Source organism: Bacillus paranthracis (assembly GCF_001883995.1).
Lineage (GTDB): Bacteria > Bacillota > Bacilli > Bacillales > Bacillaceae_G > Bacillus_A > Bacillus_A paranthracis.
In genome coordinates this window covers 1-57,671 of record NZ_MACE01000045.1, presented here as the reverse complement: position 1 = coordinate 57,671, position 57,671 = coordinate 1, and the positions used below count along the sequence as shown (strand labels likewise).

General features: G+C 35.2%; 57 protein-coding genes and 1 pseudogene (1 of these 58 running past the window's edge). 18 read left to right on the top strand and 40 right to left on the bottom strand.

Going from position 1 to position 57,671, the window contains the following annotated elements:
• From BAQ46_RS16675 to BAQ46_RS16665, 3 genes are all read left to right on the top strand, one after another.
• Positions 1 to 423 carry the 3' end of an amidohydrolase gene (locus tag BAQ46_RS16675; RefSeq protein ID WP_000698303.1) on the top strand. 708 nt of this gene lie to the left of the window's left edge, so the window shows 423 of its 1,131 coding nt (coding positions 709–1,131); its start codon lies off the left edge, out of view; it ends in the stop codon at positions 421 to 423.
• 241 nt (positions 424 to 664) lie between these two features.
• Positions 665 to 1,222, top strand: a complete 558-nt coding sequence (locus BAQ46_RS16670; RefSeq protein WP_000914738.1) for a GNAT family N-acetyltransferase — start codon at positions 665 to 667, stop codon at positions 1,220 to 1,222.
• Between the two features lie 110 nt (positions 1,223 to 1,332).
• Positions 1,333 to 1,452, top strand: a complete 120-nt coding sequence (locus BAQ46_RS16665; protein WP_000358480.1) for a YfhE family protein — start codon at positions 1,333 to 1,335, stop codon at positions 1,450 to 1,452.
• A 364-nt stretch (positions 1,453 to 1,816) separates the two neighbouring features.
• Here BAQ46_RS16665 and BAQ46_RS16660 read toward each other — a convergent pair whose 3' ends face one another.
• The 13 genes from BAQ46_RS16660 to BAQ46_RS31555 all read right to left on the bottom strand — a co-directional run bounded on the left by BAQ46_RS16660 (position 1,817) and on the right by BAQ46_RS31555 (position 17,010).
• Positions 1,817 to 2,983 (bottom strand): diglucosyl diacylglycerol synthase, encoded by a 1,167-nt coding sequence (locus BAQ46_RS16660; RefSeq protein WP_000594702.1) that lies wholly within the window; start codon positions 2,981 to 2,983, stop codon positions 1,817 to 1,819.
• 412 nt (positions 2,984 to 3,395) lie between these two features.
• Positions 3,396 to 4,127 (bottom strand): pyruvate formate-lyase-activating protein, encoded by a 732-nt coding sequence (pflA, locus tag BAQ46_RS16655; RefSeq protein ID WP_071742201.1) that lies wholly within the window; start codon positions 4,125 to 4,127, stop codon positions 3,396 to 3,398.
• Positions 4,128 to 4,196: 69 nt separating this feature from the next.
• Positions 4,197 to 6,446: a formate C-acetyltransferase gene (gene pflB / locus BAQ46_RS16650; protein ID WP_000195487.1), complete on the bottom strand. Its 2,250-nt coding sequence runs from the start codon at positions 6,444 to 6,446 to the stop codon at positions 4,197 to 4,199.
• A 339-nt stretch (positions 6,447 to 6,785) separates the two neighbouring features.
• Positions 6,786 to 8,330, bottom strand: a complete 1,545-nt coding sequence (locus BAQ46_RS16640) for a glycosyltransferase family 2 protein (RefSeq protein ID WP_001129990.1) — start codon at positions 8,328 to 8,330, stop codon at positions 6,786 to 6,788.
• Positions 8,323 to 9,288, bottom strand: coding sequence for a UDP-N-acetyl-alpha-D-glucosaminuronate decarboxylase (locus tag BAQ46_RS16635; RefSeq protein ID WP_000037033.1), 966 nt, complete (start codon positions 9,286 to 9,288; stop codon positions 8,323 to 8,325). The genes BAQ46_RS16640 and BAQ46_RS16635 overlap by 8 nt, the downstream gene beginning before the upstream one ends.
• Positions 9,285 to 10,529: a nucleotide sugar dehydrogenase gene (locus BAQ46_RS16630; RefSeq protein ID WP_071742200.1), complete on the bottom strand. Its 1,245-nt coding sequence runs from the start codon at positions 10,527 to 10,529 to the stop codon at positions 9,285 to 9,287. Before BAQ46_RS16630 ends, BAQ46_RS16635 begins: the two co-directional genes overlap by 4 nt.
• The gene (locus BAQ46_RS16625) at positions 10,519 to 12,099 is read right to left on the bottom strand and encodes a glycosyltransferase family 2 protein (RefSeq protein WP_116777241.1); all 1,581 of its coding nucleotides are present in this window, start codon (positions 12,097 to 12,099) and stop codon (positions 10,519 to 10,521) included. The genes BAQ46_RS16630 and BAQ46_RS16625 overlap by 11 nt, the downstream gene beginning before the upstream one ends.
• Positions 12,080 to 12,274 (bottom strand): LSm family protein, encoded by a 195-nt coding sequence (locus BAQ46_RS16620; RefSeq protein ID WP_000899481.1) that lies wholly within the window; start codon positions 12,272 to 12,274, stop codon positions 12,080 to 12,082. Before BAQ46_RS16620 ends, BAQ46_RS16625 begins: the two co-directional genes overlap by 20 nt.
• A gap of 16 nt (positions 12,275 to 12,290) precedes the next feature.
• Positions 12,291 to 12,692 (bottom strand): LSm family protein, encoded by a 402-nt coding sequence (locus BAQ46_RS16615; protein WP_000335520.1) that lies wholly within the window; start codon positions 12,690 to 12,692, stop codon positions 12,291 to 12,293.
• A gap of 164 nt (positions 12,693 to 12,856) precedes the next feature.
• Positions 12,857 to 13,672 carry a sugar ABC transporter ATP-binding protein gene (locus tag BAQ46_RS16610; protein WP_071742199.1) on the bottom strand — a complete coding sequence of 272 codons (816 nt, stop codon included), beginning with the start codon at positions 13,670 to 13,672 and terminating at the stop codon, positions 12,857 to 12,859.
• An 84-nt stretch (positions 13,673 to 13,756) separates the two neighbouring features.
• Entirely contained in the window at positions 13,757 to 14,998 is a 1,242-nt protein-coding gene (locus BAQ46_RS16605) for a serine hydrolase domain-containing protein (protein WP_071742198.1), read from the bottom strand.
• Positions 14,999 to 15,251: 253 nt separating this feature from the next.
• Positions 15,252 to 16,754 (bottom strand): N-acetylglucosamine-specific PTS transporter subunit IIBC, encoded by a 1,503-nt coding sequence (gene nagE / locus BAQ46_RS16600; RefSeq protein ID WP_000938895.1) that lies wholly within the window; start codon positions 16,752 to 16,754, stop codon positions 15,252 to 15,254.
• Positions 16,755 to 16,896: 142 nt separating this feature from the next.
• Complete coding sequence (locus tag BAQ46_RS31555) at positions 16,897 to 17,010, bottom strand: hypothetical protein (RefSeq protein ID WP_001992445.1); 114 nt, start codon at positions 17,008 to 17,010, stop codon at positions 16,897 to 16,899.
• A gap of 69 nt (positions 17,011 to 17,079) precedes the next feature.
• Between BAQ46_RS31555 and glsA the strand changes: the two genes are divergently transcribed.
• Positions 17,080 to 18,009, top strand: coding sequence for a glutaminase A (glsA, locus tag BAQ46_RS16590; RefSeq protein ID WP_001149849.1), 930 nt, complete (start codon positions 17,080 to 17,082; stop codon positions 18,007 to 18,009).
• Between the two features lie 175 nt (positions 18,010 to 18,184).
• A complete protein-coding gene (locus BAQ46_RS16580; RefSeq protein WP_000766603.1) occupies positions 18,185 to 18,526 on the top strand; it encodes a DUF3969 family protein in 342 nt (113 codons plus the stop codon).
• 24 nt (positions 18,527 to 18,550) lie between these two features.
• Here BAQ46_RS16580 and BAQ46_RS30695 read toward each other — a convergent pair whose 3' ends face one another.
• Entirely contained in the window at positions 18,551 to 18,709 is a 159-nt protein-coding gene (locus BAQ46_RS30695) for a hypothetical protein (protein ID WP_000532409.1), read from the bottom strand.
• Positions 18,710 to 18,823: 114 nt separating this feature from the next.
• Positions 18,824 to 19,435 carry a manganese efflux pump gene (locus BAQ46_RS16570; protein ID WP_000100725.1) on the bottom strand — a complete coding sequence of 204 codons (612 nt, stop codon included), beginning with the start codon at positions 19,433 to 19,435 and terminating at the stop codon, positions 18,824 to 18,826.
• A gap of 129 nt (positions 19,436 to 19,564) precedes the next feature.
• Here BAQ46_RS16570 and BAQ46_RS16565 point away from each other — a divergent pair, with 129 nt between their 5' ends.
• Positions 19,565 to 20,218 carry a helix-turn-helix domain-containing protein gene (locus tag BAQ46_RS16565; protein ID WP_001123720.1) on the top strand — a complete coding sequence of 218 codons (654 nt, stop codon included), beginning with the start codon at positions 19,565 to 19,567 and terminating at the stop codon, positions 20,216 to 20,218.
• Positions 20,219 to 20,312: 94 nt separating this feature from the next.
• Here the strand turns inward: BAQ46_RS16565 and BAQ46_RS16560 are convergent, their stop codons facing one another.
• From BAQ46_RS16560 to BAQ46_RS16550, 3 genes are all read right to left on the bottom strand, one after another.
• A complete protein-coding gene (locus tag BAQ46_RS16560) occupies positions 20,313 to 21,593 on the bottom strand; it encodes an acetylornithine deacetylase (protein ID WP_071742197.1) in 1,281 nt (426 codons plus the stop codon).
• Between the two features lie 95 nt (positions 21,594 to 21,688).
• On the bottom strand, positions 21,689 to 23,110 hold the full coding sequence (locus tag BAQ46_RS16555) for an amino acid permease (RefSeq protein WP_071742196.1): 1,422 nt from the start codon (positions 23,108 to 23,110) through the stop codon (positions 21,689 to 21,691).
• A 98-nt stretch (positions 23,111 to 23,208) separates the two neighbouring features.
• The gene (locus tag BAQ46_RS16550) at positions 23,209 to 23,463 is read right to left on the bottom strand and encodes a biotin/lipoyl attachment domain-containing protein (RefSeq protein WP_000859487.1); all 255 of its coding nucleotides are present in this window, start codon (positions 23,461 to 23,463) and stop codon (positions 23,209 to 23,211) included.
• A 274-nt stretch (positions 23,464 to 23,737) separates the two neighbouring features.
• On the opposite strand from BAQ46_RS16550, the gene BAQ46_RS16545 reads away from it, so the two are divergent.
• Both BAQ46_RS16545 and BAQ46_RS16540 read left to right on the top strand, forming a co-directional pair.
• A complete protein-coding gene (locus BAQ46_RS16545; protein ID WP_071742195.1) occupies positions 23,738 to 25,141 on the top strand; it encodes a sigma-54 interaction domain-containing protein in 1,404 nt (467 codons plus the stop codon).
• 149 nt (positions 25,142 to 25,290) lie between these two features.
• Positions 25,291 to 25,488, top strand: a complete 198-nt coding sequence (locus BAQ46_RS16540; protein ID WP_000063856.1) for a hypothetical protein — start codon at positions 25,291 to 25,293, stop codon at positions 25,486 to 25,488.
• A gap of 53 nt (positions 25,489 to 25,541) precedes the next feature.
• On the opposite strand, the gene truA is transcribed toward BAQ46_RS16540, so the two are convergent.
• The 6 genes from truA to BAQ46_RS16510 form a co-directional block, all read right to left on the bottom strand.
• Complete coding sequence (gene truA / locus BAQ46_RS16535) at positions 25,542 to 26,279, bottom strand: tRNA pseudouridine(38-40) synthase TruA (RefSeq protein WP_001067307.1); 738 nt, start codon at positions 26,277 to 26,279, stop codon at positions 25,542 to 25,544.
• Positions 26,280 to 26,335: 56 nt separating this feature from the next.
• Complete coding sequence (gene rlmD, locus BAQ46_RS16530) at positions 26,336 to 27,715, bottom strand: 23S rRNA (uracil(1939)-C(5))-methyltransferase RlmD (RefSeq protein WP_000615223.1); 1,380 nt, start codon at positions 27,713 to 27,715, stop codon at positions 26,336 to 26,338.
• Between the two features lie 10 nt (positions 27,716 to 27,725).
• Positions 27,726 to 28,589: a DNA-3-methyladenine glycosylase family protein gene (locus BAQ46_RS16525; protein WP_071742194.1), complete on the bottom strand. Its 864-nt coding sequence runs from the start codon at positions 28,587 to 28,589 to the stop codon at positions 27,726 to 27,728.
• 59 nt (positions 28,590 to 28,648) lie between these two features.
• On the bottom strand, positions 28,649 to 29,431 hold the full coding sequence (gene pdaA / locus BAQ46_RS16520; RefSeq protein WP_000681213.1) for a delta-lactam-biosynthetic de-N-acetylase: 783 nt from the start codon (positions 29,429 to 29,431) through the stop codon (positions 28,649 to 28,651).
• A gap of 126 nt (positions 29,432 to 29,557) precedes the next feature.
• Positions 29,558 to 31,078 carry a class I fumarate hydratase gene (gene fumA / locus BAQ46_RS16515; RefSeq protein ID WP_071742193.1) on the bottom strand — a complete coding sequence of 507 codons (1,521 nt, stop codon included), beginning with the start codon at positions 31,076 to 31,078 and terminating at the stop codon, positions 29,558 to 29,560.
• A gap of 206 nt (positions 31,079 to 31,284) precedes the next feature.
• Positions 31,285 to 31,467, bottom strand: coding sequence for an SE1561 family protein (locus tag BAQ46_RS16510; RefSeq protein WP_000513558.1), 183 nt, complete (start codon positions 31,465 to 31,467; stop codon positions 31,285 to 31,287).
• 213 nt (positions 31,468 to 31,680) lie between these two features.
• On the opposite strand from BAQ46_RS16510, the gene yfkAB reads away from it, so the two are divergent.
• Positions 31,681 to 32,808: a radical SAM/CxCxxxxC motif protein YfkAB gene (yfkAB, locus tag BAQ46_RS16505; protein WP_071742192.1), complete on the top strand. Its 1,128-nt coding sequence runs from the start codon at positions 31,681 to 31,683 to the stop codon at positions 32,806 to 32,808.
• A gap of 34 nt (positions 32,809 to 32,842) precedes the next feature.
• Here yfkAB and BAQ46_RS16500 read toward each other — a convergent pair whose 3' ends face one another.
• Both BAQ46_RS16500 and cax read right to left on the bottom strand, forming a co-directional pair.
• Entirely contained in the window at positions 32,843 to 33,640 is a 798-nt protein-coding gene (locus tag BAQ46_RS16500; RefSeq protein ID WP_001992424.1) for a YfkD famly protein, read from the bottom strand.
• An 81-nt stretch (positions 33,641 to 33,721) separates the two neighbouring features.
• The gene (cax, locus tag BAQ46_RS16495) at positions 33,722 to 34,777 is read right to left on the bottom strand and encodes a calcium/proton exchanger (RefSeq protein WP_000482144.1); all 1,056 of its coding nucleotides are present in this window, start codon (positions 34,775 to 34,777) and stop codon (positions 33,722 to 33,724) included.
• A gap of 178 nt (positions 34,778 to 34,955) precedes the next feature.
• Here cax and BAQ46_RS16490 point away from each other — a divergent pair, with 178 nt between their 5' ends.
• The 3 genes from BAQ46_RS16490 (at position 34,956) to BAQ46_RS16480 (ending at position 36,247) form a co-directional block, all read left to right on the top strand.
• The gene (locus BAQ46_RS16490; RefSeq protein WP_000550219.1) at positions 34,956 to 35,372 is read left to right on the top strand and encodes a pyridoxamine 5'-phosphate oxidase family protein; all 417 of its coding nucleotides are present in this window, start codon (positions 34,956 to 34,958) and stop codon (positions 35,370 to 35,372) included.
• Positions 35,373 to 35,526: 154 nt separating this feature from the next.
• Positions 35,527 to 35,673, top strand: a complete 147-nt coding sequence (locus BAQ46_RS16485; RefSeq protein WP_000817786.1) for a BH0509 family protein — start codon at positions 35,527 to 35,529, stop codon at positions 35,671 to 35,673.
• 145 nt (positions 35,674 to 35,818) lie between these two features.
• Positions 35,819 to 36,247: an EamA family transporter gene (locus tag BAQ46_RS16480; RefSeq protein WP_071742191.1), complete on the top strand. Its 429-nt coding sequence runs from the start codon at positions 35,819 to 35,821 to the stop codon at positions 36,245 to 36,247.
• An 8-nt stretch (positions 36,248 to 36,255) separates the two neighbouring features.
• Here BAQ46_RS16480 and BAQ46_RS16475 read toward each other — a convergent pair whose 3' ends face one another.
• Positions 36,256 to 36,852, bottom strand: coding sequence for a DedA family protein (locus tag BAQ46_RS16475; protein ID WP_000434860.1), 597 nt, complete (start codon positions 36,850 to 36,852; stop codon positions 36,256 to 36,258).
• A 462-nt stretch (positions 36,853 to 37,314) separates the two neighbouring features.
• Between BAQ46_RS16475 and BAQ46_RS16470 the strand changes: the two genes are divergently transcribed.
• Positions 37,315 to 40,077, top strand: coding sequence for a tetratricopeptide repeat protein (locus BAQ46_RS16470; protein WP_071742190.1), 2,763 nt, complete (start codon positions 37,315 to 37,317; stop codon positions 40,075 to 40,077).
• 143 nt (positions 40,078 to 40,220) lie between these two features.
• Here BAQ46_RS16470 and lepB read toward each other — a convergent pair whose 3' ends face one another.
• The gene (lepB, locus tag BAQ46_RS16465) at positions 40,221 to 40,757 is read right to left on the bottom strand and encodes a signal peptidase I (RefSeq protein ID WP_071742189.1); all 537 of its coding nucleotides are present in this window, start codon (positions 40,755 to 40,757) and stop codon (positions 40,221 to 40,223) included.
• Between the two features lie 182 nt (positions 40,758 to 40,939).
• Between lepB and BAQ46_RS16460 the strand changes: the two genes are divergently transcribed.
• Positions 40,940 to 41,224, top strand: a complete 285-nt coding sequence (locus BAQ46_RS16460) for a hypothetical protein (RefSeq protein ID WP_071742188.1) — start codon at positions 40,940 to 40,942, stop codon at positions 41,222 to 41,224.
• A gap of 53 nt (positions 41,225 to 41,277) precedes the next feature.
• Here BAQ46_RS16460 and BAQ46_RS16455 read toward each other — a convergent pair whose 3' ends face one another.
• On the bottom strand, positions 41,278 to 41,958 hold the full coding sequence (locus tag BAQ46_RS16455) for a lysoplasmalogenase (RefSeq protein ID WP_071742187.1): 681 nt from the start codon (positions 41,956 to 41,958) through the stop codon (positions 41,278 to 41,280).
• Positions 41,959 to 42,078: 120 nt separating this feature from the next.
• Positions 42,079 to 43,029, bottom strand: coding sequence for a DMT family transporter (locus BAQ46_RS16450; RefSeq protein ID WP_061131246.1), 951 nt, complete (start codon positions 43,027 to 43,029; stop codon positions 42,079 to 42,081).
• 270 nt (positions 43,030 to 43,299) lie between these two features.
• On the opposite strand from BAQ46_RS16450, the gene BAQ46_RS16445 reads away from it, so the two are divergent.
• A complete protein-coding gene (locus BAQ46_RS16445) occupies positions 43,300 to 45,225 on the top strand; it encodes a heavy metal translocating P-type ATPase (RefSeq protein ID WP_048557769.1) in 1,926 nt (641 codons plus the stop codon).
• Positions 45,226 to 45,409: 184 nt separating this feature from the next.
• Here the strand turns inward: BAQ46_RS16445 and BAQ46_RS16440 are convergent, their stop codons facing one another.
• From BAQ46_RS16440 to BAQ46_RS16430, 3 genes are read right to left on the bottom strand one after another with little or no spacing between them, the layout of a single operon-like run.
• Positions 45,410 to 46,279, bottom strand: a complete 870-nt coding sequence (locus BAQ46_RS16440) for a YihY/virulence factor BrkB family protein (RefSeq protein ID WP_001226530.1) — start codon at positions 46,277 to 46,279, stop codon at positions 45,410 to 45,412.
• 6 nt (positions 46,280 to 46,285) lie between these two features.
• Entirely contained in the window at positions 46,286 to 46,801 is a 516-nt protein-coding gene (locus BAQ46_RS16435; protein WP_001085393.1) for a DUF4075 domain-containing protein, read from the bottom strand.
• 53 nt (positions 46,802 to 46,854) lie between these two features.
• Complete coding sequence (locus tag BAQ46_RS16430) at positions 46,855 to 47,319, bottom strand: low molecular weight protein-tyrosine-phosphatase (protein WP_000250909.1); 465 nt, start codon at positions 47,317 to 47,319, stop codon at positions 46,855 to 46,857.
• A gap of 174 nt (positions 47,320 to 47,493) precedes the next feature.
• On the opposite strand from BAQ46_RS16430, the gene BAQ46_RS16425 reads away from it, so the two are divergent.
• The gene (locus BAQ46_RS16425) at positions 47,494 to 47,718 is read left to right on the top strand and encodes a DUF1128 domain-containing protein (protein ID WP_000366197.1); all 225 of its coding nucleotides are present in this window, start codon (positions 47,494 to 47,496) and stop codon (positions 47,716 to 47,718) included.
• 190 nt (positions 47,719 to 47,908) lie between these two features.
• Positions 47,909 to 50,575, top strand: a complete 2,667-nt coding sequence (locus BAQ46_RS16420) for a cation-translocating P-type ATPase (protein ID WP_071742186.1) — start codon at positions 47,909 to 47,911, stop codon at positions 50,573 to 50,575.
• A gap of 60 nt (positions 50,576 to 50,635) precedes the next feature.
• Here BAQ46_RS16420 and BAQ46_RS16415 read toward each other — a convergent pair whose 3' ends face one another.
• From BAQ46_RS16415 to BAQ46_RS16385, 7 genes are all read right to left on the bottom strand, one after another.
• A complete protein-coding gene (locus tag BAQ46_RS16415) occupies positions 50,636 to 51,718 on the bottom strand; it encodes a toxic anion resistance protein (RefSeq protein WP_001064413.1) in 1,083 nt (360 codons plus the stop codon).
• A gap of 18 nt (positions 51,719 to 51,736) precedes the next feature.
• The gene (locus BAQ46_RS16410; protein ID WP_000492873.1) at positions 51,737 to 53,368 is read right to left on the bottom strand and encodes a YceG family protein; all 1,632 of its coding nucleotides are present in this window, start codon (positions 53,366 to 53,368) and stop codon (positions 51,737 to 51,739) included.
• A gap of 106 nt (positions 53,369 to 53,474) precedes the next feature.
• Positions 53,475 to 54,266: a TerC family protein gene (locus BAQ46_RS16405; protein WP_071742185.1), complete on the bottom strand. Its 792-nt coding sequence runs from the start codon at positions 54,264 to 54,266 to the stop codon at positions 53,475 to 53,477.
• A 72-nt stretch (positions 54,267 to 54,338) separates the two neighbouring features.
• Complete coding sequence (locus BAQ46_RS16400; protein WP_001007533.1) at positions 54,339 to 54,917, bottom strand: TerD family protein; 579 nt, start codon at positions 54,915 to 54,917, stop codon at positions 54,339 to 54,341.
• Positions 54,918 to 54,996: 79 nt separating this feature from the next.
• Positions 54,997 to 55,581: a TerD family protein gene (locus BAQ46_RS16395; protein ID WP_000146722.1), complete on the bottom strand. Its 585-nt coding sequence runs from the start codon at positions 55,579 to 55,581 to the stop codon at positions 54,997 to 54,999.
• Between the two features lie 23 nt (positions 55,582 to 55,604).
• The gene (locus tag BAQ46_RS16390; RefSeq protein ID WP_001121580.1) at positions 55,605 to 56,201 is read right to left on the bottom strand and encodes a TerD family protein; all 597 of its coding nucleotides are present in this window, start codon (positions 56,199 to 56,201) and stop codon (positions 55,605 to 55,607) included.
• 128 nt (positions 56,202 to 56,329) lie between these two features.
• On the bottom strand, positions 56,330 to 57,208 hold the full coding sequence (locus BAQ46_RS16385) for an ROK family protein (protein ID WP_000666104.1): 879 nt from the start codon (positions 57,206 to 57,208) through the stop codon (positions 56,330 to 56,332).
• Positions 57,209 to 57,410: 202 nt separating this feature from the next.
• Here BAQ46_RS16385 and BAQ46_RS16380 point away from each other — a divergent pair.
• Positions 57,411 to 57,671, top strand: a pseudogene (locus BAQ46_RS16380) (cell wall anchor protein); the annotation flags it as partial.

Here is a 57,671-nt window from a genome sequence, read left to right as displayed (position 1 = left end):
ACAGAAGGACACTTTATTGTTGAAGAACTTTCAAAACACAATTTGAAGGTTTCAGTTGGCCCCACGCTTACACGCCGTTCTAAAATCGAACTAAAAAATAAAACATGGGATACTTACCATATATTATCAAAAAATGGAGTGGAAGTTTCCATCACAACAGATCACCCCTATACACCCATTCAATATTTAAATGTTTGTGCTGCTGTCGCAGTAAGGGAAGGATTAGACGAAAAAACTGCACTAGAAGGAATCACTATATTTCCAGCGCGAAATTTACGTTTAGAGGATAGAATTGGAAGCATTGAGGCTGGAAAAGACGCTGATCTTGTGCTCTGGACCCATCATCCTTTCCATTATTTAGCCAAGCCTGTACTAACTATGATTGATGGAAAAATAATTTACAAAAAAAATAAAAAAAACTAGTTTATTTTTTTGACTAGATAAAGTATTATACGATTATAAACTGAATGAAACCATAATCAATTTGTGTCGTGATTATCATTTTCAAATTGATGAATGGGGAAGGCAAATGGTGCGCCACCAGCGTTAGAAACTGGTTCTAGTGGGTTCGATTCCCACCCCGAAATTTTTTAAAGATTGATATAAAAATTTCGAGGGTGGGGTGTTTTTTCGTCATGCTACCCTCGTGTGAGGAGGAGTTAGTATGTTGAAAAAACGCGACTTACACGACAGCCACGTTCTATACGAGTTAATGGTGGATCCAGCTGTCTTCCCTTTTGTGCGTCAAAAGGCTTATTCTTATGAGGAATATTTATTTTTAACGAAACAAACGATTGAAGCTGAAGAGCGTGGGGAATTAATTTCACGCACAATTTTAGATGAATGGGGTAACCCTATCGGAACAATTACTTTATTTGATGTGCAAGAAAAAGCCGGATTCCTTGGAACATGGCTTGGCAAACCTTATCACGGAAAAGGCTACAATAAATTGGCAAAAGATTCATTTTTTAGCGAACTTTTCTACGAGTTAGATATTGAAACGATCTTTATGCGTATTCGCAAAATAAATATTCGTTCTATTAAAGCTGCAGAAAAATTACAATATGTAAACCTAGCAAACGAAACAAGAAAAGCCGTTTATGATGAAATTAACGCAAATGAAGAAGTATATAACTTATATGAAATTCCAAAAGATCAATATACACTTGCTACAATGCGAGATACAACGTTCCAAGATTCTCATCACTTAAAAGAAGCATAATCTAAATTTTCAGAAATAATAATTAACCATTAACATTTTGATATATACGTATATCACCCCATGTCTTTGGAAACGATAAATAGTGACTTTAGGACACGAGGTGATTTGTAATGGATAAAAAGAAACGTGATAAAGCAAAAAACGCATTATCTAGTACACAAGAAGTTCTCTACCAACGAGAATTTCGTAAAGCAGATCGCGCAGCGGGTTATCGCTCGAAAAGTATTTAAAGTGAGAATGAATAATTAGAAGTTCTCCCCCCCTAATTATTCATTCTCATTACATATTTTTTCTACGTGATAGAGTAGGAAAAAGGTTCCTTATAAATAAGGAACCTTTTTTATGTGGATAACGTTATCCACATAATTTATAGAATTGTGAATAAATTAGGCAAACCTTTCACCAGTTTATATATCGTAACGCACATCAAATGTTAGAATTGTGGATATTTTTCTAAAAATTGTGGATAATGTGGATATAGTTGTTAATATTCCGACTTTACTGTTTAATGAAAGCGCACTCTTCATGTGGATAAGTCTTTATCTTCGAAAATAATAAAGAACCCTCTTTAAACATACAAAAGAGGGTTTCATATTAAGTAAATGATTGTGCAAGAGCAGGTGATTTAATAGGTATATGATTCGGTTCTACATGGTTTTCTGCCAAAATTGTATCCACAATATGATCAGCTGGCTCTGGACGATAAATGCTTTTCATCGCTTCTTTCATTTGAAGAAGCCTCATATCATCTTGTAATAACGCCTCTGTTTTTGCAAAAACCTCACTATCATCACGAATGACAACTGCAGCCCCTTTTCTTTCAAAGTACATCGCATTTTCATTTTCTTGTCCTGGAACAGGCTTATATAAAATGACAGGTACTTGCAATGCTGCCGCTTCACTTAACGTAATACCGCCTGGCTTTGTAATCATACAAGAAGTAACACGGAATAGTTCATCAATATTTTCTACATAACCAAATACTTTTAATGCATCAGGATTTTTTTCCTGTAACCCTAACAAATCCTGTTTTAACGCTTCATTTTTCCCACAAACAACAACTACTTGTAAATCAGGTACTGACATAAATGATTGGCATAGTTCTTTTACACTTCCTAATACTCCATGAGCACCTGCTACAATTAGTAAAATCTTTTTATTCTTACATAACTGATATTTATTATATATAATATCTGAATTGATCTTTAACTCAAAACTACTACGAATCGGAATTCCAGTTTCAACAATTTGCTCCGCAGGCACACCAATATCAACCATAACTTCTTTTACGTGATCAGTTGCTACAAAATAACGATCTACTTCCCGATGAATCCATATTTTGTGCACACAGAAATCCGTTAATACGTTATACACAGGAATTGAAATACCTGTTTGCTTTTTTAATTCTGGTACAGCTATAATCGGAAACGTATTAATAACAATATCCGGTTTCTCCGCTTGTAAAAGTAATTTCAAACGTTTTCTTCCAAAATTAGCATACCAAGATGCTATTTTTTTATCATAAATTTTTTCCACGCCATAATAAAACAAGCGGTACAATTCTTTTCCTATTGTATAACTTTTTAAATATAAATATTTTGTAATATCGGTTATAACCGGATGTGATTCTCCGAACAAATCGCATACAATTACATCTTTAATTCCTTTTTGGCGAAATGTTTGTTCTAATGTTTTCGCTACTTGCACATGACCGTTTCCGTAATGTGCAGTTAATATTAAAACCTTGGGGTTTTTTATCAAACAAATCCACTCCTAGCTTATTGTTTCTCCATATTGCATATACGACAATAGGAAAAACATTTTCCTTAAAAATTACATAAACAGACTCTAATATTTCTCTTTCAGCTATGTACCTGTCGTGGATATGCAAAGCATATAAGATTGACCCCTTAATCCTATCTGTGCTCATATCTTTACATTATACTTTCCTATAAGAGCTTTCGCAATAACTTACAAATGTTCTCTATTCCATGATACTCACTCTTTTACTTCTTAATTCTTTTTACTATTTTGATTTCCCTTTACAATTATGTAAATTTCTCCACTTATTCCTTACAAAAATATGGATATTCTATTTTCAGTATACTCTTTTCTCCATATATACTCTAGGTTTTATTGTAAAGAAAGCAAAAAGCCTAACCCAACATTTGGATTAGACTGCTTGTAAAATATGTCTTGCTTCTTCTACATTTTTTTCAGTAGGCGGTTCTACATTTGCGAGTGGATACTTATGCCCAAGTGCCTCCCATTTATATACACCAAGCTTATGGTATGGTAGCACTTCAACTTTCTGAACATTAGACAGACTTTGAATAAAACTAGATAGTTTTTGTAGATCCTCCTCATTATCAGTAATACCAGGAACTAATACGTGTCGTACCCAAATCGGTTTATTTTTATCCGATAAATAACGAGCAAATTGTAAAATATGTTCATTTGGTTTTCCTGTTAATTTACGATGTTTCTTTGAATCAATATGTTTCAAATCCAATAAAACTAAATCTGTGTATTCCATTAAAATATCTAGCTTATTTTGGAATTCTGGTTCTGCAGAATAACAACCACCCGAAGAGTCAATTGTTGTATGAATTCCAATTTCCTTACACTTCTTAAATAATTCAATTAAGAAATCTAGTTGTAATAATGGTTCCCCACCACTAACTGTTATACCGCCTCCGGAAGCTTCAATAAAAGGAAGGTAACATGTCACATCCTGCATTACTTCTTCGACTGTTATTTCTTTTCCTTTACCGATCTCCCACGTATCAGCATTATGACAATATTGACAACGTAATAAACACCCTTGTGTAAATATGACATAACGAATTCCTGGGCCATCAACAGTACCACAAGACTCTACAGAATGAATTCTTCCTTTTACCATGTTACTTCCTCCTTTATTGAAACAGCCTCCCTCTGCTATTTATAAAATGCAGAGGGACACTTTTTTCATTTACATGCTTTCATGCATTGTACGGTTAATTACATCGATTTGTTGTTCACGAGTTAATTTAATAAAGTTTACAGCGTAACCAGATACGCGAATTGTTAATTGTGGATATTTCTCAGGATGTTCCATTGCATCCATTAATGTTTCACGGTTAAATACGTTAATATTTAAGTGATGTCCTTCTTTTACTGCATAACCATCAAGCATTGATACTAAGTTACGTACTTGTACTTCATCCTCTTTACCAAGTGCTTTTGGAATAATAGAGAATGTATTAGAAATGCCATCTTGTGCATCTTCATATGGTAATTTAGCTACAGATAATAATGAAGCTAACGCACCTTTTGTATCACGTCCATGCATCGGGTTCGCACCTGGTGCAAATGGTTCTCCAGTACGGCGACCATCTGGAGTGTTACCAGTTTTCTTACCGTATACAACGTTAGATGTGATTGTTAAGATTGACATTGTATGAACAGAATTTCTATATGTTTTATGTTTACGAAGTTTATTCATAAATGTTTTCACAAGATTTACAGCAATTTCATCTACACGGTCATCATTGTTACCGTATTTAGGGAAATCTCCTTCAATTTCAAAGTCAACTGCAATTCCGTTTTCATCGCGAATTGGTTTTACTTTTGCGTATTTAATTGCACTTAAAGAGTCTGCTACTACAGATAGACCCGCGATACCTGTTGCCATTGTACGAAGAACATTTGTATCGTGAAGTGCCATTTCAATACGTTCATAGCTATATTTATCGTGCATGTAGTGAATAACATTTAATGTGTTTAAATATAGACCCGCTAACCATTCCATTGTCATATCAAACTTATGCATAACTTCTTCATAATCTAATACTTCAGAAGTAATCGGTGCGTACTCAGGACCAACTTGTGCTTTAGATTTTTCATCTTTACCACCATTAATCGCATATAGCAATGCTTTTGCTAAGTTTGCACGTGCACCGAAGAATTGCATTTGTTTACCGATTCTCATTGCAGATACACAACAAGCAATCCCGTAGTCATCGCCGTAGTCAGCACGCATAATGTCATCATTTTCATATTGAATTGCTGATGTTTTAATAGACATTTTCGCACAGTAGTTTTTAAAGTTCTGTGGTAATTGTTTAGACCAAAGAACTGTTAAGTTTGGTTCTGGAGCTGGTCCTAAATTATCTAGTGTATGCAAGAAACGGAATGAGTTCTTTGTTACTAATGGACGGCCATCTAATGCCATACCGCCGATAGACTCAGTTACCCAAGTTGGGTCACCAGAGAATAATTCATTATAATCAGGTGTTCTTGCAAATTTCACAAGACGTAATTTCATAATGAAGTGATCCACAATTTCTTGTACGTCTTCTTCTGTTAAAGTACCATTTGCTAAATCTCTTTCAATATAAATATCTAAGAATGTAGAAGTACGTCCAAGACTCATTGCAGCTCCGTTTTGCTCTTTAATTGCTGCAAGATATGCGAAGTATAACCATTGGAATGCTTCTTGAGCAGTTGTTGCTGGCTTAGAAATATCAAAGCCATGAGAAGCAGCCATTTGTTTTAACTCTTGAAGTGCACGTATTTGTTCAGATAACTCTTCGCGTAAACGCATTGTATCTTCACTCATTACACCGCCAGTTAAATTTAAATCTGCTTTCTTCGCTTCAATTAAATGATCTACTCCATATAATGCTACGCGGCGGTAGTCACCGATAATACGTCCACGTCCGTATGCATCCGGAAGACCCGTAATAACACCTGATTTACGAGCAGCTCTCATTTCTGGTGTATAAGCATCAAATACACCTTGGTTATGAGTTTTTCTCCAATCTCTAAAAATACGACTAAGCTCTTTATCCATTTCGTATCCATAAGATTCACAAGCTTGTTCCGCCATACGAATACCACCATACGGTTGTAAAGAACGTTTAAATGGTTTATCAGTTTGGAAACCGACTACTTTTTCAGTCTCTTTATTTAAATATCCTGGTTCATGTGATGTAATAGAAGAAACAATTTTTGTATCCATATCAAGAACGCCACCGTTTTCACGTTCTTTCGTTGTTAAATCCATTACTTGATCCCAAAGTTGTTTCGTTGCTTCAGTTGCTCCCGCTAAGAAAGATTCATCTCCCTCGTAAACGTTTACATTATTTAAAATGAAATCGCGAACATCAATCTCTGCTTTCCATTTTTCACCTTTAAAGTTTTCCCATGCATTTTTAACATTTTCTAATACTTGAGTCATCCTAATCTCCTCCATTTTTGATTAGTACAGGACTAAGATTTTTTATATAACAGCTTACACACTTAGAATACTACTTTTTTACGAAAGTGAACGAAATAGTTGTGACATGTTTGTGAAATGTTGAGCAAACTACTATATACATAGTGTTAACTTCATTTTAAAGTCTTTAAAATTAACCCTTTCCTTAATTGTATTTTTTTGGTATTCTTATATACGAGTCCTATTTTGTAATATAAAAACAATACCCATTGTAGAGCTGTAATACTCTTATCTCCTAATCTGTTATAGTTTTTATAACAAAACAAAAAAGTGTACATATGTTGTACACTTTTTTGTTACCTATAAAATATCTCTTTTTCTATTTCCATCATGGAATCCACCACGACTGCCTGTTAATGCAATTAATTGCTCTAACCCTTCTATATGATCACCAATAATTCGAAGTACAGCTGGTGGATGACCTATTTTAGCAAAATGTTCACTGGGTCGAATACGGTTCATCTTATCGACTTCAACACGACTTACACATGCAACTTCAAATCCTGAAAGAATAGCTTTCACTTGAGCTACACACGGTGCCAGTAAAGATCTATATCCAATTTCTTTCAAACACTTACGACTAAATGCATTCGGTACAGCAATAAGAGAGCCTACGCCTAGATCTTTTCTATCACAAGCTAAATTTAATGCATATTTAAATGCAGTTACAAGATGAAGCGGTACTCTTAAATCTAAATAATGATTTAGATCATTTAATGCAACATCTGTTCCATCTGCAATAGCTTTCGCAAAAGGATATAACTCACTCGCTGGAATAACAAAATCGCCGTCTATAAATAATACAATTTCTCCTTTTGCGAAATACGTTCCAAGTGAGCGCCCCACATCATTTCCGAGTGCTTCTTTATATACGATTGTCGTTGCTCCCTTTTCTTTTGCAATCGTTGCTGTTTGATCAGACGAACCATTTACAACAACGATAATTTCAAAAGGTTCAATTTTGCGAAGTTCTTCTATAACGTTTCCAATTGTTTTCTCTTCATCTTGTACAGGAATAATGACCGATAATTGCTTTCCCTTATACAAATTCGATGTAACGCCCCATCCTTGATAAAAATCTTCAAAATCTAAAGTATGATAGACACTATCTCTTTTCCTATTTCCATCATAATACCCTCCACGCTCATCGCTACCTACTATTCGCTCCGCTACAGCTTCTATATGGTCACCTATCATCCGTTTTTCAGAATGAGAAAGACCCGTGCCATACGCAGCATGCTCGGTCGGCCGAAATTTATTTGGTGTAATAACGTCAATTGCACAATGTCGACTAATTCTCCATTTGCTTTGAACAAGACGTAAATGAGCGACAATAGGATTAACAAAACATTCATACCCAATGCTTTGAACAACTTCTTTCGTCAACGCATGAGGTACAGATAATAAAGAGTCAATTTTTAACTCCTCACTCTCTAACATTGCATTTAATATTTGGCGCCACACTGTCACTGAGTGCGGTTTTTGTTTCTTTAAAAATAACGCATCCAAATTATTTAAAACGATGTCGGCCTGATCATGTAAAATTGGATTTAGGAATAATTGTAACTTTGAAGTTTGAATAACAAAATCTCCATCTATAAATAGTAATACATCACCTATCGCGTGTTTTGCGCCAACTGCACGGCCCACATCATTCCCCAGTAGCTCTGTATACTTGATTACTTTACACCCTAAATGATCAGCAACCTCTTCTGTACCATCGTTACAACCGTTTGCTACTACAATAATCTCTACTGGATTTAATCCTTTTGCCGATTGAATAACGTCTGAAATCGTATCCACTTCATTACATACAGGTATAATAATCGATAGTGACTTAGCCATTGTTTTCTTCACGAAACCATTTAATAGTTTCTTTCAACCCTTGTTCCCACGTTACTTTCGCTTGAAATTGAACAAGTTCTCTTAATTTCGTTACATCTGGTCTTCTATTTGGAATTTCTTCAAAGCCATGTGGATATACCTCTTCGAAAGGAACTTGAACAATTTTTGAAGAAGAATTCGTTAATTTTTTTATTACTGCTGCTACTTCTTTTATACTCTTTTCATTCTCAGAACCTATATTAATAATCTCACCATTTACCTTCTCATCCATTGCTCGAATCGTTGCCTCTACCGCATCACTTACATACGTAAAACAACGTGTCTGCTTTCCATCTCCATATACGAGAATGTCTTCTCCTCGCAGTGCTGCGCGGATAAATCGTGGGATTACCCCTGCATACGGACCATCTTTCGCTCTTGGACCATAAATATTAAAATAACGAACAATCGTTACAGGTAAACCTTCTAAAGCGTATCCTAAACATAATGTTTCTTCTAACGTTTTACAAATTGCATAACTCCAACGTATTTTAGAGGTTGCACCGTATAATCGATCTCCTTCTTCAGAAAAGGGCGGCTTTGCCTTACCATATACTTCTGAAGTAGACGCAAAAACTACTTTCTTCTTTCCTTTTAGCGCTGCTTGTAAAATGTTTCTCGTTCCATCAAAATTCGTTTCAATAAGCTCTATGCTCTTTTCCATTGTCGTTTTCACACCTAAAATTGCTGCTAAATGAAACACTACATCATGTTGATTTACTAATTCATAAATAGAATTTTTATCTAAAACACTTATTGGAATAACCCGAATTTCTTTCATTAACTCATCATGATATTTATTTTTCCCTTTATAGAAGTTATCAACGATAGTGACATCATAACCTCTTTTCACCAGCTCTTCAGCTAAATGCGATCCAATAAATCCTGCTCCACCTGTAATTAAACATTTCTTACTCATACACTCACCTTCTTTATAATTCCACGTGTATCTACGACTTGCTTTATCCCTTTAAAAACCTTCCAATCGATATTAGAGTGGTCTGTTAAAATTAAAATACAATCCGCTTGTTTAACGGCTTGTTCATCCAAAGAAACAGATTGATACACCTTATCTCCAAATTTTGCAGAAGAAATATATGGATCGTGATACGCTATCTCATATCCTGCTTTTATTAACAATTCAATAATTGGCAACGCTGGCGATTCTCTTAAGTCATTTACATCTTTTTTATATGCAATCCCTACAATTAAAACCTTTGCAGGTGATTGCACCACACCTTTTACTTTCCGGACCACTTTCTCTGGCATTTCCTCATTAATTACATGTGCCGCCTCAATTAATTGACTAATTGCTCCATTCTTTTTTATTCTCCACTGGAAATATAAAGGATCTACCGGAATACAGTGTCCCCCTATCCCTGGTCCTGGCCAATACGGCGTAAATCCAAATGGTTTTGTAGATGCCGCTTCAAGTGCCTCATAAAAATCAATTCCTAAACTTTCACATAGTGTATTTAACTCATTTACTAATGAAATATTGACTAAGCGCTGAATATTTTCAAATAGCTTACACATTTCTGCTACTTTTGGGGAGCTAACTGGAACAACTACATCAAATATAGTGCTATACAAAGCCTGTACTTTTTGTTTACACATTTCTGTTTGTCCACTAATGACTTTTGGAATCGTTTGAACTGAATATTGACTATTAGCTGGGTCAATTCTCTCAGGAGAATACCCAATATAGAAATCTTCTCCTACCTTTTTTCCTGTTTGAGAAATAATCGGAATAATAACTTCCTCGAGCGTACCTGGATATGTGGAACTTTCGAAAATGAAGGTTTGTCCTTTTTGAAGGTTTTGTTGTATATAATGCGAAGCTGAAATGAGGGCACTTAAGTCCGGTTCTCTTTGTTCATTAATTGGAGTTGGGACAGTGACAATAACATAATCACTATTTTGAAAATCAGCAATACCTTGATCCGGTGTATTGACTATTAATTTTTTTCTAGTCAATAAACTCTGTAACAATTTAGAAGAAACATCTGGAATATAACTTTCTCCCTGTATAATTGATTCTATTTTTCTAGTATCTTTATCTAATCCAAGCACTGTATGTCCTCTCTCTGCAAAATGAACTGCCAAAGGAAGACCAACATATCCTAATCCGATAATGGCAACTGTACTACTAACATTCATCTGTATTCTCTTCTTCCTTTCTCAATTGTTGAATGATATTTCTATTCCGCTCTCCATCTGTAAAACTCCCGCGCTCGTCTGTGGATTGCAATAAATATGCAATCGCCTCAAGTTGATCACCGAAAATACGATCAAATGCTGGAATACGCCCATTTACAAATCCATGTTGCTCTGGGCGTACTCGATTTGTTTTTATGACATCTACAAAGTCTACCGCTGTAATAGAAAATCCCTCCAAAATAGCTTTCATTTGAGCGAGTGGTGGAATGATAAGAGAATCATATCCGATTTTCTCTATTACCTTTTTATGCATAGCATGTGGTACTGCCGTTAATGAGTTATTCCATAAATCTGGTCGTTTCGCTACCAAATTCACAAAATATTTTCCCATGCTAATTGGGTCTGCCGGATGAAACATATCTAATAAACACTGTAAATCATTCAATGCCACATCATTTCCATCTTCGATAGCATGTAAAAATGGAATTAGTTTTTCCCCTGGAATAACAAAATCACCATCGACAAATAAACAAATATCGGCCGTAGCATGCATAGCTCCTATCGCTCGGGCTACATTATGTCCAAGCGCTTCCTCAAATTCAATAACAATGACATTCTCTAGCTTTGCTTGTTTAACTGTCTCAACGTCCGCTCCATTCGCAACAACTATAATTTCATCTATACCTGATTTTTTCACTTCTTGTATAACAGATCTTATAGTCATCTTTTCTTCTGATACTGGGATAATTGCACTATATTTCGCTTTTTTCTTTTGTAATAAAACTGGTTTATACTTTCCTATAAATTCTCTATCCCTCTTTCCTTCCGAAAAGCCGCCACGGTTACCATATATTTCGATTACGTATTGCAAAGCACGTAAATGATCCCCCATAATACGGCTAGTCGCTTTCGGATAAGGAGAACCGGGTGATGTACCAGTATGAACAGGACGCACTTTATTTGTATGAATGACATCGACTGAAGCCATATCGACAATATCTACTCCTCTAGACATCGCCATCGCTTGAAATAGTGCTGGATCCGCTAAATTCCACCAACCAAACTTCTGAATAACTTCCCTACTCATTGCATGCGGAATTGCGATTAAAGATCCAACAACAAGCTCTTTTTTATTCAAATAACGATTCAACATAAATTTTCCAACTGTCGTATAATGCGGTCTCATCTTTAAATAAACGGACCATGTTAAATTATTCACAACAATTTGGTGGCCTTGCTGAATACCTTTTATAAAACGTTGCAGCTCTCTATGATCAATGACGATATCACCATCTAAAAACAAAACAATGTCGCCTTTCGCTTCTCTTGCACCAATTGCCCGTCCAACATCATTACCAAGAGAATATTTATAATAAATGACATGGCAATGATGTTGTAAGGCTATTTCTTTTGTTCCATCTGTCGACCCATTATCTACTACGATAATTTCATATGGTTTCAATTTCTCCACTTCTACTAAGACTTGTGATAAAGTACTCGCTTCATTATGCGCCGGAATAATAACTGATACCCTCATACTTGTACCACGCTTACCCTTCCAAGCGAACATAAGAAATGATAGGAATACGTACAACTACATCTTCCGGTGGTCCATAAGAAGGAGAAGTACGAACACTTACTGCCCCGTCTGTCACAGATAACAAAATACCCGCAACAATTTCGACCGCTGTCACAACTTGCACTAGCTCACCAACATGGTTACGTAATTCTTCAGTAAATAACATATATAAGTCTCCTTTCTTACGCTTCTTTAATTGATATAATACTTGTAAATGGTAATAAAACTTCTGTTCCTATTCCTTCTTGCAGTGTTAAGAAATCATCACCAACTGCTACAATTACACCTGTTAACTGTCCAACTGTCACCGTAATTTCTACATTTTTACCTAAATACTGCTCTGCAATTTCTTTAAAAGGTGATGTATTACATTCTTTTAAAATGTTACAAATAATAGATTGAAATCTACTTGATTCAATAAATTCTTCCGTAGCTTGCTTGGAGTTTCTTTGAATAAACCTCGCGAAGTTTTGCGAAAACAAAAGTCGTTCCACAGCAGGCAATAACTTATTATCTAAAAAATAATCTAATTGTCTATTAAACAATCTCGATAACTTTTTCCAATACTTACCGAATAAACACATACACTTCTCCTCCTATTATTTTTAAATTATAAAAATATATCCATACATCTTAATGTATACAAAGCAGACTCTTTTTGTGATAGGTAAGACATACATTTTTCAACGAAACAATATGTTCTAACAATAAAAAAGATAGATGGCATTCCATCTATCTTTTTTACCTCTTAATTTTTAATTGTAACTATCGCAGAGACACTGTAATAAACCGCTCGTGGTAATTCTGCCCGTTCACTTATAGAAGCTGTAACAAGTGAACCACCGCTTGCCGAGAAATACTTAACAGCTTCTAACGGAATACCATCTTCTTTCACATCAATATGCGTTCCATCTCGCCATTCTATTTTCTGCATTGTTGCTGAAAAGTCCCCAGTCACTTTACCAAATTCCTTACCATCCGATCCTAGAAAGATCCATTCCCACTTTTTTAAACTTAGTACTTGTTTCAACTCTCCTAATTTCTCTCCATCTACATTAGAAAAAATATAAAAGTTGCGTACTCCCATCTTCTTTTGAACACGCAATAATCTTTCTCCCGATTGATTATATAAATAAAATTGTTGCTTATGTAGTCCCTTAAAAAGAAAAGAGAGTACAGCTTGCCATACACTTTGAATAACAAAATCATACTCTTCTTTTAAAAATCCTACTGTATTTCCATCTAATCCAAAGTATGTAATTACTTGAAATACTCCTACCTCTTTGCGAACGACAAATTTTTGTTGCTCCAATAATTCAGAGGTCTCTATATTATAATGTTCCTGTTTGAGCATTTTTGATCTTTGTTTTTCTATAAAGCTATATATTAATAATCCAAATGCCGGTAGTACAACACCTATTAATTTCAGATTTTCTTTCTCCGAAGTGAATAGCATCCCTTTTTTATATTCCATCACTAATCCAATTGCGACGATAATCCATACAATAACAGATAAAAAAAAGATGCGCTTTGCATTACGTTCATGATGCTTATGTATACTCATACCCCTCCCCCTTTTCCATTTATTTCATTATCTCATTGCACATACACTTCCTCAATAAAAAAAACTACCCAAAAGGATAGTCTCTTACACTTCAATATTTCGTAACATCGTATAAATGTCATTATTCACTTTACCAAAAGATTTAATGTTGTTTTGAATGTTAGATAATAAAACAACATACACACTACCATTTTTACTAAATCCATTTAAACAGTTCCAGCCTGGCATTACACCGTGATTCGAATAACTTCCCGGGTCTACGTACCATCCAAACCCGTAATCTTTTTTTCCACCTGTAAACATTTGATCGTAGCTTTCTTTTGAAATCAACTTTCCAGAGAAGAGCGCTTCATTAAATAAATATAAATCATGGGCACTTGTATATATATCACCACAACCATAAAGTTGTGACATACTTGGAATATTAGGTGTTGTCATATTGTTATTTACTATTTTATAACCTGTCGATGGAAATCTCGTTTGTTCTAGCTCTCTACCAAAACCAGAATGTTTCATACCAGCAGTAGCAAAAACATGTTGTTTAATATACTCTTCTAACGGTTGTCCGCTTACCTTCTCAGCAATATAGGCAAGTATCGAATAGTTAGAATCGGAATACTTCCATTTCTCTCCTGGACTTCCAATACGCTTTTGCTTTCCTATTCGTTTTATCAATTCTTCATGAGAGATATCCTCTGTTCCCTGCTCGTACTCTGGAATTCCTGATGTATGTGTTAGTAAATGTTTTAACTGAATGCCCTTACCTTGAGGGAAATCTGGAATATACTTCGCAATCGTATCCTCTACATTTAACTTATTTTGATCTTTTAATTGCATAATAGCAGTCGCTACAAAAGCCTTTGAAATAGAACCAATATAAAAAGTTGTCTCTGAATTATTCGGTACTTGTTTCTCTTTATTCGCCATACCGTATCCTTTATTCAAAAGAACCTTTCCGTTCTTCACAATAACCGCTGTCCCGCTAAATCCTGTTTTTTGCAAATATTGATCTAATTGAGCGTTTTCATTAATTTCTTGAGGTGGTCCCTCAGCAGGCTGTTCTGCAGCTTGTGCTTGCTTCACTTGTTCTTCCTGCTCTATTTGTTTTTTTGCTTCTTGCTTCTTTTTTTCTTCTTTCTTTTTTAGCTCTTCTTGTTTCTTCATTTCTGCTGCTGCTTTTAAAGTTTCTTCTTTCTTATTATGCGCAACAATTTTTGTATACATGAAATATACAAGTGAAAATAGTAAGACGAGAATGATTGTTCTTTTTATGTATACAATCGGCCGACGTGATTTCCCATTCGCATTATTTTTTTCGTGATCCATGATTACTTTTTTCCCCTTATTCACCAATAATTTAATCTCTCTACTAAAGATTTATTTTAGTAGATTATGGATAATCCATTCTATGTCATCCCTACTTTATCACGCACTGCACATATTACCAACCTATATGTATAAAAAAGAAAAAGAAAATTTACAAAAGTAAGATTCCCGTTAAATTTTTAACATAAAAAAAGAGGATATCCTCTAAAAACTGATGTTATCAATCTTTTTGGATATCCTCTTATCTAATTATTTATACGTGTTTTTTCATATCATCGGCAACAGATTCAACATTTGTACCTACGATAACTTGGACACTCGTGTTACTTAATTTCATAACACCTTTTGCACCAGCACGTTTTAATGCTGCTTCGTTTACTTGACCAGCATCTTTCACTTGTAAGCGTAGACGTGTCGCACAGTTATCAATAACTGTTAAGTTTTCTTTTCCGCCTAAAGCTAATACGTAAGTTTCACCAATTGAACCTGCAACTGGAGCTTCTTCGCCTTCAGCTACTTCCTCTTCATCTTCACGACCAGGAGTTTTTAGGTCGAACTTCTTAATTAAGAAGTAGAATACTACAAAGTAAATTGCTGCGTAAATTAAACCGATTCCAGCTAATAATACTGGTTTTGTTGCAATACCGAAGTTTAAAGCATAATCAATTGCACCGGCACTAAATGAGAAACCATCGTGAATACCAAGTGATGTTGTAATGAATAAAGAAAGACCTGTTAATACAGCATGAATACCATATAATACTGGTGATAAGAACATGAATGAGAATTCAATTGGTTCTGTAATACCAGTTAAGAATGAAGTTAATGCTAGACCACCTAACATACCTGTAACCATTTTACGTTTTTCTGGTTTAGCAGCCGCAATCATTGCGAAACATGCTGCTGGTAAACCGAACATCATAACTGGGAAGAAACCTGTCATGAACATACCTGCTGTTTTATCACCCGCAAGGAAACGAGCAATATCACCATTCACAACATTACCTGCTGCATTTGTAAAGTCCCCAAATACGAACCAGAAATATGTGTTCATTACGTGGTGTAAACCGATTGGGATTAATAGACGGTTTAATAAACCAAACAATCCTGAACCAATTGCACCTAAATTAACAATTCCGTGAGCTAATGCATCAATGCCATTTTGAATTGTTGGCCAAATTTGTGCAAATAAAATTCCTAGTATTAGCATTACTACCGATGTAACAATCGGAACGAAACGTTTTCCAGCAAAGAACCCTAACCATTCTGGAAGTTTAATTTTATGGAATTTATTATAAAGAAGTCCTGCTATAACACCAACAATAATGCCACCTAAAACTTTCATATCCACTTTAGTCGATAATTCGGCCGCCTTAGATACTTGTGTCATTGTATCTGCAAGCTTAGATGGATCAACATTAGCGCTATTACCTATTAAATCTTGGACTTTGCCTAATTTATCTTGTAATTCAGCAGTAGAATACCCTTTGCTCAGTGCATCAATACTGTTTTTCATAACTAGATAACCAATTGCACCTGCAAGACCTGCTGCACCACTACCATCAACTGAAAGACCGATTGCAATACCAATTGCAAAAATAAGTGCTAAATTATCAAAAACTGCTGCGCCAGCCTGTGCCATAACAGGAATATCAAATACATCTGGTTGCCCTAAACGAAGCAATAATCCTGCTGCTGGTAGTACTGCGATTGGAAGCATTAACGCTTTACCAATACGTTGTAGAAACTGCAACATTTTAATTCCCCCTAATTCAATTTATGAAATCGTTATCATTATAAGTACGCCTTAGAAAACGCTTTCTATTTACATAACCATAATAACATATAGTTGTATAGATGTGTAGTTTTTATTTTTGAATTTTTTATGGATAAATCTCCTATTTCCAAACTGTTATATAAAAGGAAAATTCTCCTTTTTCACTACAGAATACGCGAAACGAAAGACCCACTATAGAACATGCAACTTTCGTTTTATCATTCCACTTTTTCATGTTATTATTTATTTCCGAGCATATCGGGAAAAGTAAACTTAGTTAATTCGAAATAGGAGCGTTGGTACTATGCAGTGCATTGAAACAAACAACTTACAACAGTTGTTAGAACAAGTAAAACCATATACGAAAAAAGGAAAGCTTGCTACTTATATCCCCGAACTAGGAAATGCCAATCCAGATGATTTAGGGATTGCCATTTTTCATAAAGAAACAGAATACATCCATGCTGGCAACTCACAAACACTATTCACTCTTCAAAGTATTTCAAAAGTAATTACACTTGCACTTGCCCTTTTAGATCGTGGTGAAGAATATGTATTTTCTAAAGTTGGAATGGAACCAACCGGTGATCCATTTAATTCTATTATTAAATTAGAAACGACAAGTCCTTCTAAACCACTTAATCCAATGATTAATGCAGGGGCACTAGCCATTACAAGCATGTTAGCAGGAAAAGATAATGAAGAAAAAATGGATCGCATTCTTCATTTCGTACGTGAAATAACAGATAATCCTACTATTAATTATTCTTCTAAAGTTGCCAATTCAGAATTAGAGACAGCTTACTTAAATCGTTCACTTTGTTACTATATGAAACAAAACGGAATTATTGATTGTGATATCGAAGAACTGATGGATTTATACACTCGTCAATGTGCAGTTGAGGTAAACTGTATCGATTTAGCACGTATCGGTTTAATTTTTGCGATGGATGGATATGATCCATATAAGGAAAAACAAATTATCCCTAAGCATATTACAAAGATTTGTAAAACATTTATGGTTACATGCGGTATGTATAACGAGTCTGGTGAATTTGCGATTCGCGTTGGTATCCCCGCAAAAAGTGGTGTAGCTGGTGGCATTTTCGGCTGTGTAAAAGGCGAAATGGGAATTGGTATTTTCGGACCAGCTTTAGATGCAAACGGAAATAGTATCGCTGGTTTTAAAATTCTTGAACTTCTTTCTGCTCAAGAAGGTTGGAGCATTTTTTAATTTAGAACCATCCTGCTATACTAGCAGGATTTTTTCATTTCATAAAATCCTCAACTTTATCAGCTATCCGTCCCCTTACAAAAACCGTACTGAAAGTTTCTCTATATCATGCATATTTGCTCCTCCCTCCTGAATAATATAGTACAACCTAGCGCTATATGTGGAGGTGTGAAAGATGAAACTAATATTTCAAATGGGAAAACAGCCTGTTCTTGAAAAAACAATTCTTCTTTTTATATTGAGTATTGTAGAAAGCTTGAAGTTAAAAGTTGTTTCACTCGATGAAGCTCACCGATACATATTCAATTTAGAAGTACTTGAACTATTAATGGATCGGAACATCGATGATCAAGTACTTGAACTTATTCATTTCGGAATGGGACTTGAAGACATTCATCATGTGCTTCCTGAAGAACTTGAACATACAATCGAAGAATTAAAGTGGCTTTGTATCCAAGTATTAAGTGAGTACAGTATGCACGAAGAATCGGAACAATTAATTGAAGATATACGTTAAAAAAAAGCACCTATGTAGGTGCTTTTAATGTTTTTTCAAACTATTTTTATACGCTTCAATATTTACTGGTAGCTCTTCCTCTTCCAAAGTATGTTCATTTACATCTTTATGAATGAACGCACCTTTAGGTGGTTGGTGATCATGCCCTTTTTTCTTATGATCAAATGCTTTCCCGCGTCCCATACAAATCCCCCTTTCTTAAAAGAAATCCGTATTAGTATGGAGAAAAGTACGTCGATATATGCAATCCCTTGCTGTATTTCCAAGGAAATACTCGAACCTTGTTTTCTACTCTCCTTACAACAACTGATCTATCCCGATAAGAATTAATAACACGCCCGCAATAACCGTAGCCCATTTCCCTAAGTATTCTGCTAAATATCGTTTTCCTACATACGCAAAACCACTTATGCAAATAAAACTAAACACCCCAGAAATAGTTGCTGTAAGCCAAAGGTTCAAGTTTGTTACTCCAGCATCAAATCCACCTGCAATATTATTAATAGACAACGCAATCCCTAAAACAATTGCTTCTGAAAAACTAATTGTTTTAGAACCATCAAAATCTGCTTTTTCTGGATCACGTAAAATCCCCATAAGTACATTACCATCTTTAGAGCCTACGGTATTTCTTTGCCCCAAGAAAGGCTGGCACAAAATAAACACACCGATTATCCCTAAAACGATTGCTCCAATCAAGTTTGCTGTAAACTCTGAAATAAATAACGCAATCCAGTTCCCAAAAAATCCAGCTAATAAAGTAAATAAAAAACCAAAAAATGCGATGATAAAATTGTTGAACCACGAAATTCTAATTTTACGAATGCCATATGCAATCCCAACACCTGCATTATCTAAATTAGAAGCAATCCCAATTAAAAAAATTGAAAATAGACCTGCCGTACTCATAAATAGCCACCCCTTTTTCTCACTTTTCAATGCATCTTATGAAAATGTTGAGCAACTGTGCCTGTCTGTTTCATATACATGTAATAAATACTCAACATTTTTTCAACAATAAAAAGGAGTGCCTTCGCTATGCCTAAAGAAAATCCAAATGAGCGGCTTAGTAGATTAATAAAAAAACTTTTAAAAGAACGTGCCTTATCTATGCGTCAACTCGGAATGCTTACAAATATTGATCCCGCAACAATCTCAAGAATTATGAATGGTAAACAACCGCCAAAACAAAAACACCTACAAAAATTCGCAGAATGTCTGCAAGTTCCACCCCAATTGTTATTTGATGAAATGTATCCGGATTCTCCTCACATTAATAAAGAAAAGACGGATATGTACACATCTCTTGATACAATTCAGCAAACGCTGCAATCCTCTAACTTATTCGATTTCGACTACACAACAACCCGCGTAAAACAAGAACTTGAAAACTATGAACGATATGCGCAAACAACAGAGGGTGAAAAACGTATTCATGAAAGTTTTGCAAGCAAGTTAGAACAAATTGATAGTGCTGGTCCTTTCATTGAACAATTAACGGATATGTATCAACAATTTTGCAATGAAACGATTTCAAAAGAAGAGCGTGCAGTTCTTGGCGGCGCATTACTGTATTTCATTTTATCGACAGATATTATTCCCGACTATCTCTTTCCAATTGGTTATTTAGATGATGCAATTGCTGTTGAATTAGCGAAAGAGAAATTAATTGAGCTAAAACGAAAGACATAGAAAAATAAAGAACTATTTCAGTTGTTTCTATCCAACTCTGAAATAGTTCACTAAAAAATCGTACAAGTATACATACCTGTACGATTTCAACATACTAATCTATTTTTTTCGTATGACACCATTCGTATATAAATGCTGTTATTACTTTTGTAAATTCAATTAACTGTTCTATTTCTACTTTCTCATTTATTGAATGAGCTTCCTCTAATGTACCTGGTCCGTAAATAACGGCCGGAATATGAAATTCACTAAACCAACCACCATCCGTTACCGTTGCAGACATATCTAAAATTGCATTTTTAGAAAGAATTGATTCGTGTACTGAGCTAAGCGTTTTTACAGCTGCATGTTCACTATCTATTTCTAAAGAAGGAAAAATTTCGCCACGATCCACAATCATTGATTCTCCGCCCCACTTAAATTGTGGTGGATTTTCACTTAGCCATGGATCGGCAGCTGCCACTTTCCCAATATACTCTTCAATTTCTTTTATTATTTGTTCATGTGTTTCATTCGGATAAAAGTGTACTGTTATCCATAACCGGCACTCATCCGCAATAAATGCTGCATGTCTTCCGCCTTCAATAACAGCTGGATTAATTGTTGTTGTTCCAAATGGATAGCCTTCATATGTTTTCATGACTGCCCAGTGACGCTCTAATTCTTGTAAACTTTGCACAATTTTCATCATTTTTTCAATCGCGCTCGCTCCGAATAAACGACCCCCTGCATGGATCATTTGCCTTCGTGTTGCATCATGAAACGTTTGCGGGCTTTTCACAGTAATCCATCCAGTAATTACGCCGCCCTGTCCTTGCATATGTAAATCACTCGTATCCACTACGACTGCAAAATCAGCATCATACCCTCTTTTGCAGCATTGAAGTGTACCCGCTTCTCCCACTTCTTCCCCAATTACGGATTGAAAGATTAGATCTCCAGGTAATTCAATACCAGCTTCTTGTAATAGCTGAATAGCAAATAGTGCCCCAGCCAGTCCCCCTTTCATATCTGCTGCACCACGTCCAACTAACCAACCATCTTTTATAAATGGCTCAAACGGATTCGTTTCCCACGCCTCACCTGCTGATATTTCCGCTACATCCATATGCCCATTAATAATAAGACTTTTATATGTGTCACTTTCTATCCCTTTTTTCACCCCAACAACGTTCGGATCATTCGGATATACATCCCATTTATCAACACTAAAATTTCGTTTTCTTAAAAACTGTGCAACAAATTCTTGCGCCTCATTTGTGTTTCTCGCCGGCGGTGCTGGTGTTTCAAAACGAATTAAGGTTTTTGTAAGCTCTAGTAACTCATCTTTTCGTAAATCAATCTGTTCTAATAGCTGTGAAACTTCTTGATTCATCGCTAATCCCCCTTTGCATACATAGTATGTTTCCAGCTTTATTTTCACAAAAAAAGAGACTGTTTACAATTTTACAGTCTCTAAATTACTCAATATTATAAACTTTCTACTTCTGTTGTATCTGTCTTTTCAATATGTTCTACTTTATGTGCCTTATTTCTTGTCGCACGGTAAAACAGTAAGCAAACAATCATAAATGGAATTCCACAATATAACGCCATTCTTTGTTCTGGAATAAAGGCCATACCAACAATTACTGTTACATTTAATACTAATGCAAGCAGTGGTACGAATGGATACAGTGGTGTTTTAAATTTCAAGTCTTTCACATATCCGCCCTGCTTTATATATGACCTTCTAGCTAATAAGTTAGATAAAGCAATAGATGCCCAAACTAATATCGCTCCGAACCCGGCAATAGAAAGTAGCCATAAATAAACTGTATCTTCCGCATAAATACCTGATAGTAATGAAAGGCAACCTACAATTGTACTTACAATCAATGCATAAATAGGAACACCATTTTTAGATAACTTACCAAAAATCGGACTAATCATTCCTTGATTAGACATAGACCATAGCATACGAGAAGTTGCATATAATCCTGAATTCGCAACGGATAGAACCGCTGTAATAATAACGAAATTGATAATATCGGCTGCATAAGGAATACCAATTTTATCAAATACAACTACAAATGGACTTTCTATTACTCCCGCCTGTTGCCAAGGGAATAATCCTGCAAGAATAAAAATAGATAATACAAAGAACACGAGTATACGCCAAACTGTATTATTAATTGCCTTCGGAATTGTTTTCTCTGGATTTTCACTCTCACCTGCTGCAATACCGACTAGTTCTGTTCCTTGGAAGGAAAAGTTAACAGCAATCATCGTAATTAAAATAGCGGATAATCCATTTGGAAACAATCCACCATAATCAGTAAAACTAGAGAACATTGGTGCTGGTTCATTTCCTTTCATATCTAGAAAACCAAACATCGCTGCCCCGCCCAAAATAATAAATGCAATGATTGTAATGACTTTAATACTTGCAAACCAAAATTCAACTTCTGCAAAACTTCTTGAAGATAACGCGTTAATAGCAAAAAGTAGTACCGCAAACACTACGCACCAAACCCAAGACGGTACATCAGGAAACCAGCGTTTCATTAAAATACTAACTGCAATTAGTTCAATACCTATTGTAGCCGACCAGTTTAGCCACGACATCCATCCGACTACATAACCCGCTGCAGGGGAAATATGCTTTGTAGCATACGTTTGATAAGATCCTGCGTCAGGCATCGCAACAGCTAATTCTCCGAGACAGAGCATCGTTAAATACATAACAAATCCTCCAACAAGATAAGCTACAATCGCTCCTCCAGGTCCAGCTTCATGAATTGTATACCCCGATCCTAAAAAAAGTCCGGTACCAATAACTCCTCCAAGTGCAATCATAAATATGTGTCTGCTTTTCAATTCCCTTTTTAATCCTTGGTTTTGATCCATCATACAAATCCCCCCTTTTCCCTTTGGAAACCCATTTCATGTAAGCGTTTTTATTTTTTTTATACGAAAAATAATTATTGAAAAGAGCAAAATACATAGTATTAATCACTACCTGTTATTAAAAGATCATCCCTCACTGTTATTAATAACTTTTGATCAGCGATAGCTTGTCCTTCTACTACTTCTAATGACTCGATATACCCACTGATTCCTACCTTAATTTCTACTTTCTGTTTATCTATTGTTTCAATTAACGCTAATTTCTCCCATTCGTATACGTAAGAACTTTCCATAACAAATAACTTCTCAACTTTCCCGTAACAAGGACTATACACGCCTTCTATAACCGTCTTCACTTTATACACTCCTCCTTCTTATTAATTGGTACTGAAACGTTGCATATCCCTCCTTTAGAGATTTCAACTATTCTTTATGCAAAATGCGTACCAATCTTAAATTCCTATTTAAAATGAGGGTTCCTCACAAAAAAATCTTCATAACCGCAAATTTTTTCTACCGTGTAAAAAGTTTTAAAAGGAAAATCGCAAAAAAATTTTGCGGTTTTATAAGAATTTTAATAAAATTATAAAAAGTCAGTCTTCATAGGGTGAAATGAGGAGAAGATAATCTATGCGTACAGAAGAAATTAATTTGAAACAGATCATTGAAATGAATATGCTATATGAAACTTTGCTCAATGAACTCGATATCGGGATTCATATTATTAATGAGGAAGGTAAAACGATTATCTATAACCGTAAAATGATGGAAATTGAATCAATGGAGCGCTCAGATGTGCTATATAAAAGTCCTTTAGAAGTATTCGCATTTGAGGAAAATAAAAATAGTACTCTTATAGAAGCATTAAAATTAGGAAAAACAAACAAAAATATAAAACAAACTTATTTTAACAATAAAGGGCAAGAAATTACGACGATTAACAATACTTTCCCTATAATAGAAAATGGAAAAATTAAAGGCGCTATTGAAATTTCAAAAGAGATTAGTAATTCTAAACAAACAATGAAAACAAACCTTTCCCGAAAACAAAATAATAAGTTTACCTTTGATCACATAATTGGTGATTCTGAAGCCATTCAATCAATCATTGCGGAAGGAAAAAGGGTAATTCGTACATCCTCCTCTATACTTCTCGTAGGAGAGACAGGCACTGGGAAAGAACTATTTGCACAAAGTATCCATAATGAAAGCCAGCGTTCAGGCAAACCATTTATTTCACAAAACTGTGCCGCTATACCTGATACGTTAATGGAAAGTTTATTATTTGGTACGAACCGAGGTGCATTTACAGGAGCTATCGATAAAGCCGGTTTATTTGAAGAAGCGAACGGAGGAACTTTGTTATTAGATGAGATCAATTCGTTAAGTCCAGCACTTCAAGCGAAGTTACTGCGGGCTATACAAGAAAAAACAATACGAAGAGTCGGAGGCACACAAGAAAAAGAAATTGATGTTCGCATTATAGCAACTATTAATGAAGACCCTCTTGAAGCTATTACACACAATCGATTACGGGAAGACTTATATTACCGATTAAGCGTCGTTACTTTATGCCTCCCGCCGTTACGCGAACGAAAAGAAGATATTCCCGCTCTTATCCAGCACTTTATCGAAAAGTACAACATTCAATTTGAACTTAGCGTAACAGATATAGATGTACATGTAAGAGAATTCTTGTATGCATATGATTGGCCCGGAAATGTACGAGAATTGGAACATATCATTGAAGGTTCAATGAACTTGGTTGAAGATGAAAATATTATTACAGCGTTTCATCTTCCCACTCGCTTTCGCGAACGAATAAAAAAAGAATTCAATACGCAACCTTTCCTAACTAATAACGATACTGATACACCTAAAACATTAAAACACACAATAGAAGCAATGGAAAAGAACTACATCAATCAAATTCTAAAAGAATATCACGGTAATATCTCACAAGCTGCAAAGTTTTTAGGATTAAGTAGACAAAACTTACAATATCGAATTAAAAAACTGCATTTACACATATGAAATGAAGCTTGGATGAGTGGATTACTAGCCCTCACCAATTCGACTTTTATTGCTTGTTCATGCAGCATAAATCTGCTTTAATGTACAAATAAACAGTTGGTAAAATATGCTATAATGAACATATAACATACTCGAAAGGAACGATATATATGAGTAATGATAAAAAATTAAAATTATTACAATACTTAGCCTTCTTCCCTACCATTGTATGTATGATGTTACTAGTTGATATAAATGCCTATCCTTATGCAAAGCTACTAGCAACACTTAGCGGCTCTTTTGCAGCTATTATGCTTGCTGCTTTTTGGAATTTGAAGATACGTATGAAGAAAGAAAGATCTTCTTAACGCTAAAGCATAAAAAAAATCGAGCCTACACAGCTCGATTTTTTTACTGATTATTAAAACTCAACATTCTCCAAATACAAACCACTTGCCTCAGCAAGACAATTAATTTGATTGCGTTGTTTCGCCTCTAAAATGTGTGGAATCGCCTCTGCATCTAATTGTCCTAATCCAACTTCAATTAATGCTCCAACAATTTTTCGTACCATGTTATGAAGGAATCCGTTACCACTTACTCTAATTTGTACAAATCCTGCCTCTTCCATCACATCAAGTGTATATACTTCCCGCACCATAGACTTTTTCTTTGATTTTGCATTTGAAAAAGCAGTAAAGTCATGTGAACCAACTAAATGTTTCGCAGCTTCTTTCATGCTTTTCACATTTAATTTTTTATTCACATGCATGCTGTATTTACGCATAAATGGGTTCGTATGCTCTTCATTCCAAATTTTATACAGATATGTTTTTGCTTTAGAATTGTAACGAGCATGGAATCGATCATGTACTTCTTCCACATTTGTAATGCTAATATCATTTGGCAAATATTGATTTAAATATTTTTTTACTTTATGTTCCACTAGCTTCTCATCACTTTGAAAGTTAGCAACTTGATTCAAAGCATGTACACCAGCGTCTGTTCTACTACAACCGATAATTTCAATTTCTTTTCCGACCATTTCGGAAATGACACTTTCGATTTTTCCTTGAATCGTATTATCGTTATTACCGAGACGTTGCCATCCTTTAAAACGTGCACCATCGTACTGAATCGTTAATTTATAATTGTTCATTTTATTCTCCTTCATAGAAAATATTCCCTCATATCGTGAGGGAATATAAATACACTTTACTTTCTAACAAGCTTCACTACATTTTCTACATGAGCTGTATGCGGGAACATATCAACTGGTTGTACATATTCCACTTCATAGCTCTTCATTAACGCTTGTACATCACGTGCTAATGAAGAAGGGTTACAAGATACGTAAACAACTTGTTTCGGCTTCACTTTTAAAATTGTTTCCAGTAATTTATCATCGCAACCTGTACGAGGTGGATCGACAACAATTACATCTGGACGCCATCCTTCTTTTACCCATTTCGGTAGCCATTGTTCAGCTTTACCTGCTTCATATTTCGTATTTGTAAATCCGTGACGCTTCGCATTTTTTCTTGCGTCTGCAATTGCTTCTGGAATTACATCCATACCACGTACTTCCGCTGCATCATTTGCAAGCCAAAGTCCGATTGTACCAACACCACAATACGCATCTACAATTTTCTCATTGCCAGTTAAAGCAGCGGCTTTTTTCGCTTCATTGTATAAAACAACCGTTTGTTCTGGATTCAACTGGAAGAATGCACGTGCTGATAATTCAAATGATAAATCACCAAGTGTTTCTTGAATTACTTCTTTTCCAGCTAATTTAAATGTTTTATCACCGAAAATAACAGATGTTTTACGCCAGTTTACATTTTGCATAATTGATTTAACAGCTGGCATCTGTTTTTGTACTTCTGCAATAAATTGTTCTTTATTTGGCAACTCTTCTTTTGTTGTAATAAGTGTAACTTGTACTTCCCCTGTTTGAACTGCAGTACGTGTCACAATTGTACGTACTAAACCTTTTTGTTTTTTCTCATTGTAAATAGAAACATTTAATTTTTCTAAAATACGTCTTACAACTTTTGTCGCTTCATTCGTTGCTTTATGTTGAATCATACAATGAGCAATATCAATTAGCTGATGTGAATTTTGTTTATACAGTCCTGTAATAACCTTTTCGTCTTTACGCCCCACTTGTAGTTGACTCTTATTACGATAATGCCATGGATTTTCCATGCCAAGCGTCGGACGAATTTTCTCTTCCAAACCGTTGTTCATATACTTCTGGAATGCTTGTACAACGATATCACGCTTTTGATTTAATTGTTCTTTATAGTCTAAATGTTGCAATTGGCAACCGCCACACTCTTCATATACCGGACATGGTGCTTTCACACGATGTGGTGAAGCTTTACGAACTTTTTTCACTTTCGCTTCAGCGAAGCCACGCTGAATTTTCGTTGTTTCTGCAACAACTTCTTCTCCTGGTAATGCCCCTGGAATGAAAACAACTTGTCTCTTAAAATAACCAACGCCTTCTCCGTTAATCCCAAGACGTTTAATTGTCACAGGGAACGTTTGACCAACTTCCAACTTACTCTCATGTTGCTTTTGTATCATTATTACACCTCTACTCTATACTTTTCCATAAATATAACGCTGCATAACTGCAGTATGGTTCACACTCTTGTTTCACTTTTTCTAAAAATGCATCATCAGGCTTATCATCTAATTGAAATACACCTTGTACTGCACGCTGAATCCCAATATCCGCTTTCGGAAACATGTTTTTCCGTCCAAGCCCAAACATTAAAAAATTTTGCACTGTCCATGTACCAATCCCCCTAATTGGTAACAATTGTGCTGAAATCTCTTCTTCCGCCTTGGTTTCTATACTCGCTAAATTTAATGTACCGCTGGCAATACTTCGACCTAATCCTACTATATATTCAGCCTTTCGCTGACTAAACTTCTGCTCTCTCAATTCCTCTATTGAAATATTTGCTACTATTTCTGGAGTGGGGAAAAAGAATACACCGTTCTTTTCTGTTCCATATCGTTTCACAAACTGTTCTGTTAACACAGTAGCAAATTTCAAATTTATTTGTTGATGAATGATACAGCGAAGAAGACAAGCAAAATAATCAAATTCTAAAATAATTGGAGTATAAGCATATGTTTCAAATAGTGGACGTAATGATGTGTTTAAAAAATGATTTTGTATATCATGAAACGGTTCATTCCAATGAAAAATGGCCCTCATTCGTTTCATAACTTTCTCTGGATCTCCTGTCTGACTAGAAATCCAAAACTGTGGATTTTGAACAGTACCAATCCCTTGCAGGCGAACAACAATCTGTTCCTCGTCTATACAAAGCGGGACATAAATAACTTTCTCATCTAATTGAATGACGTTAAGAGGATCAAAAGATAAACGTTTTAATACTTCTTCAAAATGATACGGATACTCTAACGTAACATGTTCGCTCCACATACGTTTCCCCATCCTTTTTACACATCATTATAGCATGAGAAAACCGCAAGCATACATGCTTACGGTTGATTGCTTTTTACTAAGTCATCTAGACTTTTAAAATGATACCCTTTCTCGCGCAAATCATCAATGATTTTCGCAAGTGCTTCTGCATTATCTTTTGATATTGCATGAAGTAATAAAATAGATCCTGGATGAATCATCGTCATAACATTATTATGCGCATATTGCCATCCTCTTTGCTCATCCACTTTCCAATCCAAAAATGCAAGTGACCAAAATACATTATAGTAGCCCATTTCTTTCGTAAGAGCTAACGTTCTTTCACTAAATACGCCGCGCGGGGGACGTACATATTTCACTTCTTTTTGCCCGGTTACTTTTTTAATTTCTTCCGTTACACTCGTTAATTCTTGACGAAGTTTCTCATCATTTACCGCTGTGAAATCAGGATGGCTCCACGAATGGTTTCCAATAATGTGTCCTTCATTCTTCATTCTTAACAATAAATCTTTTTGTGTTTTAATATAATGCCCCGTTACAAAGAAAGTTGCTGGTACTTTTTTCTCTTTTAATACGTCTAAGATTTTTCCTGTGTATCCATTCTCATATCCATTATCAAATGTTAAATAAATATCCTTTTTCTTCGTATCCCCTAAATAAAAACCACCATTTTTTTGTAGCAAATCTGTATATAACTTTCCTGCATCTGGTACTGTTTCATTTTTAGGGCGCGGGATTCCCCAGTTATGTGGAGTATTTGTATAAGCTAGTGCCGAAACTGGAACAAGTGCCATCATAATTGAAAAAATGAGACCGATATATAACCATTTATGTTTCATAAATAGTCTCCTTTCCATATATAATCGTACTCGTAGTTTCTGTTGCTACGCATTCTTTCATGCTGAACATGTTTTTCTATATATACCAAAAAAATGCATCTCGAATCGTTCGAGATGCATTTTTGTTTACTTAAATACTGGCTCTTTAAAGCTAGCTAATTTTTCAAGTGATGTTTTATCAACATCTGCATGTAAGCTATTACCGTGAGAATCCATCGTTACAACTGCTTTAAATCCATCGATACGTAAATGCCACATTGCCTCTGGAATACCAAATTGTAAGAAATCAACATCTTTCACTTCTTTAATACATTCAGCATAATATTGCGCTGCACCACCGATTGCGTTTAAATATACACCACCGTGTTCTTCTAAAGCTGCTAATGTTTTCGCACCCATGCCGCCTTTTCCAATGACAGCTCTAATACCGAATTTCTTCATAATATCACCTTGGTACGGTTCTTCACGAATACTTGTCGTTGGACCTGCCGCTTTAATTTGCCAATTGTCATTTTCATCTTTCACAACAACTGGACCACAGTGGTAAATAATTTGTCCATTTAAATCTACTGGACAATCGTTATCCATTAAATGCTTATGAATTGCGTCACGACCTGTATAAATCATGCCATTAATTGTTACAACATCACCAACGCGAAGTTCACGAATTTGCTCTTCTGTAATTGGCGCTTGTAATACAATTTCACGCTGCTCCGTTTTTTCTTGTACTTCTTGCTCCAGTGTATCTTCACCTTCTTGATATAACCAATCCATAATTTCACCTGTTTCAGGATGGATTGTTACACCAAGGCGACGGTATGCCCAGCAATTATACGCCACAGATACGTAGAAACTAGCTGGCAGACGGTTATACACGCCAATTTTACAGCCAAGTAAAGTTGTTTCTCCGCCAAATCCCATCGTACCAATGCCAAGCTTATTCGCATTTTCTAATACATATTCTTCAAGTTGTTGTAATTCTGGGATTGGATTGACATCATCTAATGTACGGAATAATTGATTTTTTGCTAATTCGTAACCTGATGTGCGGTCTCCCCCGATACCAACACCAATTACACCTGCACTACATCCTTGACCTTGTGCTTGATATACCGCATGAAGAAGGCATTTACGAATCCCTTCTAAATCACGGCCAGCTCGTCCAAGTCCTTCTAGTTCACACGGTAAGCTATACTGAATATTTTTATTCTCACAGCCACCCCCCTTTAGGATTAAACGTGCATCAATATAATCTTTTTCCCATTGTTCAAACTTAATAACCGGTGTACCTGGTCCTAAATTATTTCCACTATTGTCTCCAAAAAGAGAATCAACAGAATTTGGACGAAGTTTACCATCTTTTGTCGCCCGCTCAAGCGCATTATAGATAGCTTCCTTCAACTTTAATTGATTCACACCAACTGGTGTATAAATTTTAAACGTTGGCATCCCTGTATCTTGGCAAATTGGCGAGATGTTATCATCAGCCATTTTAATATTATTTGTAATTGTGCCAAGTGCCATCGCAGAACGAGTCCCTGCATTTTCTCGCTCTTTCGCTTGTTGAATCGCACGACGAACATCTTTCGGTAAGTTCGTTGACGTTTCAACAATTAGTTGATACATGCTTTCTTGAAGCTTTTCCATTGTTACTTCCCCCTCAATTGTGAACGCTACCAAAACGTTATGAGCTGAAATTTCCACTATTATGCTCTGCAGCTTTTTATTTGTTTCACGCTATTCAAGCATACATGAAATTTTTCACAACTTGATTATACCTCTTTTTCTATCGTCCTTCTATTATCCGCACAGAAAAAGGCTACCAAATTGGAATTGGCAGCCTTTTTAATATATTATTCGTCTTTTTTAAATTGCTCACATTTTAATTCTAATTCATCTAGCATTGCAAGAAGACGATCTACATCTTCTAATTCTACTTCTTCAGGTTCAATTGTATCAATTACTTCAATGAACATATTTAAACGTTCTTTTAAATATACTAATTGTGTATCTTTATCTTGAATTGCTTTTCCCATGAAGGCACTCTCCTTTTAATTCGAGTTGCTTTTATTATACCGCAAAAATGATTACAATGGGTATGTAATTTCATCAATTTTGTCACGGTTATTCACTATAATGTAAGCCCTCTCTCTTTTTCCTCTAAAAAGTTTCGCTTTATAAAAAGCACATATTCTTCTATTATAGAGGATGGACAAATTGTTATTTCAATAGTCAAAGGAGTATTTCATATGACGATATCACAAAAAATGAAGCCGATTACTCCTTCTTACGATCCATGGGAAGCGTATATGGACCTTGAAGAGTACGGCAAACTACTATTAACAAATGTTGAGTTTACAACAACGACGTTATGCAATATGCGCTGTGAGCATTGCGCTGTTGGTTACACGTTACAGCCGAAAGACCCGAATCCGCTTCCGATGGATCTTTTATTAAAACGATTAGATGAGATTCCTCATTTACGTTCTTTAAGTATTACTGGCGGAGAACCTATGCTTTCAAAAAAATCCGTCGACAACTATGTAACACCACTCTTAAAATACGCCCACGAACGAGGTGTTCGCACTCAAATCAACTCAAACTTAACTATAGATTTAGCACGTTACGAACAAATTATTCCCTATTTAGACGTATTGCATATATCTCATAACTGGGGAACAATTGACGACTTCGTTGAAGGCGGATTTGCAATGATGGAGCGTAAACCTACGTATGAACAGCGTGCAAAATTATTTGAACGTATGATCACAAATAGTAAAGCTCTATCAGATGCAGGTGTACTCGTATCAGCCGAAACGATGTTGAATAAACGAACTCTACCACACATTGAGCATATTCATCGTCAAATCGTTGATGAAATGGGATGTAAACGTCATGAGGTTCACCCAATGTATCCAAGTGACTTCGCGAGTAATCTAGAGATTTTAACAAAAGCTGAAATTCGTGATGCAATTGAGCATTTACTAGAAATTCGCGATGAAAATGTATGGATGTTATTTGGAACTTTACCTTTCTATGCTTGTAGCGATGATGAGCGAGACATTGCCACATTTAAAAAATTACAAAAGAGCAAAAATGTAACTGTTCGTAACGATCCAGATGGCCGTTCTCGTTTAAATGTAAATATTTTTGATGGAAATATTATTGTAACGGACTTTGGTGATGTTCCACTTCTAGGTAACATTCAAACAAATACGTTACAAGAAGCGTATGAAAAATGGAGCGCTTCAAAAACAGCAAAATCATTAAGCTGTCACTGTCCAGCAGTAAAATGTCTTGGACCGAATGTTCTTGTAAAAAACAGCTACTATCCAACCGAAAATTTCTTATCAAAAACAGCAAATATTACATTATAAAAAAACGTCAGCTTATAAGCTGACGTTTTTTATCTTATTGCGAATGAGAAGAAGAAATGAATTTAAAATATAAATGATCATGAATTGGGATAGCGGCTCCAATTCCTTGAGAAGTAATATTTTTTACAACAAGCCTTTTTTGATTTCCTTTTAATACGAGATATACTTCTCCAAATGTTACTTTTCCTTTTTCATTTACTGCTGGTGTATAAGCATATAAATATCCAAGTTGACTCGGACTAATATTATACACACGCTCATGCCCTGTACCATAACCAATAGTCGTTTTAAATGAAAGTGGCAATTGTACTTTTTCAAGTGCTTTGAGAAGCATCATTTTTTTCACATCTGCAGCATCTTTCATATCTGCTGTTAAATCACCTTCAACCGTCTTTTGTGTTTCTTGCTTATAGCGTAGTGGATATAGGCGATCTCCTCCGCGATTATCGTACACATTGCGATTTACTTGTTTATATTCCCAATTAACCGATGTATCAATCGATTCATAATGTAAAGCCCATTGCCCTAAATAAATCTTTGCTCGGTACCCTACCGCAAGCGGCGCATTCGAAATTGTTGTTTCATTAAACATTCGAATTAAGTCCGGATTTTCAATTTTAATATTTGCTGTTTTTAATAATTCTTGAGCAAACTTACTCGGCTGTAAACGCGGTAAATCTTGCGCATCATTTGGAAACGTATTGTCTTTAGAAATATTTAAAACAGATGAAGGCATTTTTGTTTCTACTGTTGTCTTTGCAAAGCCACTGTTAGGAAATAATAAAATAAACGAGACCATAGTTGAAAGACATATGCTGTATACTCGTTTCACCTGTCTGGCTCCTTCCTACATAAAGGTATATATACTACTTCGTTTATTGTTTTCTCTGAGCACAATTGTTATGCCTATTTTTCATAATAAATAAAAACCAATTCCCATAATGACATACGCAGCTAATAAAGTACCGCCTTCAAACCAGTTTGTATCTCCATCATTTGAAATCGCAATCGTTAAGAAAACAGCTGTAATCATAGAAACAAGTTCTGGTATTGTAAATACTAAAGGCATCCTTTGCGTGAAAAACATAGAAAGCAGTACTAATACAGGAGCAACAAACATGGCAATTTGTAATGTAGAACCTATCGCAATCTCAACTGCAATATTTACTTTATTTTTATACGCCATAATAATTGCAGATGCATGTTCTGCTGCATTTCCAACAATCGCAACGATAATAACACCTATAAACAATTCTGACCAACCAAATGATTTTGCAACTGTCTCAAATGTATGCACGAGCGCCTCTGACACATAAGCTACCGCAATTGTTGCTATCGCTAAAATGAGTAATGCTTTCCCTTTCGACCACTCTGGTTCTTCCTCATGAGCGACTTCATCACTTTTATGCTGATATACACCACGGTGCGTCACTAACTTAAATAGCAATGCAGCAAGGTACATAATAATCATAATAATCGAGACACCTATACTTAACTGATACGTCTTTCCAGCGTCCATCTTCATTGAAAAAATCTCTGGAATAACAAATGCTACTACTACAGCAAAGATTAATAAAGCCGAATTATGCCTTGCATCATATACATTAAAACTTTGTCTTTTATATTTAAGCCCTCCCACAAAGAAGGATAGCCCTCCTACTAATAATAAATTTCCAAGTACAGAACCTGTTAAAGAAGCTAACACAACTTCAATTAATCCTGCCTGAAGTGCAAAAATCGAAATGATTAGTTCAACAGCGTTACCGAAAGTAGCATTTAATAATCCACCTATTCTAGGACCAGATACAATTGCCAAACTTTCTGTCGCTCTCCCCATAAAACCCGCTAATGCGATAATCGTAATACAATACACAGCAAACATAATTGTTTGAGGCCAATGAAGTGTTTTCCCAAGTACAGACAGTGGTACACCTATAAGAGCCACTATAAGAAATATTTTATTAAACATGCTTTTCATCCTTCCATCGTATGTATTTCTCCTCGATATTATTATTATTCTTCTCCTAACTTGTCCGATTTCATCACAATTGCGTTTAAAAAATTGAATTGAAGAAAACAGTATGAAAGATGTTTAAATCATCTTGTTTAAATAAAGAAAATGTAAGTTAAGAAAAGAGGTAAAAAATATGCACTTAAAAGAAAAAATCGCAACTATTATTCAAGGTCAACGTACTGGTGTATTATCTACAGTACGAAACGAGAAACCTCATAGCGCCTTTATGATGTTTTTCCATGAAGATTTTGTACTGTATGTTGCAACAGATCGACAATCAAAAAAGATAACAGATATCGAAAACAATCCAAATGTACATGTACTACTTGGTCGTGAAGGAAAAAAATTAGATGAAGATTATATTGAAGTGGAAGGCTTAGCCTCCATCGAGGAAGACTCAACATTAAAAAACAAGTTTTGGAATAATAGCTTAAAACGTTGGTTACTCGGTCCTGAAGACCCTAATTATGTACTAATTAAAATCAATCCCGATACAATTTATTACATCGATGGTGCCGGTACGACGGAGCCCGAGTTTTTACGACTATAAAATAAAACAAGCCCTCTTTAGGTGGGCTTGTTTTGTCGAAAAGTTCTTCTGAAAAAAACAATAAAATAGGTGGAACTTTCCAAAGATTCTGTTATATAATAGCAGTAACTTAAATAAACTGTATTAAAACAGATTGAGAGGAGAAATAAAATTGATGAAAAGAGAAGAACGCAAAAACATGATTGAGTTTATCGAAAAGAAAAAAGGGATTGAGCGTGACGAATTATTATTTATGACAGACGATGAAGTAGAACATATTTATAATGTAACGTATTTTTTATATGAAGAAATTGCAGAGTAGTATAATAATCCCCACCTTATGAAAAATATAAGGTGGGGATTATTATGTTATCTATCCAGCTCGTTGCGAGGCGGTAAAACCCCATTCACTTTATACATGAGAATGGTTTTCATGTATAATAATGTAAGATTGGAGGAATTTTACTATGAGTTCATGGCTCTTGTTCGCACTATTATCAGCAATTGCTGCTGCCCTTGTATCTATTTTCGGTAAGATTGGTTTAGATGGAATCGATGCCAATGTTGCTACGACGGTTCGTTCTATTATCATGACATTATTTATGGTAGGCGTTATTATTATACAAGGTAAATTTCAAAATATTGGCGACGTACTTCTAAATAAAAAAGCACTGCTCTTTATCACATTAAGCGGAATTGCAGGTGCTTCGTCATGGCTATTTTATTTTCTTGCCCTCAAAACAGGGAAAGTTTCACAAGTGGCTCCTGTCGATAAATTAAGCGTCGTATTTTCTATCATTCTCGCGATGATTATACTCGGTGAAAAGTTAAACTTTATGACTGGCATTGGTGTAGTCTTTATTACAACTGGTGTACTATTTATCGCTTTCAGCTAAAAAAACCGCTACTCGCGGTTTTTCTTTTTCTTTATGTAAAACCATACGACACCTGTAACAACTACTGAAATGGATAAAATCCATATTCCATAATGATGCAAACTATACTCAACGAAACGCCACTTCTCTCCTAACTTCCAACCAAGTCCAATAAAAACACTGATCCAAATAAACGCACCACCGTAAGCGTACAAACAAAAACGCCAAAGTGTTAAATTCGACATCCCAGCAAAATATGCTGTTAAATGACGTACTCCTGGGATAAAGTAACCAATCATTAAAAGAAATGGGCCATATTTTTCAAATAAAATATGTGTTTTTTCAATGTGATGTTCCTTAATTCTAATTTTCGGTCCATATTTTTTTAAAACAGGGAGCCCAAGTTTTAAACCTAATATGTAGCTTAATGTAATGCCTAACATCGCACCAGCCATCCCACTTAAAAAAGCAGCAGTTCCTGACATAACTCCTTTTGAAACGTTATAACCAACGAAGGTCAATAAAAACTCGTCTGGTATCGGTAATCCAACAATCCCGCCAGCTAAAGCTATAATAATTCCAAAATACCCATAATGTGCGATTAACTCGCCAATATGTTGTTCCATTCGGAAGACACATCCTATGCACGATCGTTATTCCACATTGTGCCCTTTCTATCTTTCAGACAAACATGGTATACATATTCACTATACATTGTTTTTATAATGAACTCTACTTCTATCCATTCCTTTAGCAGACAGAAATTGAACTATTAATCAGTGACCTCGCTCATTCTTAGTACACATCAATCACGTGCTAGACTCCCGCCTTCTTTCCTTATATCCATCTCCTCTTGAAGGACTAATCTTACTACCCACAAATACCATGATTAAAAAATAAAAATTCATATGCTTGTTTTTTTGTTACAATAAAGGAAAGTTACTTTTCGCAACGGTTTAACTCTCAGGAAAAATGATATACCTAGCAAAAACATAGTTTGGTCGATATAATGCAACTTCTACCTATTAAAAGAACATGCACCCTTTACATACAACATCATTTTTCTAAATTATACAGGGGGAACGAACATGACCATTGAAAATCAATTTATCCAAAAGGTTTACTATAAAACATTTTTAACAGAAAAAACTTCTACTCCAGTATCAGAAGTACTCGGTGAAGCATATATAAATGAATCTACAAATGAATTCTCCAACATTTCTAATATTCGCTTTGCTCAAGGTGAATTGTATTACCAAAATAAAGACTTTGAAGCAGCAATATTTAAATGGGAGAAAGTAAATAATGAGCTTGCACTTTGGGCAACCAAGAATATTGCAGATGCTTATTTTGAACTAGGATTCTTACCAAAGGCAGAAGAAATATATCAATCTATCCAAACGGAAGATACAACTCTTACAATGGAAGTTTCCTTACAACTTCTTTCTCTTTATATCGAACAAGATCGTTTAGGTCTAGCATTTAAGACGATTAGTGAGGCTGTTGCATTTCAACCTGACTATCCAAATATTACTTCAATTGCTCGTTCATTCTATGAAAAACAAGAAGATTGGAATAACGCCATCGAACTTGCCGTTCAAGAAGGAATTCGAACAAAATCATTACACTGGTTCGATACTTTAATTAATTATGTGAATCAAGGATTTACGAAACAAATCAAACCAGAATATTTCTATGAATCTTTAAAAGCTTTATATGCAATTGATCAAGTCCAATTTAAGGAACTTGTTATTGCTCTTTGGAACAGCTATCAACATGAAAAATCACATCTACCTTGGATTCAAACAATCAATCATTTATTCTTACATATTGAGACAGACAACAATGACGATTGGCATGAAATTGTTGAACGCTATCAAGATACGTACTTTGAATTAATTACTGGTGAACATTTCATGCATGAAATGCAAGGACTTGTACCTGACTTATTAACAAATTGGTTTAGTTTAACGAGAGCAAAAGACGCCCTATTCGTCTCTGCTGCAGTGTTAGCGTGGAATGAAGTTTCACCTACAACTTTAGAGTCATTACTCGTAAAAAGTGCGGGAGCCCTACTCTCTAATTCAACAGCTGAAACAAATGTGAATATGGAAACTGTTTCTCATTTATTCGAAACAATTGCTGTATGGGCTGAAAAAAATGATGTAGATTTAAGTCATCAATTTACGTTACTCGTTCATGAACTATGTGATTTAAATGTTACAAAATTACTAATTTCGGGAACTAGTGACTATGATAAATTATCATTCGTCAATTCAATATTAGGAGAGAACATCTTAACTGAAACTATAACAACTCCTATTCTATTTAAAGATGATAGCCAAACTGAAATAACAGAATTCACTGCGTTAGATGTGCACAATATACCGAACTTTGATGAATTCCATCAAATAATGGCTACACCTGAACAATCAGAACTTGAGAACAAATGTATAGAAATTAAATTACCAAGTAGATTTTTGAGAAAGAATAAATTTGCATTTCTTGTTACACCATCTGTTCGAGGACAAGTGGATAAAAACAGCTCATATTTTGAATACTTACAAGCCGCAGATAGCCTTATTTACGTATTAAATTCTGCTTCATCGTTACATGGTGAAGAACTTGATACATTACTTTATTTACGTGAACAAGTACCAAACTTACAAATTCATTTCGTATTACATACAAATAGTGCGGATACGAATGAAAAACTAATGAGTAAAATGAAAGTCCATTTCCCAAATGCGCAGTTCTTCCCATACTCTCCTTCACAAGAGGGGAGCCAACAACTTGGGGACGTGACAGAGTCTATTCTTTCTAATCTAGCAGAACGCGATATAGAACAAGAACGTATCGAAAAACTAATATGGTTTACTCAAAAGACAATCGCATACCTTGTAAATGAACGTGTGGAATTAGAAAATACATTAGTCAAATCAGTACGCTGGAATAAACATATCTCAGTAAAACTAAACGGATTTATTAACAATCTTACTGCTCTTGAAAAAGATAAAATTCGTTCTATTACAGAATCTTATCTTTTAACGAAAGAAGAAATCACAAGAGATATCCATTCTCAAATTCCTGAATTATTACAGAGCTGCTCTGACCTTGTTCAAGAAGATAGTGATTTCAAATTAGTTCATGAAGAATTAAATACTGCGATGAACGAACGAATTCAAAAACATGTACAGCAAGTGCTTCTCCCTAAATTTACTGGGTTTATTCAAGAGTGGATTGAAACAGCACATAATGAATTTATTCAAGCTCAATCTTATTTAGATGAAATGAGTGAAACGTTTAATAAATTATATAAAGAAGAACGAATGAAACTTCCTTGCGATTTCAAATTACTAGATGATTGGCATCGAGATGTTGTACGCATGACCAATAGAATTACAGTATCGAATATCAATATTTTATTACGTTTTACACCGACACAATTTTTCTTAAAGAGTGCAGGAAAACTATTTGGTAACATGCAAAAAAATCAATCTATGCTTGCAAACAAATATAAACAATATATTGAAACGGAAGACTATACGGAAATTGCTCAAACGATTTCAAAACAATTCTTCCTTCAATTTGAAGTATTTGAAGGCGCATTAGAACGAGATATCATGATGTTCTTTAAAGATCCACTTAGCATACTGAAACAAAATGTAGAAGCCGCTCAACTTGAAATACAGGAAGACGAGCAAACATTAGCAACGTTAAGAAGCAACCCAGAAACTTATCACGATCCGTTAGCATTCTTTAAACTGCAACTATTGCAACACAAATTCGTTTTAAGTACGCACAAAAACAATGAAGACGTCTATGAATTTAATGAGTCTCCTACGATTTAACATAAAGTGAAACTTTAATCAGTGGTGGGTCTTCATCCCCCACCTAACTTCCTTGCTTTCGCTGAATTTTGAGGTGGGGGTCTTACTGCCCATTAAAGCGGGATAAAAAACCAAGCAAACTGAAATTTGCTTGGTTTTTTACTTTAATTCATTATTTTCATATGTTCAAATGGATAATAAATTGCCGCTAATTCTCCTAATACATCAGCTTTATCAATGAGTCCTAAACCATTTCTACTATCTCTGCTTATTAAGCGATTATCTCCCATAACAAAAATCTTGTTTTTAGGAACTGTAATTGGTCCAAAGTCCTCCGTTAAATTCATAAGTTTTTTTTCAGCTTGTTTTTTATTACTATACAAATACGCTTCCTCTATCACTTCATGATTCACATATAATTGATCATTTCTCACCTCAATAACATCGCCAGGCAAACCAATAACCCTTTTCACATAAAAATTATCTGTCTTTACAACAATAATATCTTCTCTCCCATAACTTTCAAATTTCTTTGCCAACTTATTCACAATCACCTTATCCCCATCTTGTAACGTTGGCTTCATGGATGCCCCTTTTACAGTCGTAGGAAAAAATACGAAAATTTTCGCCAAAAACACGAGCAAACAAGCAATTGCAATTGTTCCAAAGAATTCGCGCCAACGTTTTTTCTTTTGCATCATTCCACCATCTCATCATCATTTTACTTTTATTATAAGTACTTCAACTAATAAATTTCTATAAAATTCTGAATTATACAATCATAATATTACAAATTTAAAAATAAAAATATTCAAGAATGTATTATTCTGATATACTATAGCTTGCATTTATTCTATTTTATGTACTTAGGAGGATTTTTTCTATGAAAGTTATGCTTAAAAATGAAAATACCGGTCAAATTAAGCAAGCAAAAATTGGTTTTAGTTGGACTGTATTTTTCTTTGGTTTCTTCCCTGCTATATTCCGTGGAGACTGGAAATGGTTTTTAATTATTTTAATCGCTAGCATGTTTACATTCGGATTCTCTAACTTAGTCTTCTGCTTTATTTACAACAAGCTTTACATCAATGATTTATTATCCCAAGGTTATAAAGCAGCAGATGAATACAGCCTTTCTGCTCTACAACAAAAAAACATTGTAGCATAGTAACAAAAAAGATACTCTTCAAATAGTCTATCCACTATTCGAAGAGTATCTTTTTATATTCCCACATATACAATACACATTTGAGCCGCTACATATGTAAGCCAAATCCAAAGTGGTTCATACTTTAATTTGCGTCCTCCAATATCTGTCACACCAATAATAAAATCAGAAATCACAAATAATAAACCACCAAAAGCTGGTATCCACCATATTCCTGTATTCTCATAGTATAAGGCGAATGCAAAGCAAGCCATTCCTCCAACCCACAATCCGTAAATTAGCGCTCCTATCGTAAACAATTTATCTTGTTTATCATTTCGAATAAAGAAGAACCATCCTATAATGAGAAAGAGTCCGTATACGAGTAAACCAATCCAAAAACCATTCCATGAAATACCTGTTTGCAAAAATGCTTTTACATAAAAACAATGAGCAAGAGCGAAAGTAATCATGCCTCCAATTAATCTGTGACCAATTGGAATCAAACCTGCCATAAATAAATCTCCTACAGTTGATAAAGTCATCCCTAGTGCAACCCACGTACTATAATCTACTGATGGATCTTGTAACCATATCCAAATTGCACTTGCTGTTAAAGAAAAACTAAGAATAAGACGCACCGCTAAAGGTAACGGCATATTATTTCTTTTCTTTTTTGTCTGTCCTATTGCATAAATTGCACCAATAAAAAAAAGAATGATTTGTGCAATTAACACCATGTAAAGTAGATTCATAATATGTTCTCCTCAATAAATACTTTTGTATCTTTTTTCGTGACACCTAGTCTATTATCCTTTTTCTATAAAAAAAAGAAGAACAGCACTGTTCTTCCATTGTAATCGTTTTCTCGTTATCTATGCTACTTGTTTTTCTTTCTCCATTTTCTGCTTAGCTGGCACCCGATTCACCACAATAATTCCCGCAGCTACACACGCTAAACCGAATAATACAAACGAATGAATTGCTTCGCCTAAAATCATGCTCGATAATAACACACCAAATACAGGTATAAAGAACATGTACATTGATACTTTTCCAACCTTGTTGTACTTCATAATTGTATTCCAAATGCAAAATCCTGCTGCGGATAAGAAAGATAAATAGATAAGCATTAGTATTGCATGTATACTAAATGTAAATGGCATAACTCCAACTTGCACAGCCCCTATACATAATAGTCCGATAGAACCAAAAATCATTTGGTAGGCTGTCATATAGCCAATATCTAATGTTTTACTACCTTCTTTCGCCAATATATTCCCATACGAGTACAACATTGCTGCAATCAGAAGTAATAAACTACCAATTCCGAAATGGAATGACAAACTACCATCACTCGGTACATTTACTAAAATGACACCACAGAAGCCGATAGAAACTCCAATTACTTTTCTCACATTAAGAGCATCATCTTTATATAAAAAATGTGCGAGTAAAATTTGAAAGAATGATGAGGTTCCTGAAATGATAGCTCCTTCAATACCAGAACTATAGCTCATTCCAATATAAAAGCATATATATTGAAGAAATGTTTGAAATAAACCAATTTGTACTAACTGCTTCCCCGTTCCTTTTTTGAAATTCATATCTTTTCCTAACGCTTTAAAGAAGAATAAAAGCATAACCCCAGATAAGAAGAAACGATAACCAGCAAATAATATTTGCTCCCCAACTTCTTGTGGCTGAATTCCAAGTTCAGCATAACTTAATTTAATAAAAGGGAATGCGCTCCCCCATAAAAAAGTCGCTACTATTGCAGCAATAAACACGCCAATCGGATGGGTAAAAAATTTCTCTGTCTTCACTTGTTGTCTTCCTTTCCGATCTTTTTACGAACAATATTCATATATACCAAAGGAACTGTGAAAACACAAGTTTTCAGTTTATACGCAAACAAAAACATATCATCTAACGAAAACATATGCTATACTATAGAATAATTACAACATAATAACTGTTAAAAACAGATTCAACAGAAATGCTGCTATCCATTATGGATGGCAGCTTTCGTCGTTTTATAGGGGTTTCGATTTTGATTATTTTTCTCAATAAGAATTTGGAAGGAGCGAGTAGTAATGAACTCAGAAGTAAAAACATTACAAGTACAAAAGTCTATTTCTCATCCCTCTTTATGGGATACATTAAAGAAACATTATGAACTTATATTTGCAATCGCATCTGGTATTTTCATTTTAGCTGGTTGGTTATTCACAAAGAACGATGTAATGAATGTAGGCATTACTTGCTATATCCTTGCTTATATAGTTGGTGGATATGCAAAAGCAAAAGAAGGTATTGAAGATACAATTGAGGAGAAAGAGCTAAATGTCGAAATGCTTATGCTCTTTGCTGCTATCGGTGCTGCAATTATTGGCTACTGGGCAGAAGGCGCGATTTTAATCTTTATTTTCGCACTAAGCGGTGCAATGGAATCTTATACATTAAGTAAAAGCCAAAAAGAAATTTCAGCGCTTCTTGATCTACAACCTGAAGAAGCATTACGTATTTCAAATGGAACCGAGGAACGTGTTCCTGTTGGACGATTACAAATTAACGACATTATTTTAATTAAGCCAGGTGAGCGCGTTCCTGCTGACGGTACGATTCATAGCGGTGAAACAAATATCGATGAGGCAGCGATTACTGGTGAACCTATTCCAAATGAAAAAAAACATGGTGATGAAGTATTTGCTGGTACTGTAAACTTACGCGGTGCTATCGAAGTTAAAATTACGAAGCCGAGCGATCAAACATTATTCCAAAAGATTATCCGTCTCGTTCAAAGTGCACAAAGTGAAAAATCACCATCACAACTATTCATCGAAAAGTTTGAAGGAACATATGTAAAAGGTGTACTACTCGTTGTTGCGCTTATGATGTTCGTCCCTCATTTCTTACTAGATTGGAGCTGGAATGAAACGTTTTATCGCGCTATGATCTTACTTGTAGTCGCATCTCCTTGTGCACTCGTTGCTGCCATTACACCAGCAACGTTATCTGCTATTTCTAACGGAGCAAGAAATGGAATTCTCTTTAAAGGTGGCATACATTTAGAACGCCTCGCTTCAGTAAAAGCAATTGCTTTTGATAAAACAGGGACATTAACAGAAGGAAAACCTACCGTAACAGATGTATATGTTCGAGAAAATATGACAGAAAAAGAAGTACTTTCAATTACAGCAGCAATTGAAAGTCACTCTACACATCCTTTAGCTGAATCTATTGTGAAGTATGCACAACATGCGTATGACATTACATTAAAAAAACCAGAAAACGTTGAAGATGTAACTGGTTTTGGGCTAAAAGGAACATTCGAAAACAAAGCTTATAAAATAGGTAAAGCTGATTTTATCGGTGAAGAAACAAAGACATTTCATAATGGTATTTCTGCTTCCCTTGAAAAAGAAGGTAAAACTGTCGTTTATATTAGTGACGAGGATGGCATCCTTGGGCTTATCGCTTTAAAAGATACACTTCGCCAAGAAACGATAGCTGCTATTCGCGAATTACAAAGCATCGGTGTCGAAGCAATTATGATTACTGGTGATAATGAAGAAACAGCAAAAGCAATTGCCTCTGAAAGTAATATAAAGGAATATTACGCATCATGCTTACCAGAAACAAAAGTGGAAACGATTAAAAAGCTAAAAGAAAAATACGGGACAGTAGCAATGGTCGGAGATGGTATAAATGATGCCCCTGCACTCGCTACTGCTAGCATTGGTGTAGCGATGGGAGAAGGAACAGACGTAGCTTTAGAAACGGCAGACGTTGTACTTATGAAGAACGAGTTATCTCGACTTTCACAAGCAATTCGTTTATCAAAACGAATGAACCGTATTGTAAAGCAAAACGTAATCTTTTCACTAGCTGTAATTGCAATGCTGATTTGTTCAAACTTCATGCAATTTTTAGCTCTTCCATTCGGTGTTATCGGGCATGAGGGAAGTACGATTCTTGTTATTTTAAATGGCTTACGATTATTAAAAGGAAACAATTAAAACGGGTCCCTCATAAAGGACCCGTTTTTTCTAATGGTAGCTATTATGCCCGTTTGCACTACCACTCGTTTTATGCTTTGGATGCGAACTACTCTTTTGTTTATTGTTATTTTTATTGTTGTGATTCTTTTTATTATTACTCATGAAATATCCCCCCTGTTCCCTATTATTATGGAACAAGAGCTCACTTTTCATTACGGGAATTATTGTCACCCGTCCTATAATGATGGAGTAAACCATTAATTTCACCGCCAAGTAAAATTACCCATCCAGTTAAGTAAAACCATAACATTAAAATAATAATACCACCGAGACCACCATATGTATTGGCGTAATTCGCAAACTTATCTACATAATAAGCAAATGAGTACGATACCACAATCCATCCTACAGTAGCAAATGTTGCTCCTGAAATGACTTCTCTTCTTTTTAATTTTCGATCTGGTGCAAATGTATATAAAAAACTAAACAATGCAAATAACACGAAGAAACTCGCTACTAAACGCGTAATACTCCACACGTAAGAAAAACTATCCGATAAACCAATTGCTTTAAATACAGCTGCCCCAATGACTTGTCCAAACACTGGAACAATTAGTGCAAACACAATCATAAAAATAATCGCTAATGTAAATACAATTGATAACGCCCTCGTTTTAATAAAAGAACGTGTTTCTGTTACATCATACGCACGGTTAAAAGCATTCATCACCGCATTTACACCATTTGAAGCAAACCATAGCATTGATAATAAACCAAATGATAATAAACCACCATTTTGCTCATTTACAACTTTATCCACGTTTACTTCAATCAAAGACATTGCATCTTCAGGTACGTACGGTTCTAATAAGTTGAGCACACTTTCTGTTTGAAGGTCAATGAATCCAAGAAGCGTAATTAAGAAAACAAGCCCAGGAAAAATCGCAAGCAAGAAGAAATAAGCGAGCTGTGCTGCCAAGCCCGCTACATCATCGCGCATCGTTCGGTCATATAAATCTTTACCAAACGAATAAGTACGATTTCTTCTCACCTTTTCTAAAATTTTTCTCATATATGGTTAAACGCTTTTCTTCTCTTCTTTATCTTGCTTCAACTCAATGTACGCTTCAGTTTTTTTTTCCTCTACATTGGAGTCTTTCATAAATAGTTCACGCGCTTCTTTCATACCGCCATCTTCAGCAACTACCGGCTCTTCTTCTGCTTTCAGTTCATCTACTTTTGGAGAAACAGCTTGAATTTCAATCGTTTCTGGCTTCTCTGCTGGCTCAACCTTTTTCTTACTAAAAATTTCTTTCGTTTCTTTTAACGTCTCTACAACAGACGGCGTCAATTTTTTAATTTCTGCTACTTTTGCTTTCACTACATTTAAATCAGCAAGTTCGCGTCCTTTATCTGTAACAGTTTGCACTTTTTCTTTGATTTTTGCATTTTCACCAATTTCAATCATCTTTGTTTTTGCTTTTTCTGCAGTATTTTTTACTTTTTCACGGTTTTCTTTCTTCAACATAGATACAGCTACACCTGCAGCTACACCAATCGCAATGTTTCGAGCAATATTATTTTTCTTTGCCATATTCCTTCACCCTTTCATTTCTTATGTTAGAAAGTATTTCTTTCTAAGCTTCCTCATATTCCTTGTTCTTTTCGAATGAAAGCTAATAGCTTTGCACACCCTTCTGTTACAAGGTCATATACTTCTTGGAAATTCCCTGTATAGTAAGGGTCGGGAACGTCTGTCCAGCCACCGTCTGGAACAAAATCGGACAGCCTACCAATATAGCCTCCAGTTTTACCTAAACTTTTTAAATCTGCTATATTCTTGTTGTCCATGGCAATAATATAATCAAACTTTGTTAAGTCTTCTTTTTCTACTTGCCTTGCTTTAATTCCTTCAAAAGTGACTGCATTTTCTTTTAAAATTTTTTGTGTTCCTTTATGTGGCGGATGGCCAACATGCCAATCTCCAGTTCCTGCAGAATCAATGACAATTTTCTCTTCGAGTCCCTCTTTTACGACAAGATCTCGAAAAATCGCTTCTGCCATCGGAGAACGGCAAATGTTCCCAAGACAAACAAACAATACTTGAACCATATTTTTGTTTCTTCCTTTCTTGGTGCATTTCTTTATATATACTTATAGTATAAACAACCAATTAGTGAATATAAAGGAAATCCCTACTAATTTAATAGGATTGAAAAGATTCATTAACGAAAATGATAAAAAATGTTAAGATAGCCTTATGTTATTTTAAAGGGGGACACTTCGGTGGATTTATCCGTAAAGTCAGAAGAAAACGTTGAATATATGGTTGAAGCTATTAAAGAAAAATTACGTATGGTTAATGCTGGAGCGATGAGAGCTGCTAGCTTTAATGAAGAAATGTACGAAGACTTACGTGACATTTATGAGCATGTTATGAAACGTGAAACATTCAGCATTAGTGAAATGCAAGCTATTACAGAAGAATTAGGTACATTAATTAAAAAGTAAAGGAGCCTCGTTTATGAGGCTCTTTTTTACTTCCAACAAATTCATGACAACTCTTCTCTTTCCCTCAATCAACTGTAAAATATTGTACAATAGAAGTAGAACCTCACCTTAGATTTTTTCTCCATACATACTACTCACAAATAATAGCAACACTACCATTGCTAACTGTTTTTACTGGAGGTGCTTACTTATGAGCAATTGGTACAGTAAGACGAAAGATCAAACATTAATCGACCTAGAAACAAACGAACAACACGGTTTAACAGAAGAAATTGTAAATGGACGTTTAAAGCAATACGGTTCTAATGAATTAGCTACAAAACAAAAACGCACTTTATGGCAGCGTATTTTCGCCCAAATTAATGACGTCCTCGTATATGTCCTTATTATTGCTGCCCTTATTTCAGCCTTTGTAGGTGAATGGGCTGATGCAAGTATTATTGCGCTCGTTGTAGTTTTAAATGCTGTTATCGGTGTCGTCCAAGAATCGAAAGCAGAACAAGCTTTAGAGGCATTGAAAAAGATGGCGACACCTAAAGCTATCGTCAAGCGAGATGGTGAACTAAAAGAAATTCCATCTGAGCACGTCGTTCCAGGTGATATCGTTATGCTCGACGCCGGACGATATATCCCATGCGATTTACGCCTGATCGAAACCGCAAATTTAAAAGTTGAAGAATCTGCTCTAACTGGTGAATCTGTCCCTGTTGATAAAGATGCAATCTACCACCCTTCCATGCAAAGTGATGAACAAGTACCACTCGGTGATCAAAAGAATATGGCCTTTATGTCTACTCTTGTTACATATGGACGAGGCGTTGGTGTTGCTGTTGAAACTGGAATGAACTCACAAATTGGTAAGATTGCTACCTTGTTACATGAAGCAGACGATGATATGACACCACTTCAAAAAAGCTTAGCACAAGTCGGAAAGTATTTAGGCTTTGTTGCTGTAGCTATTTGTATCGTGATGTTTCTCATCGGCTTTTTACAAGGACGAGATACACTAGAAATGTTTATGACTGCAATTAGTTTAGCCGTTGCAGCTATTCCAGAAGGTTTGCCAGCTATCGTTTCCATCGTTCTTGCAATTGGTGTGCAGCGTATGATTAAACAAAATGTTATCATTCGGAAACTACCAGCTGTTGAAGCTCTCGGTTCTGTCACAATTATTTGTTCAGATAAAACAGGTACGTTAACACAAAATAAAATGACCGTTACTCACTTTTATAGTGATAACACATACGATCAATTAGAAAATTTAAACGTAAATAATGATGTGCAACGTCTATTGTTAGAAAATATGGTGCTATGTAATGATGCATCCTACAATAATGACTCACAAACGGGAGACCCGACTGAAATTGCTCTTCTCGTTGCCGGGAGCACCTTTAATATGCAAAAAGATCATTTAGAAAAAATACATGAACGTGTAAATGAGCTACCTTTTGATTCAGATCGTAAAATGATGTCAACCGTGCATACATATGATGAAAGCTACTATAGCATGACGAAAGGTGCTATCGATAAACTCTTACCTCGATGTACCCACATATTTAAAAACGGTAAAATCGAGGTTCTAACAGATGCTGATAAAGATCAAATATTAGAAGCCGCTGGGTCAATGTCTCAAGAAGCTTTAAGAGTACTTTCATTCGCATTTAAACAATACAATTCAAACGATGTGGATATAGATCATCTCGAAGAAAATCTCATCTTTATTGGTCTTGTCGGTATGATTGATCCACCGCGAACTGAAGTAAAAGATTCAATTACAGAATGTAAAAAAGCCGGTATTCGCACAGTTATGATTACTGGTGACCATAAAGATACCGCCTTTGCAATTGCTAAAGAACTTGGCATCGCTGAAGAAATATCTGAAATTATGATTGGAACTGAATTAGACAACATTTCAGATACAGAACTAGCAAACAAAATTGATTGCTTACATGTATTCGCTAGGGTCTCTCCAGAACATAAAGTAAAGATCGTAAAAGCATTACGTGCAAAAGGCAATATCGTTTCTATGACTGGTGATGGCGTCAATGACGCTCCATCTTTAAAACAAGCAGATGTTGGCGTAGCGATGGGCATTACAGGAACAGATGTTGCAAAAGGGGCAGCGGATGTCGTATTAACAGATGATAATTTCTCATCTATCGTGAAAGCTGTTGAGGAAGGTAGAAACATTTATCGTAACATAAAAAAATCAATTCTCTTCCTACTCTCTTGTAACTTCGGAGAAATTATCACTTTATTTTTAGCCATTTTACTCGGCTGGGCAACACCACTACGACCTATTCACATTTTGTGGGTGAATTTAATTACAGATACGCTGCCTGCATTATCACTTGGGGTTGATCCTGAAGATCCTGATGTGATGAAGGAAAAACCACGACATGCGAAAGAAAGCTTATTTAGTGGTAGCGTTCCTTTCCTTATTTTCAATGGGGTTGTCATTGGCCTTTTGACGCTAATAGCCTTTATCGCCGGAGCAAAGTTCTATACTGGAGATACACATCTATTCCCTCTTTTCCCAGAGCAAATTGATGAGGATGCTCTATTACACGCTCAAACGATGGCATTTGTCGTTCTTAGTTTTTCTCAGCTCGTTCATTCATTTAACTTGCGTTCAAGAACGAAATCGATCTTTTCAATTGGGATTTTTACAAATAAATATTTAGTCTTCTCCCTTCTTATCGGTGTTCTTATGCAAGTTTGTATCATCTCCATTCCGCCCCTTGCAAATATATTCGGTGTGCATGCATTAACGATGCGAGATTGGGGATTTGTTCTCTTATTAAGTATCATTCCGCTTGTTGTGAATGAAATCATTAAATTAGTGAAGAAAAACTAAAAGGCAATGAGGACTATTCCTCATTGCCTTTTCGTTTACCCCACTGATTAAAGTTTCACTTTATCCTTGTAATTCTTTTTTAATGTTCTCTGTTAATGTAGCCATACGTTTGCGGCTTTCTTCACGCTCACGTTTATTTTGTTCTTCAATTTGTTGTGTTTCTTGCATACCTCTTGAAATAATGTTCCAAGTTTCCTCAAGTGTTTCCATCTTAATACTAGAAGAACCTGATAACCTCGCTACTTCCACACTTTGCGTCGCGATATTTTGTGCATTTTTCTTAAGTAATTCATTTGTACGGCGATCCAGTTCAGCCATAGAATCTGCAACAAGCTTTTGACGCTTCGCATTTACCGCTTGAATGATACCATTTTTAAAGATAGGGATCGTTGTAATAAATGCTGTATTGATTTTACCAATTAATTTATTATTACCACGTTGAATCATACGAATTTGTGGTGCTGTAAGTAACGCAACCATACGTGCTTTTTCTAAATCATCAATACGCTGTTCTAAAATTTCAACAGAGTTTTTAAGCGACTCTAATTCAATACCTGCTAATTGATCATTATTACGTACACGCTCTTCATACATCGGAACTAACTCTGTATTTAAACGCTCTAATAACATTTCTCCTGCTACTACGTATTTTTCTAAGTCTAAATAATATTTTAAGTTTTGCTCATATAAACCATCTAACGTACCAATTGATTTTTTCATTTCATCTTGATACTTTGTAATTTCCACATACACTTTATCAATTTCACGGCCCATCGTTTGATATTTGCTAAAGATTTGTTCAATCATTTTATCCGCTTTTTTGAACATACGTGAGAAGAAACCGCTTTTCTCTTCCGCAAAGTCTTTGCTATCGAATCGGTCCATAATTTTACCAAGCTGTTTTAATAATTCACCAGAATCTTCTATCTTTGATAATGACATTGTATGTAAAATTTGATCAGCAAAACGTGAAATTTCCATAGAAGGTTCTTTTCCAAGTTCAATTAATTCTAATTGATCTTTAATATCTACCGCATTATAAATACGTTGTACATCCGCATCTTGTCTAAGTTGCAAGCGAACATCTTGTGCTGTTTGCTCATTTAATTCTGTTTTCGAATCTAGTACGACTGGGTTATTCATATGGTATTCTCCCTTTCCTTATAAAAATGGACGAAATAGTCCTTTTATTGTTTGTGATAAATTTTTATAGGCTGATGAACCATGAAACTCAAGATCGAAATTAACTTCTTCAAGCCAATGTGAATCAAATGCCCCCGCTTCAATATATGGTTCAATATCGTTTCTTCCCGTTGGATTGAAATGGAATACATCTACTCCAATTTGATTTAAAAATAGTAATAAAACAGCATCAGAACGAGTTAACTCTCCACTCTTCTCATTATTAAATATAACAATTTTCGGTACATCTTGTGAATAATCAAATTTCTCAAGCTGTTCTAAAATATTCGGTGGTATTTGAGAAAGTTGCGCGAAAACATATAGCGCTACATCTTGTTTCGTCTCTTTTGCAATTGGTTTACACATTTCGCTTTCACACGTATGGATAATCGCTTCTGCAATACCATGTTGTAATCCTTCTGGCAATCGTTTGTGTGGCCACCAATGACTGTTCATAATTAAATCTGGATGCAATTTCCCCCCACGGTCTAATGCATCTCGATAATGGTATTGGAAATTTGCTTTTTGTTCTTTCGTAAACGGAAATGTATTAATTAATAAACTGTTATCAAATGATGTAACAGCCTTTAATCGTTGAAAATACTCTTTATCATTCTTTGAAACACCTGATATTTTCGCAAATAAAGAAGGGATATAAATGTGTTTATTTTCAACAAAGAATGTCGGGCGTACAAACGCCTTTTCTTTCGTAATTAAAAAGAGTTCATCATATGTTGTTTTTAATGTACGAGCTACAGGCGTATAGGAACGGAATTGCCATGGCTTGTACAGCAGTGAATTATCGTGGTGAAGTACTTGCTCAATTTCTTTTGAAGCTTGATACGCTACTGTTGCCACACGCTCACGGCGGCGATCTGGAAATGGTTCAAGAGCAATACGGCCTGGATGAGACATAATAAATGTCCTTCCCTCTTCATCGACATTCTCAAATCCATCTTTTCCTTCTGGGTGATAATAAAGTACATCGCAGCCGAGCATAATAAGAAAGTATAAGAAATATATACGGCTTTCCTGTGCATCACCGTACCAAACAATACGCGGCATTTGTTTCTTATAGTTAATCGTAGAGAACCACTTCGCTACGTAATTTTCGCTTAATTTAATCATGTCGATTAAGAAACGACGGAAGCCTTCTGTCTTTAAAGATTGATTATGTTGTTTCTCATATAATTTCAATACAGAAATAAATGTCGTATGTATATAATGTTGTAAATCAGGATTATCTACTTTCGGCAAAAGTTGTTTCCCAGATAAGTGTGCCACTAGCCTATTTACTGTTAGACCATTTGGTGCTTCTTGATGTAATCCGAACACTTCTTGAATATGACGAAGTTTTTCCGAATCGATTACTTTATTTAAATTTTGTTCATGTAAAACTTCAATTCCTTTCGCTTCACTATAATCAAATAGTTCATTGAAATATTCATCTACATCATTAGGAACGCCAAGGATTCGACATGCTATATAACTAAATTTCATCTCATTCTCTGTCAGCTCATATTGTGGACGTTTTTCTAAAAGCGTTTCAAATTGCTTTAAATCTGATTCATCTTTTAATGCATATGGTTGAAGTGTAAAACGTGAAAACACAACAGTTCACCTCCAAAACATTTACTTTTTCTAAGTCTTTCTTCTATTATAAACTATTTCTGTCTATAAAAAATGGGCGCTCGTAAAACGAGCAAACCCATTTCAATTATTTATTGTCTTCTTTAGTAGCTGCAACTTCTTCTTTAGCTTGTCCAGAATTCTTCATGTAGTGAAGTATAAATGTTGCTCCAAATGATACAACTAAAATAATGAAGAACACTGTATGGCTTATTTCAATATGAATGACAGACAATAACATTTTTGCTGCGATAATTAAGATTAAAATATATGCTGTCGTTTCAAGTTCTGGAATACGCTCTAACAATTTTAAGAATACACCAGCGATACCGCGCATCATTAAAATACCGAGCATTCCACCTAATAATAGAATCCAAACTTCATTTGATACACCAAATGCAGCAAGTACGCTATCTACAGAGAATGCGATATCCATTAATTCAACCATCGCAACTGTTCCCCAGAAGACACCAAACATTCTGAAGAGAACACTGTTTTGGTTCATACCATGAGCTTCCTCTTCTTCTGCATTACCTTTTCGTTTATCAATAAAGTATTTAACTGAAAGCCATGCTAAGTAAAGTGCACCTAACACTTTTACCCATGCTAATTTAATTAAGAACATTCCAATTCCAATTGCGATAAATCGAAATACATAAGCTCCAATAAGTCCATAGAATAATGCTTTTTTACGTTTTTCTTCCGGAAGGTGTTTTACCATTACCGCTAATACAAGTGCGTTATCAGCAGATAACAATCCTTCAAGTACAACAAGTGTACCTATTAATCCCCAAGATACTGGATCCTGCAACACTTTAATCCACATGTCCAAGTCGAAAAATTGAGCATACGTATCAAGGATTCCTTGCAAAATACTCATCTTACCTTTATCCCCTATTCTTTGCTAGATTTATAGAAAGGTCAAAAAAAGGAAACGAATATCGTTTCCTTCCTATGCATCCAAGCCATACGCTCTTACAAGCGCACCTAAGCCACCTTGGAATCCGCTTCCTACTGCATTAAACTTCCACTGTCCATTATGACGGTATAATTCACAAAAGACAACTGCTGTTTCGATGGAGAAATCTTCCCCTAAATCAAAACGAAGAACTTCTTCATTCGTTTCTTCATTCGCTAAACGAACGAACGCATTTCCTACTTGTCCAAAGTTTTGACTACGGCCTTCTGCATCATAAATTGTAACTGTAATAGCAATTTTGTGCACATCTGCTGGAACTTTCTTTAAGTCCACAACAAGTTGTTCATCGTCACCTTCACCTTCACCTGTGCGGTTATCTCCTGTATGTAGAACAGATCCACAAGGAGACTGTAAATTATTATAGAAGATAAAATCAGTTTCCTTTGTACATTTTCCGTTCGCATCTAATAGGAATGCTGATGCATCTAAATCGAAATCTGATCCACCGTCGTAAGATTTAATATCCCAGCCAAGACCAATTACCGCTTTTGTTAAACCAGGACTCGTCTTACCTAAATCAATCTTTTGTCCTTTTTGTAACTGAATAGCCATTTATATTCACCTCTATATTTTAATCTTAAAGAATATATCCATCCGTAAATACATATTTACGGATGGATATATAACTCTATTACTCTACGTCTAAACCAAAGTTATTACATAGAGACGCTAATCCACCTTGGAATCCACTTCCGATTGCATTGAACTTCCAGTCACCTGCATGGCGGTATAGTTCACCTACTACAACAGCTGTTTCAATAGAGAAATCTTCTCCTAAATCGTAACGAATTAACTCTGCATTCTTTTCTTCATCTAAAATACGTACGAAAGAGTTAGAAACTTGACCAAAGTTTTGGCTACGACCTTCTCCATCGTAAATTGTAATTGTGAAACAAATACGTTCGATATGTGCAGGTACATTTTTCAAATCTACTTTGATAGATTCATCATCGCCTTCACCTTCGCCAGTTCGGTTATCTCCTAAATGTTCTACAGCACCATTCGCACCTTTTGGGTTATTATAGAAAACAAAATCTTCTGCTCCTGAAACTTTACCGTTAGCACCTACTAAAAAGATACTAACATCTAAATCAAAATCAGCTTGTCCATCATAACGATTTGTATCCCAACCAAGTCCTACAAGAACTTTTGAAAGACCTGGATTCGTTTTTGTTAAGTCTACCTTTTGTCCTTTTTTCAATGAAATTGATGCCATATACAATTCCTCCTCGGTTTATATTATTGATAACGTGATACAATCTCACTTAAGTTTTTATCTTGTGTTCCTTCTCCAACAGCTGAAAACTTCCATTCACTTCCGTGGCGATACATTTCACCTGCAATTAGAGTCGTTTTGCCAGCATAATTATCCGATAAATTATAGCGTGCGAATTCTTCGCCAGTTTGCGGGTTTTGAATACGAATATATGCATTACGAATCATCCCGAAATCTTGACGACGATTTACACAGTCATAAATATTTACAACGAATACTAAACGATTAATACGGCTCGGAACTTTATGTAATTCTACGAAAATTGTTTCGTCATCACCAGCGCCTTCGCCTGTTAAATTATCTCCTGAATGAATAATACTACCACAAGTAGAAAGCTTGTTTCCGAAGTAAACTAAATCGTTTTTGTTTAAAAAACGATCTTCTTCTAACATAACAACTGATGCATCACAATCTACATTTGGTTTACTTCCAAATAATGAAGACAGAAACCCACCTGATTGCCCAATTGGATCCCAGCCTAAGCCAACCTGTAGTTTTGCTACTTTGGGTTGTCCTTTCGTTAAATCGATCTTTTGACCTTTTTCTAAAATAATAGGCATGCAGTTTCTTCCTTTCTACAAAGCATTTTCCAATACGGAAAATATTGTATTCTCCTCTTATATTGTAGCATTATTTACCTAGTGATAAAAAGGATAAATTCTCAGTTATATGAAAACATTCATATAATTTACTTATGATGATGTAAGAAGTGGTAAATAGCACCAATCATTCCTGCACAATTACCGTTTTGTGCAAGTTCAATCTCACAATTATTATAAATCTCTTTTTGTAAATATTTTTCTACCTCTTCTTTTACTTCTTTTAAGAACTGATTTCCTCTATCAGTAATTCCGCCACCTATAACAATCATTTCTGGATTGAAAATATAAGCAAGGTTACTAATTCCAATCGCTAAATGTTTAAAGAATACCTCAACTGCTTGCGTAACTTCCCTATCTCCTTTATCATACAGTTCGAAAATCGTTTTCCCATTCCAATCACCTTCTCCTTTATATTTTCGGACAAGATGAATTAACCCTGAAATGGAAGCGACCTCTTCAAACGGCTTTCCTTCTATTAACATATTTCCCCATTCACCAGCACTAAACGAATGCCCTCTATATAACTCTCCATCTATAAAAATTGCTCCTCCAATACCAGTTCCAAGGGTGAACATAATAAAATTTCCTTTCTCTCTTCCACTACCATTCCACTTTTCTCCAAACGCTGCACAATTCACATCATTATCAATGGATACAGGAACTTTTAATACCTCTTGCAATCTATTCATAATAGGAATCATACTATAGCCCGGAATATGATCCACACCTCCCGTCACCACCCCTTTATTAACGTCAACAATTCCCGCCGTACTAATACCAATTCCCCAAACCTTATGTTCCCCCATTAATTTTTTTGATAAAAGAATGAGTTTTTGAATGATTTGTTCTCCGCCCAAATGAATTTCTGTTAGAACTGTTTTATGCTTTAGTACTGTTCCTGTTTCTGAAACAATTCCATATTTAATGTGTGTACCACCAATATCAAATGCAATATACTCTTTCATCTGCTGTCACTTCCTCTACTGTAATGTGTGTGAAATTCCCACTACTCTACTATTATAAAGAATTTACACTAACTCTTTTCTCTCTTTAGAAATACACCACCTTTTTCTATATATAGATTTTTTTGTATAAAACTCTTTTTCCTATGAAATATTACAAAGGGATGTATTTTAGATGGAATATTAATTTTTCAGGAGGAAATCAATGACGAAAATTTTTATTTTAGCATCAACTCTTTCTTTATCTTTTTTTAGTGGTTTAAATATTGGTAATGCAGCAACAGAAAACTTCTCTCCAGTAACAAATGCGATTGTACAAAATAAAGATCATTTCGCAGAAGGTAACTCAAAAGATAATAATAAACCACCAGGAAACGGTGGTTCTCAGGACGATAGTGGTTCTGGTGGCAATGGTTCTGGCGGCAACGGCCCTGATGGCAATGGTTCTGGTGGCAATGGTTCTGAT

Excerpts from the sequence above, each read along its gene's own strand:
- BAQ46_RS16435 (WP_001085393.1), bottom strand. The coding sequence starts at position 46,801 with ATGGCAAAGAAAAATAATATTGCTCGAAACATTGCGATTGGTGTAGCT.
- BAQ46_RS16665 (WP_000358480.1), top strand. The coding sequence starts at position 1,333 with ATGGATAAAAAGAAACGTGATAAAGCAAAAAACGCATTATCTAGTACA.
- BAQ46_RS16385 (WP_000666104.1), bottom strand. The coding sequence starts at position 57,208 with ATGAAAGAGTATATTGCATTTGATATTGGTGGTACACACATTAAATAT.
- yfkAB (WP_071742192.1), top strand. The coding sequence starts at position 31,681 with ATGACGATATCACAAAAAATGAAGCCGATTACTCCTTCTTACGATCCA.
- BAQ46_RS30695 (WP_000532409.1), bottom strand. The coding sequence starts at position 18,709 with ATGGGACGCGGGAAAGCATTTGATCATAAGAAAAAAGGGCATGATCAC.
- BAQ46_RS16445 (WP_048557769.1), top strand. The coding sequence starts at position 43,300 with ATGAACTCAGAAGTAAAAACATTACAAGTACAAAAGTCTATTTCTCAT.
- BAQ46_RS16460 (WP_071742188.1), top strand. The coding sequence starts at position 40,940 with ATGAAAGTTATGCTTAAAAATGAAAATACCGGTCAAATTAAGCAAGCA.
- BAQ46_RS16570 (WP_000100725.1), bottom strand. The coding sequence starts at position 19,435 with ATGAGTACGGCAGGTCTATTTTCAATTTTTTTAATTGGGATTGCTTCT.
- BAQ46_RS16390 (WP_001121580.1), bottom strand. The coding sequence starts at position 56,201 with ATGCCTATTATTTTAGAAAAAGGTCAAAAGATCGATTTAACGAAAGGA.
- pflB (WP_000195487.1), bottom strand. The coding sequence starts at position 6,446 with ATGACTCAAGTATTAGAAAATGTTAAAAATGCATGGGAAAACTTTAAA.
- nagE (WP_000938895.1), bottom strand. The coding sequence starts at position 16,754 with ATGTTGCAGTTTCTACAACGTATTGGTAAAGCGTTAATGCTTCCAATC.
- BAQ46_RS16540 (WP_000063856.1), top strand. The coding sequence starts at position 25,291 with ATGAGTAATGATAAAAAATTAAAATTATTACAATACTTAGCCTTCTTC.
- BAQ46_RS31555 (WP_001992445.1), bottom strand. The coding sequence starts at position 17,010 with ATGAAAAAGTGGAATGATAAAACGAAAGTTGCATGTTCTATAGTGGGT.
- BAQ46_RS16475 (WP_000434860.1), bottom strand. The coding sequence starts at position 36,852 with ATGGAACAACATATTGGCGAGTTAATCGCACATTATGGGTATTTTGGA.
- BAQ46_RS16620 (WP_000899481.1), bottom strand. The coding sequence starts at position 12,274 with ATGTTATTTACTGAAGAATTACGTAACCATGTTGGTGAGCTAGTGCAA.
- glsA (WP_001149849.1), top strand. The coding sequence starts at position 17,080 with ATGCAGTGCATTGAAACAAACAACTTACAACAGTTGTTAGAACAAGTA.
- BAQ46_RS16525 (WP_071742194.1), bottom strand. The coding sequence starts at position 28,589 with ATGTGGAGCGAACATGTTACGTTAGAGTATCCGTATCATTTTGAAGAA.
- BAQ46_RS16635 (WP_000037033.1), bottom strand. The coding sequence starts at position 9,288 with ATGAGTAAGAAATGTTTAATTACAGGTGGAGCAGGATTTATTGGATCG.
- BAQ46_RS16415 (WP_001064413.1), bottom strand. The coding sequence starts at position 51,718 with ATGAATAACCCAGTCGTACTAGATTCGAAAACAGAATTAAATGAGCAA.
- BAQ46_RS16510 (WP_000513558.1), bottom strand. The coding sequence starts at position 31,467 with ATGGGAAAAGCAATTCAAGATAAAGATACACAATTAGTATATTTAAAA.
- BAQ46_RS16420 (WP_071742186.1), top strand. The coding sequence starts at position 47,909 with ATGAGCAATTGGTACAGTAAGACGAAAGATCAAACATTAATCGACCTA.
- BAQ46_RS16565 (WP_001123720.1), top strand. The coding sequence starts at position 19,565 with ATGCCTAAAGAAAATCCAAATGAGCGGCTTAGTAGATTAATAAAAAAA.
- BAQ46_RS16580 (WP_000766603.1), top strand. The coding sequence starts at position 18,185 with ATGAAACTAATATTTCAAATGGGAAAACAGCCTGTTCTTGAAAAAACA.
- BAQ46_RS16640 (WP_001129990.1), bottom strand. The coding sequence starts at position 8,330 with ATGGCTAAGTCACTATCGATTATTATACCTGTATGTAATGAAGTGGAT.
- BAQ46_RS16485 (WP_000817786.1), top strand. The coding sequence starts at position 35,527 with ATGAAAAGAGAAGAACGCAAAAACATGATTGAGTTTATCGAAAAGAAA.
- lepB (WP_071742189.1), bottom strand. The coding sequence starts at position 40,757 with ATGATGCAAAAGAAAAAACGTTGGCGCGAATTCTTTGGAACAATTGCA.
- BAQ46_RS16405 (WP_071742185.1), bottom strand. The coding sequence starts at position 54,266 with ATGAGTATTTTGCAAGGAATCCTTGATACGTATGCTCAATTTTTCGAC.
- BAQ46_RS16555 (WP_071742196.1), bottom strand. The coding sequence starts at position 23,110 with ATGATGGATCAAAACCAAGGATTAAAAAGGGAATTGAAAAGCAGACAC.
- BAQ46_RS16395 (WP_000146722.1), bottom strand. The coding sequence starts at position 55,581 with ATGGCATCAATTTCATTGAAAAAAGGACAAAAGGTAGACTTAACAAAA.
- fumA (WP_071742193.1), bottom strand. The coding sequence starts at position 31,078 with ATGGAAAAGCTTCAAGAAAGCATGTATCAACTAATTGTTGAAACGTCA.
- rlmD (WP_000615223.1), bottom strand. The coding sequence starts at position 27,715 with ATGATACAAAAGCAACATGAGAGTAAGTTGGAAGTTGGTCAAACGTTC.
- BAQ46_RS16670 (WP_000914738.1), top strand. The coding sequence starts at position 665 with ATGTTGAAAAAACGCGACTTACACGACAGCCACGTTCTATACGAGTTA.
- BAQ46_RS16440 (WP_001226530.1), bottom strand. The coding sequence starts at position 46,279 with ATGAGAAAAATTTTAGAAAAGGTGAGAAGAAATCGTACTTATTCGTTT.
- BAQ46_RS16615 (WP_000335520.1), bottom strand. The coding sequence starts at position 12,692 with ATGTGTTTATTCGGTAAGTATTGGAAAAAGTTATCGAGATTGTTTAAT.
- BAQ46_RS16560 (WP_071742197.1), bottom strand. The coding sequence starts at position 21,593 with ATGAATCAAGAAGTTTCACAGCTATTAGAACAGATTGATTTACGAAAA.
- BAQ46_RS16630 (WP_071742200.1), bottom strand. The coding sequence starts at position 10,529 with ATGAATGTTAGTAGTACAGTTGCCATTATCGGATTAGGATATGTTGGT.
- truA (WP_001067307.1), bottom strand. The coding sequence starts at position 26,279 with ATGAACAATTATAAATTAACGATTCAGTACGATGGTGCACGTTTTAAA.
- BAQ46_RS16545 (WP_071742195.1), top strand. The coding sequence starts at position 23,738 with ATGCGTACAGAAGAAATTAATTTGAAACAGATCATTGAAATGAATATG.
- BAQ46_RS16400 (WP_001007533.1), bottom strand. The coding sequence starts at position 54,917 with ATGGCTATTCAGTTACAAAAAGGACAAAAGATTGATTTAGGTAAGACG.
- BAQ46_RS16490 (WP_000550219.1), top strand. The coding sequence starts at position 34,956 with ATGCACTTAAAAGAAAAAATCGCAACTATTATTCAAGGTCAACGTACT.
- BAQ46_RS16455 (WP_071742187.1), bottom strand. The coding sequence starts at position 41,958 with ATGAATCTACTTTACATGGTGTTAATTGCACAAATCATTCTTTTTTTT.
- BAQ46_RS16605 (WP_071742198.1), bottom strand. The coding sequence starts at position 14,998 with ATGGATCACGAAAAAAATAATGCGAATGGGAAATCACGTCGGCCGATT.
- BAQ46_RS16610 (WP_071742199.1), bottom strand. The coding sequence starts at position 13,672 with ATGAGTATACATAAGCATCATGAACGTAATGCAAAGCGCATCTTTTTT.
- cax (WP_000482144.1), bottom strand. The coding sequence starts at position 34,777 with ATGTTTAATAAAATATTTCTTATAGTGGCTCTTATAGGTGTACCACTG.
- pflA (WP_071742201.1), bottom strand. The coding sequence starts at position 4,127 with ATGGTAAAAGGAAGAATTCATTCTGTAGAGTCTTGTGGTACTGTTGAT.
- BAQ46_RS16470 (WP_071742190.1), top strand. The coding sequence starts at position 37,315 with ATGACCATTGAAAATCAATTTATCCAAAAGGTTTACTATAAAACATTT.
- BAQ46_RS16625 (WP_116777241.1), bottom strand. The coding sequence starts at position 12,099 with ATGTTCGCTTGGAAGGGTAAGCGTGGTACAAGTATGAGGGTATCAGTT.
- BAQ46_RS16480 (WP_071742191.1), top strand. The coding sequence starts at position 35,819 with ATGAGTTCATGGCTCTTGTTCGCACTATTATCAGCAATTGCTGCTGCC.
- pdaA (WP_000681213.1), bottom strand. The coding sequence starts at position 29,431 with ATGAAACATAAATGGTTATATATCGGTCTCATTTTTTCAATTATGATG.
- BAQ46_RS16430 (WP_000250909.1), bottom strand. The coding sequence starts at position 47,319 with ATGGTTCAAGTATTGTTTGTTTGTCTTGGGAACATTTGCCGTTCTCCG.